Consider the following 57450-nt stretch of genomic DNA (forward strand, 5'->3'; position numbering starts at 1 on the left):
TCCTTATCCCCCACTGATTGTTAGCCGCGTTCTAGTGTCGCTAAGATCTCCGCTAGCGCTTCGATCAATCGACACTACGAACCCGATTGGTTCAACTAAGCCTCTGCATGCGCGACGGCAAGTTTCACTGTATCTCACCAATCGGGCCTCTACGGGCTGTTTGACCCCCACTTACCCTCCCTTGATTCCTCTGAGTCTTGAAGTGGGGGTCTTACTGCCCGTTAGACTGCGATAAATAATAAGTTTCCCCTAGTTTTACCATTTCCCCTTTTATTGTACACCTAATCCGGCAAAAACAGTGTTTCTAACTTTTTTTATTTTCGCACTTTCCGTATAAATTGTTGTTTTTCGCCTATCAATGCTGTCCGTTGATTTCCGCTCCATTCAACTCAGGTAAATTATACACAAAAAGCAGCAAACCTTGCGAAAACAGTCGTCTTTATTTTGAAAGAAATTCATGGATTGCCGCTTTATTCGCCTCTTTATCTATGCCCAAAACCGCAGCACCATTAATTCTCTCGTTTTCAAAAGTTCCATCAACAGGAACGCGAAGAGTCTCTACATTCCTGTTATCCTTAGATACGAAATCTTTTCCGATATACAGAATGTCACCCGTGTTCATATTGGTATTTACAAAAGGAGTTACCACCCCGATGAGTTTTGGAAGCTTCGTAATGGTCTGAAGGCTTGTAAACTGGTTTGCTACTTCTTTCATTACCTTCTGCTGGCGTTCTACTCTTCCAAAATCCCCTACTGCATCCTGCCTGAACCTGACGTACCCAAGGAGATGCTCTCCATCAAGCCGCTGCAGGCCCGGTTCCAGTGTTACACCAATATTGGCAGACATTCTTTTTTCCACATCAATTTCTACCCCTCTGGGAAAAGCTTCATCAATTAAATGTACAAAGCCTTCAAAGTCAACAATGGAGTAATATTTAATATCTATATCAAAGTTCTCTTTAAGCGTCTGCCTCAATAACTCAGGGCCTCCATAAGCAAGAGCAGAATTTATTCTGTTTTGCCCATGTCCCGGTATGTCCACATACATGTCTCTCATAAAAGAAATAAGCTTATATGTGCCCTTTTCAGGATGATACTGGGCAACCATTATGGTATCAGCCCTTGATTTCTCCTCTCCCCTTGCATCACTTCCAAGAATCAGGATATTCGTCCCGCCATATTTATCTTTTTCGCCATTGAATTCAAACTCTTCTGTCTGTATATTTGCTTCTCCTTCTGTCTGGGAAACACCTTGCTTAAATTGAAAATAAGAATAGCCAAGGGTTCCTGCAATCAAGAGAAGCAGAATCAGGAGGACAGATTTCCACTTTCCTTTCTTTTTCTTCTTTTCATATCTATCTGATCTCATAAGAATAAGTCCTTTCTTTAAAGCAAATTATGGAACAGTGTAAACACCTTCACTTATATTTGACTGCAGAGTTCAATAAAAAGTTTCGATAGCAATGCTGGTATATCCTGTATACCTTATATTTTGCAGATGAATTGAATTCTTTGCAATTTATTTTAAATGGTTTCTTGCATAAAAAAATGACAACATTGTTATATCGGCAAGTTTTGTGTCCCTTTACAGTCTTATGAAAAAACCGCAAACCCGAAGGTCTGCGGTTTTTTCATAAGGCTCTTTTCGTATAAGTTGTTATTTTTCGCCAACATATTGTCCGTTGATTTCCGCTCCAGGGTGCTCGCTTTCCGCGGGGCGGGCGGTGAGCCTCCTCGCCGCTGCGCGTCTGTGGGGTCTCACCTGTCCCGCTACTCCCGCAGGAGTCTCGCACCTTCCGCTCCAATCAACTCAGCAAATAATATTTAAAAAGCAACAAACCTTGCCAAAACAGCCTTCCTTAGAGATATTCATCAAACCAGCCGGCTATGTAGTTTAGGCGGCTGATTCGCAAATTCGGTTTTCCGCTTCTTGAAAGCTCGTGATTGGCTTCAGGGAACCGGACAAATTTTGCTGTTTTCTTCCGATGCTTTAAGGAAATGAATAATTGCTCTGCCTGTTCAATTGGACAGCGATAGTCTTTTTCACTGTGCAGAATCAGGAGTGGTGTATTTATATCATTCACATAAGCAAGCGGAGAATGTTTCCATAGTTTTTCTATATCATTCATATCACTCTTGATTTGCCAATCAGTAAAATAGTAGCCGATATCACTTACTCCATAAAAGCTGATCCAGTTGGAAATGGAGCGCTGGGTGACAGCTGCCTTGAACCGGCTGGTGTGTCCAATAATCCAGTTGGTCATAAAGCCTCCATAGCTTCCTCCTGTTACGCCAAGCCTTTCTTTATCGATGAAATCGAAGTTTTCGAGCGCGTAATCGACCGCATCCATAATATCCTCATAATCCTTGCCCCCGTAATCTCCTCTGACAGCGTCTACAAAATGCTGGCCATATCCATGGCTTCCCCGCGGGTTGATAAACAAAACCGCATAGCCTTTTGCAGCAAGGCATTGGAATTCATGGAAATAAGAATTGGCATACATAGCATGAGGACCGCCATGGATCTCAAGCACAAGCGGTGCTTTTTGGCCCTCTTTTAGATGGACTGGTTTCATGATCCAGCCATGGAGGTCCCACTCATCCGAAGATTTAAACTGAATGGGCTCTGCATCTGCCAGCTCCACTCCGCTCAGGAACTCTTCATTGACTTTTGTCAGCTGTTTTAATTCCCCTGTCGGAACATCAAGTAAAAATAACTCCCCGGGAGATGACGGTCTGCTGATGGCTACAACCGCTTTATTAATAGTTCCGCCTGTTGTCAGTCCGTATACATGCTGCTGATCCAGCAGGGCAGGATATAATTCCCCATCTAAAGAGCCATAATAAACAACTGTATTGCCATGATCAGTTGCCAGGAAATAGAAGCTTCTGCTGTCCTCTGCCCAAAGAATTCCCGGTGTTACTGCACCTTGCTGGAAATCTCCGATGGCATAATCACCAGCCAAAATGTCTGATTCTGCAGTCAGGCACTGCAGATCTTCAAATTCCAGGTTATACACCCATACCTTGGTATGCGTAGCATTTTCGTATTCCCTTTCATGGCCGAACAATCCTATGTATTTTCCATCCGGTGACCATGCAGCGCTTCCGAAATAACCTTTTCCATTTGTAATCTTTTTCATGTCTTTTGTTTCAAGATGGATGATATACACATCGCCTAGAAAAGAAAAATCCTTATCTTCACTCAAATCTGCCGAAACAGCAACCCATTTCCCATCTGGAGACCAGTCCTGCAATTGGAAATCATGTTCTCCGGTTGTCAGCTGCTCCATCTCGCCAGTTTCTATATCTATTAAGGCAACCTGGCTGTACCTTCCGTTCCAAAAACCCTGGGCGTCAGATTTGTGTTTCATTTTTTCAATTTCAATCGGTATTGGCTTTTCTTCCTTTTTTTCCTGATTTTCTAGTGTTTCTGCGTCTTCACCCGGTTTTATTGAAAGATTAAAGGCAAGTTTCTTTCCATCAGGGGACCAGACAGGATTTGAAGCACCATTTGCACAATGTGTCAGCTGTCTGGCTTCTCCGCCTGCTTTGCTCATTACATAAATCTGTGACTTCCCGCCTCTGTCTGATACAAATGCAATTAACTCCCCATCTGGAGACCAGCGGGGTGAATGATTGCGGTGTTTGCCGTAAGTCCACTGAACAGGCTTATTGCTTTTTGCAGTATTTATGTAAAAAACATTTGAACAATATGTATTTTCTTCTTCAAGCATTTTGGTCTCGACAAAAGCCAATTCAGATCCATTCCTGGAAAGCTGCGGATCAGCTACAGATTTTAAATGATAAAGGTCTTCTGGTTTAATTGTTCTTTTTTGCGTCATTTATTTCATCCTTCCTAACTGTGTGTTCTACTTATTTCGACATCAGAAATAAAATCCCTTCCCAATTAGCTTCAGACTGAAACTTTTTTTCATTATTGGAAATGATGAAGTATAACAGTATTTCGGCAAATATAGGCTCTTGCAAGATAAAACATTCCTTTGTAAAATTAGATAAGAACATATGTTCTTGCGCTAGGCAGGATACTATTATTTAAGGGGAGCAGAACAATATGACCAGAATTCCTGAGGAAGACCGTAATATCATGGAACAGGCTATTTATCTGCCAATGGTGCTGACGGTTTTAAATCGCGACTCCATTGTCATTAATAAAAGCCCGTTTAAACTAAAACAGCCTTATCTTGATTTGGTTGAAGAAACAATGAAGGTCATTCAAAGTGAACTCTCTGAGGTAAAACGCTATATGAATAAAAACCAGCTAAAGGTACAGGAAATAAAGAGGGATGAGGCATTTACTATGTTTATGTTCCTGTACAAAGGATATGAGGAACATCATAATTATTTTAATCCCCGAATCCGCAATAAAGTTCAGGAGCTAATGACGTATTATCTTATTAAAAAACCTTTGCCGGGACCAGGGAAAAATCGGAAAGCCAATTAATTTTTGTATAAGAAAGCCTGCATCTAATAAGGTAATATACTACGGAAAATAGAAGCATGAAACTCCGCATGCTTCTTGGTTATCCTTCAATTCCAGCCCTTTTCTATTGGTAGGCTCCTTTTCTCTCCGAAGCATTCATTATTTTGGAACCATTCGCATAGTAAAGTGACTTTCTCTCTGAATCTTCTATCCTTTTTGTCAATGTCGTTTTCAGCAGTGCTGTTCTGAGCACCTGGTTATTCAGAGTCGTATATGAGACTGGAATTATAAAGCTTTGTTTGTTCTTAAAAACTACCTGGGTTTGTGCGTTCTCCGCTCGCTTGAAGTAATTTATGTGATCCAATGCAATCCACATACATTCCGGATTGCTTGGAGAGGCTGTCGGGAAAAAATAAATGAAATTTGTGGGGTCAATCGTTATCGGAGCTTTATGGGTAAAGCCGGTTAATTGGCGTGTACCCTCTTTTCTTCCTTCATAGCTTGATCCAAAATATTTACAGCTGCTTTTAATAATTTCAATCGGCTTAAAGGGAGAAGTTACTTCATCATCAAGCTCCCAGATTTGCGAATAGACTTTTATCCCATAAGAGAGAGGTTTAATAATCATCGTATTTGGATTGATTTCATATTCTTCAATTATTTGAATATTTTGGGTCATACATTTTCATCTCCTTTTCTATTTCGTGCTCACTTTTCCATATTAACACCAATTTATCTAAAAATTACTAATTTATTCAATAGTTTCTAAATTGTTCACATTTTAGACATCCGGAAAATATTTTCTAAAAATTTAAAAAATTGGTTGATTATTCAGAAGCAATTCCATATAATATTAAAAAGCTCAGGGGTGGTTTCCATGAAGGAAAAATCATACACCGACTTAATGAAAACGAGTGGATCTAAGCGGAAAAATCTTAAGGAATCTTATGTACTGGATCTTTACCTTGATATGCTTATTTCCGAAATACTACTGAATAATGAAAGAGAAAAGCTGATGAAAAAAGTAGACGCAGCGATTGATGAAGGAAATAAACCGGCATTTATGCATTTTTCGAAGCAATACAAAGAACTTTCCAAGCGTTTTGGCACATAAAAAGCAGTTTGCCCCCGCCAATCAGCGGGGTATTTTATTTTTAGTCAGGAAGGCGAGGAATAATGAACAGCAGGCATTTATTTTTAATGGGCGGAAGCCCTCCATTCGGGCAAAGGTTAGGAAGAATGTTTACAGAGCTTGCCTGCGGCTCGGATGGCAAAATAGCTATACTCTTTTTGGAAAGGGAAGGCTGGGAGATGTATATGAAGAAGTATACTTCTGCCTTAATTTCTTATGGAGCCAGGAGTTTCTGCTATCTCCCGCTTTCCCCTGACCCAGCAGAATCTTACCTTCAAGAATTAATGTCCTGTTCCGGCATCATTATTGGAGGGGGTAACACAGAAAATTACAGAAAATTCATTGTTGATAGTGAAACCGGAGAATGCATTAGAAGGATGTACATGAATGGTATTCCTGTAGCAGGCTTTTCGGCAGGCGCCCTGATCATCCCGGAACATTGCATCATTCCCCCTATTGATACACCTAAAAGACAGCACCTCTTTTTGAAAGGGCTCGGGTTAATCAGGGGTTGCGCCATCAGTGTCCATTTTACCAAGTGGAATGAACGGGAAAATCTAAAGGCAGCGGCAGGAAAAGTCAATGCAGCGACTGGTTATGGAATTGACGATGATGCAGGCGTCTATTTTCACAATGAAATTCAGGCTGACGATGAAGGAAGCATACATATTTATAAAAATGGAATTTAAAAAAAGCAAGCCGTTGGCCTGCTTTTTTAGTTATAATGAAGCAACTCATTCCTCTGTCTGCTTCCGTTCTTTCTGCCTCTGTTCCATTTCAAATTCTTCCAGCATAGAAATGCGCTCAAGCATCGTTGGATGCCCATATCGGAATACTTTCACAAGAAGCGGCGGATTTACCTGGCTTAAACCGGCACGTGTCAGCTCCTGAAATGTTTCTATTGCGGCTTTTGAATCCTTTGTCATTTCAATGGCATAGCGGTCTGCCCTTGTTTCCTGATACCGTGAAACAAGATTGGATAGAGGGCTTGAAATAAAGAGCAGCATTGAAAGAATCATCAAAAAAAGCGGCAGGGAACGTATGTCATTTACTGCAGGAATTTTTAGCGCTCTTCCCCATTTATCTACTGCTTTTTCCATTAATTTAGCAGTCAAATACAGCCCCAGCAGAGAAAGCAGCAAGTATCCTCCAATTCCGATGTAAATATGCTTCTCCACGTAGTGGGCCATTTCATGTGCCATTATAAACAGAATTTGGTCTTCAGTTAATTTATTTAGAGTTGTGTCCCAAAGAACAATTCTTGAATTTGAGCCGATCCCTGTTACATATGCATTCAGCGCATTCGTTTTCTCGGCCATATCGACCTCAAAGACATGTTCAGCCGGTATTTTAGCCTGATTGGCCAAATCAAGAATTTTCGTTTCAAGCTGTTTATCTTTTAAAGGATAAAAATCATTATACAGAGGGTCAATGACAACCGGCTGCAGAAACATCATAAATAAGGTAAATGGAACTGATAATAGCCATGCGTAAAGCCACCATCTTTTCCTGCTCTTATTAATCAGCCAGTAAAGAACAGACACGATAAGAAGCATCATTCCATAATTAACCCAAAAATCAATGAGTTCATCCTTCATCCACCCACTGAAGCTCTGAGTGGAGATATTATACGTTTTTGAAAGCGAAAAGCTGATATAGCTTAATGGCATCGTAGCAATAAAGGCGAAAAAAGAAAGCCAAATCAAATAGATTGCCGTTTGCAGGAATTTATATGGCGCAGTCTGTTCCGCCCATTTTTTAAAAGCCTTTGATAAGCCAAATAAAAGAATAAATAAATAAAATATCCATTCAAAAGGTGTAGAAATAAAAAACAGCAGGTTTCTTATTTTAGAATATTCCTCACTGAGCATCAGTTCCCTGCCGTTCAGGAAAGTTGCCGGATCTGCCCGTGACCCTTCATACTCAAAGGGCAGACTGGCATCAGCAAAATAGAATAGATACCAATAAAAAAATAAACCGTATACGAAAAAGGCCAGAGCCCCATAAAAACCTAATTTCCGCGCCATCCAATTCCCCTCCTATGGTACAACCTTTCTATATTTAGTTTAGTATAAAAATCTGTAAATAGAACTCAATTGATGGGACAATCATTTCTTTCTATTCCAGCTGTTCTATTGAAAAAGCCGGTTCAAGAAGGAACCGGCTAAAGAACATCCATCATTATCTTTTCTAAAATAAAAAAGAATATACAGATAACACAGCTATTGATCCCAGTACAACGACAATTACATTTGCGCCTAAAAAGGCTGCCAGAAAAGCAGCAGCTGCACCGAGCAGACCAAACCAAATATCTTCATTTATAAAAAGAATACCCGGAAAAATGAGTGCCCCTAATGTCGCATAAGGCACATTCTTTAATATCCCCTGAACAAAGCCGGGAAGCTCCTTCCCCTTAAAAAGCACAAAAGGCAGCAGCCTTGGGATATAAGTAACTGCTGCCATCCCAACAATCATCCACACAATATGGCTACTCATGCTCCTGCCCCCTGTCCCTGTTTTTTACACTTTCTATCCATTCCACTATTACAGCAGATAAAAGCGTGGCCGATACAATTGCCCAGCCTGTCGATAGCGTATTAGTCAAAGTGAAAATCGTGTTAAAACACGCTGCAAGTGCGGCAAGAAAAACAACTTTTGCACTTTTTTTCATAGACGGAACAAGAAGGCCGACAAACATGGCATAAAGGGCAACAGACATGCTTTCCTGCAAGGTCTGCGGAAGGCTCGCCCCAATAAGATGCCCAAGCCCCGAACATATGACCCAGCTTGCATAGGAAACCGATATGAGCCCCAGCATATAACCGCTTGTTACCTTTTCTTCACGTACTGCTGCAACTGAAAAGGTTTCATCCGTAATCCCAAATGATAAAATCACCTTGTTGGCAGCCTGTTCATCGTCCCACTTTTCATTAAGAGAAGTAGACATCAAAAAGTGCCTGATATTCACGATAAAAGTTGTTAAAACAATTTCAAATATGCCTGTTCCCAGTGTAAGCAGGCTCAGGGATATGTACTGTGCTGCCCCGGCAAATACAAGCAAACTCATTAAAACTGTTTCACCTATTGTAAGACCGGTTGTTTTGGCAAGCAGCCCAAATGTTAAAGCAATGGGTGCATATCCTATCGCGATGCTGATTCCCGACTGCACCCCTTTTCTAACTTCACCGGAAGGCTTGCCGACTGCAAGTTCTGCCATGATGCTCACCGCCTAAAAATATAATAAAAGGTTCTAAAAATTATACTATAATAGACTTAAAATTAGAAGAATATGTTATCGTCTTTGAATTTTGATACAATGCCGCTTGAACAAAAAATCCGAACAAGGCAAAAACCTTGTCCGGTCCACAAATCTAAATAAGAATCGCCTTGTCGCTGTTCATTTTCTCCCCACGGATTTTCTGGAATTCCTCCAGCAGTTTTTCCACTGTCAAATCTTTCTTCTCTTCCTCATTTGTTTCAAAAATAATCTGGCCTTTGTCCATCATGATCAGCCTATTTCCCAGGTCAAGCGCCTGCTGCATATTATGGGTTACCATTAATGTGGTAAGATTATATTTTTCCACAATCTCTTTCGTAAGGCTGGTAATTAATTCTGCACGAGCCGGGTCCAAGGCAGCGGTATGTTCGTCCAAAAGTAATATTTTTGGCTCTGTGAAGGTCGCCATCAGCAGGGAGAGCGCCTGCCGTTCTCCGCCTGACAGCAGTCCAACTTTTGCTGAAAGTCTATTTTCCAATCCCAGATGAAGCATTTCCAGGTGACTCTGGAAAAAGTCACGCCGTCTCCTGGAAACCCCTTTGCGAAGTCCGCGCGCCGCAGTTCTCGCATAAGCAATGGCCAGATTTTCCTCTATCGTCATGGAAGGGGCTGTTCCGGCCATCGGATCCTGGAAAACACGTCCAATCAGCCTGGATCTTTTATGTTCCTTCACGAGAGTGACATCCTTTCCATCAACCAGCACTTCTCCCATATCAGGAATCAATTTGCCTGAGATCATGTTCATAAGAGTAGATTTTCCCGCTCCATTACTGCCGATAACCGTCATGAAGTCCCCTGGTTTCAGGTGAAGATCTATTTTGTGTAGAGCTGTTTTTTCATCTGGTGTTCCCTCATTAAACACTTTATGAATCTGATTTAATTGCAGCAAATTGTTCACCACTTTTCCCGTAAGCATTCGTTTTTTTCGCTTCTGCCAATCTCCTGCGCTTTCTCTGCTTCTCCTTCTGCTGCTGAATAAGCTTGGGCAGAATTAGCGCACCAATCACGATTACTGCTGTGATCAGCTTCATATCTCCTGTTTCAAGGAATTCCACTCTCAATGCAAGAGTTACTATAATCCGGTATAGAATGGCTCCTCCGATGACAGCCAATGTAGCTCTGACAATTGTTTTTGCACCGAAAATTGCTTCTCCGATGATTACGGATGCAAGCCCGATGATTATCATCCCGATTCCCATTCCGACATCACTGAATCCGTTATACTGTGCCACTAATGCTCCTGAAAATGCCACCAGTGCGTTTGAAATACCCAAGCCGGCTATCTTCAGGAGGTCTGTATCAGCAGAAAAGCTGCGGATCATCGTCTCATTGTCTCCTGTCGCCCGTATAGCCAATCCAATATCTGTCTTTAAAAAAAGATCAATCAGTACCTTAACAGCAAATGCTAAAACCAGCATAAGCAATAGAATCCCCCAGGTCTTAGGAACAAAACTCATTCCCACCGCTCCGAGCAGGCTTTGGATAGTCTGATCAATTCCAAGTCCCTGCCAGAATGCTGTAATCTCTGTAATAGCCGTTTCCTCAGACAGCAGAGGAACATTTGACTTACCCATAATTCTGAGATTTATAGAGTATAATGCAATCATCATTAATATTCCTGATAAAAGGGCGTTAATTTTTCCTTTTGTATGAAGAAGGCCTGTAAGGCAGCCTGCTGCAAAACCCGCAAGCAATGCTGCCATAGTCGCCAAAAATGGATTGTATCCCCCTGTTATCATGACAGCAGCAACAGATGCACCCGTTACAAAACTTCCATCAACCGTCAGATCGGGGAAATCCAATATTCTGAATGAGAGGTAAACGCCCAGCGCCATTAAGGCATAAATAGCGCCTGCTTCAATGGAGCCAAAGATGGCAGTTGGCATAGTAATCTTCCTTTCTATTAGAAAAGCGCTAATAATTTGCAGACATTACTCCACAAACTCAGCAAGCCCGTTCCATTCATCTTTTAAGTCAATGCCCATTTCTTCTGCAGCCTTTTTATTGATTACCAGCTTTAGGTTCTGCGGATATTGGACAGGCAGTTCGGATGGCTTCTTGCCTTCTTTTAAAATTTTTGCCGCCATTTCCCCGGCTTCATATCCGATATCTTCATAGTCAAATCCGTATGCAGCAAATCCCCCGCGTTTAACAGAATCCAGCTCTCCCACGAAAAGCGGGATATCATTGTCGTTTGAAACTTGAATGACAGATTCCAAAGCGGAAACGACAGTATTATCGGTAATAATATAGATGGCATCTGCTTTTCCGACAAGTGATTCTGCAGCCTGTTTCACTTCAGAAGAATTGGATACGGTAGCTTCGGCCAATTTCATATTTGTACCAGAAAGAGCTTCCTTCACCTTATCAATCTGCACCTCTGAATTTTGTTCTCCTGAATTGTAAATAACACCTACCGTTCCAGCCTCAAATTGCTCATCTATAAATTTAACCATGCTGGGTATCGCATCAGGATGGGTATCTGTTGTACCAGTTATGTTTCCTTCAGGTGCATCCAGTGATTTAACTAATTGCGCACCCACTGGATCAGTTACTGAAGTAAATACAATTGGTATATCTTTCGTTGCATTCAGTGCACTTAATGCACTGGGTGTAGAGTTGGCAAAGATCAGGTCCACTCCATCTCCGGCAAAATTATTGGCAATGGATTGATTATTATTCTGGTCCCCCTGAGCAATCTGGACATCGTAGCTTGCTTTAATGCCTGAATCCTCCAATGCCTTTCTAAAGCCCTCCAGCGCCGCATCTAACGAAGGATGTTCGACAATCTGAGTAACTCCTATATTAATTGACTCTCCCTTTTCTTTATCCGAAGAGCCGGCTTCCCCATTTGTACTTTCACTTCCGCAGCCGCTTAGCAGTAAAGTTCCTATAAGGCCTGCCGCAGCTATAGCTTTAAATGTTTTTACTCTCTCTAACATACTGGTTGTCCCCCTCTTATCTCTATCTTTTACTTCAGCACTTTTATGCTTTTATGCTTTTATTCACTAAATTATATAGTCAATAGCTGTACGATTCAAGTGATTTTTTAATAATTTTCAAAAAATTTATTATATTAATAAAGAAACACCGCATTAAATGCTGCGGTGTCTCATATTACTAATTTATTTTATTTCCCTTTAAACTCAGGTTTTCTTTTTTCGGCAAAAGCTGAAAGAGCTTCAACTCTATCTTCCGTTGGAATAATAACTTCGTATGCCTTCCTTTCAATCTGCAGCCCAGTCTGCAAATCAACACCCATTCCATGCTTTACAGCAAATTTAGCCTGCTGAAGGGCAATTGGCCCGTTGTTAAGCATTTGTCCGGCAAACTCAAAGCAATCATGTAATAGATTATCCTTTTCAGTCACTTTAGTAAGGATGCCGTAATTAAGCGCTTCTTCAGAAGTGAGCCTCTTTGCCGTCAATATTAACTCAAGGGCTTTAGCCTGGCCAATCAGTCTTGGAAGCCTCTGTGTGCCTCCTGCACCCGGTATTATGGCTAAGCTTGTTTCTGTAAGTCCCATGGAAGTGCCGGAAACTGCAATGCGGAAGTCGCAGGATAGTGCCAATTCCATCCCGCCTCCGAACGCAAAACCGTTTATGGCAGCGATAGTAGGCTGCGGAAGCTGATCAACCAGGGAGAATACCTCACCTATTTTATATACATTCCTGCGTACTTCCTCATCAGATAATGTCCTGCGCTCTTTAAGATCCGCTCCGACGCTGAATGCTTTTTCTCCAGCCCCTGTAAAAATAACAACACGAACATCAGGACTGGTGCGCAGTTTTTCAACTGATTCCTGGAGCTCCGACAAAGTTTCATAATTAAAAGCATTCATTGCATCAGGGCGGTTAATCGTTACTACCGCAATATGACCTTTTTTTTCGACTGCAATAGAACTCATATGTATCTCTCCTCTTTCTTTTGCTACCTAATAATTCGATAAATTTCGCGAAAACCCTTTCAAATTTAGCAATTCAAATGAAGAATAGAAAAGGACAGACACATGTCATGCCTGCCCTTAAAAGCCTATTTAGCCTGAAGAACCTGATTCTTCAATGCCCTTCGTAAGATTTTGCCAGTTGTATTCTTGGGAAGCTCCTCTAAAAATTCGATCGATGATGGCACTTTATATCTAGCCAGATGCTCTGCACAGTATGCAAGCAGAAATTCTTCTGTCAGCTGGGGATTATTTGTTACTACATAACACTTTACCGCTTCACCCAGATTCGGGTCAGGCACGCCCAATACAGCAGCTTCTACGACCTCCCTGTGATTATAGAGCACCTCTTCTACTTCCCGCGGATACACATTATAGCCGCCGACTAAAATAAGGTCCTTTTTACGGTCAACGATATAAAAATAGCCTTCCTCATCCCTTTTTGCAAGGTCTCCTGTATAAAGCCATCCATCACGGATTGTGGCCGCGGTTTCTTCCGGCAGCTTGTAGTACCCCTTCATTACGTTTGGCCCGCGTACGGTCAATTCACCAACTTCGCCAACAGAAACTTCCTCTCCCAATTCATTTACGACTTTATTCTCAACGTTCATAATGGATTGCCCGATCGAGCCTGCTTTACGCGGTTTATCAAGCGGATTGAAGCATGTAACCGGAGAAGCTTCTGAAAGACCGTATCCTTCCGAAACAATGACATTGAATTTTTTCTCAAAACCATGGAGAAGCGCAACCGGCATGGCAGCACCACCTGATATGCACAGCCTTAATGATTTCAGATCTTCCGGATTGCCATCTTCATACTGAAGAAGGAAATTGTACATGGTCGGAACTCCGGCAAAAACAGTAGGTTCATATTTTTTGGCTAGCCTGAAAATCTCTTTCGGGCTGAATTTTGGATCAATTAAAATGGTAGCCCCATTCATCAGAGGTGCATTGAGAGCAACCGTTAAACAGAAAACATGGAACATAGGCAGAGTAGTAATAACCCGGTCATTCTCATTCATGTGTAAATAGTCGCTTACATCCTTTGCATTGCTGTAGAGGTTTTTATGTGTAAGCATGGCACCTTTTGGCTTTCCTGTCGTACCGGATGTATATAGAATAACGGCTGTATCATCTTCTTCGAGTTCAGGGCCCTTAAACACAATATCTCCTAAAGCAATTAATTGTGTAAACGATTTCATTTTTGAAAAAGCAGATAATGCAGACAGATCCTGTTCTGAAGCTTGTCCCTGGGGTGTATCACAAATAATATAGTTTTCTACCTTTGGAAGCGCCTGATGCATCTTTTCAATTAAAGGCACTAATAGATCAAGCGTGACAACCGCTTTTACATCACCATTATTTACAATGTAGCCGATTTCATCAGGTGTATAAATTGGGTTGATCGGTATAACAGTTGCTCCAAGCCGCAGTGCTCCATGCAGGCCGATGACAAAATGTGGTGAATTCCCCAGTAAAAGAGCAATATGATCCCCTTTTTTCACTCCCAGCTTTGAAAGCCCATCCGCAAATTTGGTTACAGCACCATCAAGCTCCGCGTACGTACTGGACTGATCCATAAAATAATAGGCAGTCTTATCGCCCATCTTAATCGCCGTTTCATGCAGCTGCTCTGTTAAATTCATTTACACTCCCCCTATAATGAATGAATAGTCATTCATTTTTATTAAATAAATTTTCTAAATATATTATATTGAAAGAAATTTTTGTATTCAAGTAGGAAAGCGAATCTTTCACAATTTCTTTTTTTCAGAGTGACTGGCTCGCAAGACTTTATATAAGAATAAGAAAAGCCGGCATTATGCCAGCTTTCTCTCATTAATACACCAGGTTAACGAATTCTTCTTTAGTCACATTTCCGAAGTAATGCTTAATTTCCACTCCTTCAAGAGCCTTTTCAACCTCTGACTTTTCATAGCGAATTCCTGTTAGCTTGTTTTCAATTTTACTTACATCGCCAACCCCAAAGAAGTCCCCATATATTTTGCATCCCTCAATTTTTCCTTTTGTGACATTAAGTCTGATATCAATTTGACCAACTGGGAAGCGATAAGAATGCTGAAGATCAAATTTAGGTGATCTTCCATAATTCCAATCCCAGTTCTGATAGCGCTCCCTGGACAGCTGGTGAATTCTTTCCCAGTCCTCATCCGTAAGCTTGTACTCCGGAATTTCACTTAAATCTCCAAAAATATTCTTTAGAAGCAAAGTGCGAAATTCTTCAATCGTAATTTTTTCGTCCAGGAACTCCGAGATATTAGCAACCCGGCTTCGAATTGATTTAATGCCCTTTGATTCAATTTTATCCTTCTTTACCTTTAGCGCTGAAACGACACTTTCAATTTCGGAATCAAACAAGAGGGTGCCATGGCTAAACATTCTCCCTTTGGTGGAAAACTGGGCATTCCCGGATATTTTTCTGCCTTCTGCCATCAGATCATTCCGGCCGCTTAATTCAGCATTCACACCAAGCTTCTGCAAAGCTTCTGTAACTGGTTCGGTAAACTTTTGGAAGTTGTGAAAGCTGTCACCATCATCTTTTGTAATAAAACTGAAGTTGAGATTGCCTAAATCATGATAAACGGCCCCTCCTCCAGATAGCCTTCTGACAACATGGATGCCATTATCCTCCACATATTCCGTATTAATCTCTTCTACTGTATTCTGGTTTTTTCCGATAATAATGGAAGGTTCATTAATATAAAACAGCAAATAGGTTTCTTCAATATCAAGATTCTTTAGTGCATATTCCTCAATAGCAAGATTAATTCTGGGATCTGTGATTCCCTGGTTGTCGATAAAAAGCATCTATTTTCCTCCTTAAAATATATGAGACCATTGGTAATCCGCTATAGAAATAGGACCGGCATATTTAGTCGATGCCTCCTCCTTCAGCTTTCGAAGTTCACCATAATGAGGCAAATGTGTCAGCAGCAGATTATTCACCTTTGCTTTGCTGGCCAATGTTCCAGCATCCAGGCTTGTCATATGCCCTGCATTTTTCCCGTTCTGATGACCATAAAAATTACACTCGCAAACTAATAGATCAGCATTTTCGCTAAATGCCACCAGCTCTTCTTTATAAGAAGTATCTGCCGTGTAAACAAGTGATTTGCCGCCTGCTTCAATTCTCATTGCATAGCATGGCACAGGATGATTGGTTTTCATAAAGCGAATCTGAAATGGTCCTGCTGTGAGAGTGCCTTCAGGATCATAGGCGACTCCTTTTGTAATATCCTTATATGTAAGTTTGGCAAATTCAGGCTGGTCGAAAGAATGTCCATAAATCGGGAGTGCAGCTGTTTTCTTGCCCAGGAAGCCCTGAATGAGCCTTGCATGCTGCAGCACTCCTATATCCGCAATATGATCTGGATGGTAATGCGAGATAATCAGCCCATCTAAGTCTTCTGGCTGAAAAAAATTCTGCATTTTTGAAAGCACGCCGCTTCCGCAGTCTACCAGCAAATGAAATCCTTCATGCTCCAGTAAATACCCGGAACTGGCCCCAGCTGCTTTAGGATAACCGCCCCAGCTGCCGATTACAGTTAACTTCATCACAAATTCCCTCCTAATTAGAAAAACGAAAGTCGTCTGAAGCTAGACAGTTAATTAACTTCAGAATTATACGCTATCTTAAAAGAAGGCTGTTTTCGCAAGGTTTGTTGCTTTTTGTTTATTATTTACTGAGTTGATTGGAGCGGAAGGTGCGAGACTCCTGCGGGAATAGCGGGACAGGTGAGACCCCACAGACGCGGAGCGTCGAGGAGGCTCACCGCTCGCCCCGCGGAAAGCGAGCAGCCTGGAGCGGAAATCAACGGACAACATTGATAGTCGAAAAACAACGTTTTACACGAAAAGAGCCTAAAAGAAAGCACAAGCGAATTCGCTATAACTGGATAACCTGGCTTTCCTATGTCCAATATACTCGATTATGCCTATTTTTTCACTTTTTTAAAATTGTATTGAAACAGATGTTGACATAAAAATACTGTTATAATACAATGAACTTAAATAATCAAACTATTTAGAACAAAAACACAAATTAGGAGGCTTCAACATGATTCAAAACATTATGGAGTTTTTCAGAAACCTGCCGGCAAAACAATGTTCAGAATGCGGGAAGTCGATCGAAGAACAGCATGAATGCTACGGAAACAAGTGTGAAAAATGCATGGGAATGACAGATTTATAGAATAATATATTTAAAGCCAGCCCACACAGGGCTGGCTTTGCTTTTACTTATAATCAATCAGTCTGCTCTGCAGCAGCTGCAAATCTTTTCTTGTGCATGGCAGTAAAGTAAACAAAAGATCCTGCAATGAACAAGGCTCCGAAGCTCAGGAGAATTACCGCATTCTCCCACATAAAATCAAAATTGCCGCTTGAAATGACTGCCTTAAAACCGGAAACAGAATAGGTCATAGGCAAATATGAACTGATTGGCTGAAGGGCATTAGGAATCAGCTCAAGCGGAAAAGTACCGGCACTTGTTGTCAGCTGGAGTATTAAAATAATGATCGCAACAAACCGGCCTGGGTCACCCATGACAGTGACAAAGAATTGAATAAGCGCTATGAAAGTCAGACTGGTTAGGATTGTAAACAGAAGAAACAAAGGTACACTCTGAACTTCCAGGCCAAGTCCCAGCAATAGAATCATCGCTGCAATAAGACCCTGAATAATGCCTATTCCTGCAAGGATTCCGAACTTGCTTGCAAACCAGCTGAATCCTGAGCGCGGAACGCCAGCGGGTTCCCTAAGCGGGAATACAATGGAAAGCAGCAGAGCTCCAACAAAAAGACCAAGAGACAGAAAATATGGTGCAAATCCTGTACCGTAGTTTGGAACTTCTGTAATCTTCTCATTATCTATTTCTACCGGATTTGCCATCATGTTATACGTTTTATCGCTGGCATTTACTGATGAAGCATTTTCAGCGCCATCAGCTAATTTATTTGCTAACTCAGACGATCCTTCATAAATTTGTGAATTGCCCTCAGCAACTTTGCCTGCACCAGCTTCAAGCTGCTTCGAGCCGTCTGCAAATGCAGCTGAACCTTGTGTCAGTTTGCCAAGGCCTCCTGACAGATCTGCTGCACCGCCTGCCAGCCTGTCTGCTCCGGCCTGCGCTTCACCAAACTTCTGAGCAAATGTTTCCATTCCTGCATCGAAATCTTTATGGCCCTGTACCAGCTTAAGGGAACCATTTTCCAGCTCGGCTGTTCCTTGGGCAAGCTGATTTATTCCCTGCTGGAGCTGCTGCTGTCCTGCCTTTAACTGCCCCATTCTTTGGGACAATTCAGCTCCTCCACTAGATAGTTTGCCGGCTGATTCGGCAAGCTGGGCTGATCCGGTTTTCAGCTGTGCAAGTGCAGTCTGAAGCTCAGTCTTTTCAGGAGAACCTTCTGGAAGCTGCGATAAGATGCCCTGCAGCCTTTGTTCTAAAAGAACAGTGCCTCCGCTGAGTTTTTGCGCTTCCGTCTGCCATTGCTCCAGAGATGAAGATAATGTGTTTGCTCCATTTTCAAGCTGTTCGGTTCCATCGATCATAACTGGAAGTTTTTCTTTTACTGTTAAGATTCCTTCTTTTGTTTGTGTAACACCTGCAGAAAGATCTTCACTACCTGACTTTAGCTGATCAGAAGCATTTCTCAATTCCGATTGGCCTCCTGCAAGTTTGCCTAAACCTTCTGAAAGAGATTTAGCTCCTTCTGCCATTTCCTTAGAACCCTTGCTTGCTGTGCTTACGCCGTTATTGAACTCAATGGATTTATTGGCCAAAAGCTCAAGCTTCTCATGCAGGGTTTTGGAGCCGTCCTTAAGATCAGCTGCTCCTTCACTGATTTGAAGGGCACCATCACTTGCCTGTCCAATGCCATCTGCAAGTTCCCCTACTTTATCAAACATGGTTTCTGCATATGTTTCAGTTACTTTTTCTGACAGTGACGCTTTAATTTTTTCAACAGCCGTCCCGCCAATTTGAGCAGATAAGAAATTGTAGCTCTCATTAGGAACGTAAATCAGATTCATTTTCTGCGGTTTGTCTTCCAGCAGAGTGGTAGCATTCTTGGAAAAATCCTTAGGAATTTCAACCAGCATATAGTATTGCTGATCATTTAGATCCTTATATGCTTCTTCTTTATCAACAAATTGAAAGTTAAAGTCCTTGCTTTCCTTTAAATTATCAACAAGATCATTGCCCAGGTGCAATTCATTTCCTTCCAATACAGCACCGGCATCTTCATTAACGATGGCAACCGGGAGATCATCTAAATGATCGTATGGATCCCAGAATGCCCACAGGAACATTCCACTGTATAAAACCGGAATAAACATGACTGCTATAATTGGAATCAGCAGCTTTTTGTTTTTTATAATGGCTGAAAACTCCTTAAGGAAAAGTTTGTTTTTCACCGTAAATCCCTCCAAATTACTTTTTGACTATTTTTCTCATTTGGTCATTTTTCTGAAAAAATAGAGGACTATCTAGTTCGATAATCCTTTCATAATGTATTGCTCAAACAGAAGAGCTATTTTTTCTTTTTCCAATGGTTCATGACGCTGTTCCCAATCAAAAATAAGTGCAATATAAAGCTTAAGCATGACAAAGGAAGTCAGTTCCGGATCGCATTCCCGGATTTCTCCTCTTTCAATGGCAAGTGTAACTTTACCTTTCACATATTTAATTATCGCATCCTCCACTTTCCCAATTACATCTGTAACAGCAGGAGTTCCCATTTCCTTTGCTTCCTGGAAAAGCTTGATTGTCAGCTGATGCTTCATGCGGAATTCAAGTATTTTATACAATCCCCGATGAACATTTTTGTGAAAGGGCAAAGAAGGATCAAGCGCTTCATCGGCTGCATTTTTCATTTCCGTGATAAGCGTATGGATAATTTCATCAAACAGCTCTTCTTTATTTTTAAAGAAATTATAGATAGTGCCTTTTCCAACATTCGCAAGCTTTGCAACCTGATCCATAGTGGTTGCTTTATAGCCGAAAAGAGAAAATGATTTTGTGGCTGCTTCAAGAATCTGCTGTTTCCGATCTGCTGACATAAACTCACCTCTTCGAAAATGACTAAATGAACAATTTGGTCATTAGTACAAGAAGTAATTTATCATACTCTATTTGAAAAAGCAACCTGAAATGATGCCAATTTAAAAAGCTGTCACACACGGACAGCTTTTGGCTTGTTGATTTGCAGGTATTCTAATGTATTTCGAACTGCCTCTTCTGCCTGATCTATGCAGTCAGGAACACCAAGACCTTCATACGAACTTCCTGCCAGAAAAATGCCCGGCAGCTTATCCTGCGCCTGTTTCTTTGCCAATCCGACGCGTTCTTTATGTCCAACGGTATACTGAGGCATTGAATCCTTCCATCTTGTTACATAACTAAATTCAGGATTCATATTAATATTCATCGTTTTATTTAAGTCATCAAGCACAACTTTAATAATTTGATCATCTGACAGATCCACAACTGCTTCATCACCGGCTTTGCCAACGTAACAGCGCAGAAGCACTTTTCCTTTTGGGGTAGAATGAGGCCATTTTTTATGTGTCCAGGTACAGGCAGTAATGGTGTAATCACTGTGGCGTGAAACAACAAAACCCGTTCCGTCTATATCCCTTTCAATCGCATCCTCTGGGAAAGCCAGAGCAACAGTTGCCACTGAAGTGGACGGCATTTCTTTAAACTGCTCAAAAAGTCCCCAGCCGGAGAAGATGCTGCACAACGCATGGTGGGGAACAGCCATAACTATGCAATCTGCATTAAGGCTTTCTCCCCCATTTATTTCAACGGTATAGCTTTTGCCATTCTTAATAACCGATTCAATGCGATGGCCTTTCAGCACAGTCCCGGGTTCAAGCTTGCTTTCGAGAGCATCGACAAGTGATTGAAGCCCTGATTTGAAAGTAAGAAACATTCCTTCTTTGCTTTTGCTGTTTCCGGTTTGTTTTGGCTGAGAGCCTGCAGACTTCTTCATTCCCATTATTAAGCTTCTATACTTCTGTTCAACCTGATAAAACTGAGGGAAAGTGGCCATAAGGCTCAATTGATCAATATCGCCTGCATATATGCCAGAGAGAAGCGGTTCAATCAAATTATCGACAACTTCGTCACCAAGCCTTCTTCTGAAAAAGGCACCCAGAGACTGATCTGTGGAAGGATTGGAGCGCGGCAGCACAAAATCTGCCGCAGCTCTTGCCTTTCCTGCAGGAGAGAATAAGCCGGTTGTTATAAAGGGAGCAATTTGTGTCGGGATGCCCATGATGGATCCGCCAGGCATTGGATATAGTCGCTGCCTTACAAGGACATAGGACTTGCCAGAAGTATTTCTCACAAGTTCCTTTTCAAGGCCCGCTTCCCTGGCAAGGCGCGCTGCACTTTGCTTACGGGCCAAAAAGGAGTCTGGCCCTCGTTCGATCACAAAACCGTCTCGTATTATTGTTTGAATCTTGCCGCCAAGGCGATGTGAAGCCTCTATGAGCTTAACGTCCAGAGCCAAGCCCTTTTCTTTAGATTCCTTCTTCAGATAGTAAGCTGCAGCAAGACCCGTAATTCCTCCTCCGGCAACAATAACTTTCTGTCTCTCTCCCTGCACGGTAAATCGCCTTCTTTTCTATTTTTTTGCATTATCGCAGTCAACAGGCAGTAAGCCCCCACTGAGTGAAGTTTCGCTTTATCTATTCAGCAATTTAAAAATGGCATCTGACATTGCATCAATGAACTCAGGCTGTGAATTCGGCATTTCAGGGCGGTAATAGCTTGCTCCCAGCTCATCAGTGACAACTTTGCATTCATAATCATTATCGTACAGCACTTCAAGATGATCTGACACAAAACCTACTGGTGTGTAAACGAATGCTTTATAGCCTTTATTCTCATAAAGATCTCTTGTCAAATCCTGTACATCAGGCCCAAGCCATGGCTCAGGTGTGTTTCCAGCACTTTGCCAGCCGACAGCATAGTTTTTGACACCAGCCTGTTCAGCTATGAGGTCAGCTGTTTCCTGCAGCTGAAGCGGATATGGATCCCCTGATTGCAGGATTTTTTCCGGCAAACTATGTGCAGAAACAATTAACACTGCAGAATCTTTTTCTTCAGCAGGCATTTTATCGAAGGTTTCTTTTACCCGATCAGCCCAATATTTAATAAACTTAGGCTCTTTATACCAGCTTTCAACTGACCTTATTTCAAGGCCTCCAAGCTTTTCAGCCTCTTCCTTGGCTCTGCCGTTATATGATTTCACGCTGAATGTTGAGAAATGAGGCGCAAGAACAATGCTGACAGCTTCCTCAATCCCATCCTCATGCATTTGTTTAACCGCATCTTCTATGAACGGTTCGATATGCTTCAACCCAATATACATTTTGAATTCATACTCGTCCTGAATTTCATTTAAATGCTTTTCAAGTTTTTCAGCCTGATCTTTAGTAATTTCTGCAAGCGGCGATATTCCGCCGATCGCTTCATACCTGCTTCTTAAATCTTCAAGCATTTCCTCAGAAGGCTTTCTTCCTCTGCGGATATGTGTATAGTAACGCTCAATGTCTTCTTCCTTATAGGGAGTTCCATAAGCCATTACAAGTAAACCCATTCTCTTTTTACCCATGTCATCCACCTCAAATTCTGTCTCCAGTTTTTATTGTGCCAAAAAACAAATCGATTACCAAAACTAATGCAAGTGCAGCCTGCTATCGCTTTAAGCCAGCCGGAGGCTATTTGCTTAATTTTGAGGCAGAGTATTCGTGAATAAAAGCAGTTAATTTCTTTAATGTATCAGGGTTAACCTCCGGGAAAACACCGTGTCCAAGGTTGAAAATATAACCCGGCTGAGCCATTCCCTGATCAAGAATAGCTTTTGCTTTTTCCTCGATAACCTCCCAAGGTGCAAGGAGAATCGCAGGGTCTAGATTACCCTGAACTGTTTTGGTGATGCCTTTTGCCCTTGCTTCCTGAATCGGAAGTCTCCAATCAAGCCCCACTACATCAAGCGGCAGATCATGCCACTCCAGTGCAAGATGGCTTGCGCCTACACCGAACATGATCAGCGGAACATTCTCTTCTTTCAAGGCAGAGAAAATGCGATTCATTACCGGCTTAATAAAATAGCGGTAATCTTCCACATTCAGGGCACCAACCCATGAATCGAAAATCTGGATGGCTTTTGCACCTGCTTTGACTTGGGACTTCACGTAGGTAATAGTCATTTCTCCAAGCTTATCCATTAACGCAAACCAGGCTTCAGGCTCTGCATACATAAATGCTTTTGTTTTGTTGTAATTCTTTGATGGACCGCCTTCAATCATATAACTTGCAAGAGTAAACGGAGCACCTGCAAAACCGATAAGAGGAACAGTGAGCTGCTCTTGAGTAAGAAGCTTAATAGTATCCAGGACATATGGAACATCCTCTTCCGGATTGATTTCACCAAGCTTTTCTACATCTGCTTTGGAACGGATTGGATTTGATATAACAGGGCCGATTCCTGATTTAATTTCCACATCCACCCCAATGGCTGGAAGCGGTGACATAATGTCTTTATAAAGAATGGCAGCATCATTGTTATACTGTTCAACCGGCAGCCTTGTTACATAAGCACAAAGTTCTGGCTGGTGTGTAATTTCGAATAGGGAGTATTTTTCTTTAATTGCTCTATACTCCGGCTGTGAGCGGCCAGCCTGGCGCATATACCATACAGGAACATGCTCTGTCTGTTCTCCTCTTGCTGCCTTCAGAAATGTATCATTAAATGAGTTCGTCATTAAATTTTATCCACCTTTCAAGTCTTGTCTGCGTATTATTGTAATATATATGTAACCAAATTAGAAATCTCGAATATCTATCCTTTATGACTATATCCTTTTTTCTCTGTTTTTGTATAGATTTGAAAGCCAAATGTCAAAAAATTGACGTTTTTAACTGTTTAAATAAGGGAAAATTGAAGATTGTAAGGATATTAGCACAATATAAATATATTTTAAATAATGTAGTGTTTATACTTCAGAGTGAACAATATAAAACTTATCCAAGTGGAGTGAGAAAAAATGAAGCTTTATATGGCCAGAGGAACTTACGATTTTTTGAAAAAAATTGAGGATAAGCACCCAAATGAACACATGGTTACAATGCAGAATACTGATACATCCTTATTAATTCATGAAACATCAGGCGCCTCCATCTTTAAAGAGCCCCGTTCCTATGAAGTCATCGATTCTTCCGGAACCTTCTCGGGCGCAGGATTTGCCGTTCTGAACAATGTACCTGTTACAGATGAAGGCAGGCCGCTATTTGAGCACCGGCTGAAAAACAGGGCAGGACTTATCGAAAATGAACCGGGATTTATGGCTATCCGTGTCCTGCGGCCTCTTGAATCAAACACATATGTCACCCTAACGCTATGGCAGGATGAAAAATCATTTAAAAACTGGCAGAATTCCAAAGCATATGAAAAAGCACATGAAAAGCGCGGGACGGAGAGCGGCATTGATAAGACACCGAATATTTTTTCCAGCCCTCCATACGTGACCCAATATTATATCCCTGAAGAAGAGTAACAAGAAAAGAATGCTGGAGCCAGATGTTCTAAGTTATCTTTCTTACCTATTAAAAAAGGATGAGCCCTTATAGCTCATCCTTTTTTCGCCTGTTTTTTTATGATTCCATTTCGGTTGGCATAAACGGCTGCCTGTGTACGGTCTGTAACGCCCAGTTTACTGAGGATATTGCTTACGTGTGTTTTGACGGTTTTGATGCCAATGAACAATTCCTCACTGATTTCCTGGTTAGTCATCCCTTCCCCAATGCAGAGCAGAACATCAAATTCCCTTTCAGTTAAATCATCATGAGGCTTTTTCTCTTTTTCTCTGAAACGGCTTACCATTTTCCCCGCAACCTTTGACTCAATGACAGGCTCACCCTGCGCAGCTTTCTTAATGGCATTTACAACTTCGGCAGCATTTGCCGTTTTCAGCATATAGCTGAAGGCACCCGCTTCAATGGCTGGAAAAACTTGCTCATCATCGTAAAAGCTGGTTATAATAATAATTCTGCATTCAGGATAGCTTTTTAAAATCTCCCTTGTCGCTTCTATTCCGTTCCCATTTTCCATCAGGAGATCCATCAAAACGATTTCCGGCCGCTCTTTCAGCACAAGCTTTACAGCTTCATTCCCACTGCCTGCTTCCCCAATGACCTCTATGTTAGATTCAGTTGCCAAATAAGAAATAATGCCCCTTCTGACCATTTCATGATCATCCACAACTGCTACCCTGATCATTTCAGCCTCTCCCCTTTGCCGGAATTTTAATATCTATATAAGTTCCTTCGTTTTCTTTGGATCGTATTTTGAATATTCCGCCAACCTCCTCGCAGCGTTCCCTCATAGTTTTCAGCCCGTAAGAAGTGATTCTCTCTTTATGAGGATTAAACCCTTTTCCATTATCAGCAATAAAAAGATAGATGTAATCTTCTTCTTCCGTTAGGGTTACTCTGATCTTTCCTGCATCCGCATGTCGGAGCACATTAGATAAAGCCTCCTGGACAATCCTGAATAAATGTTCTTCCGCTGCTTTGGAAAGATTTTCAACCTCATCAATGCTTGCATGGAATTCGATGTTTGTTTTTGCCTTTAACTCCTGTATCAGCTTAATAATACCGTCACAGAGTCTGTCATTACTCAACTGCACAGGCCTAAGATGGAGGAGAAGCGCTCTCATTTCCCCCTGGGCTTTCGCAGCGATTTCAGAGATTTCATTTAACTGCTCTCTCGCTTTATCACTATCCAAATCAAAAACTCTCAGGGCTGCTGAAGACATCATACTTAATGCGAAAAGCTGCTGGCTCACTACATCATGCAGATCCCTGGCCAGGCGCTGTCTTTCTTCCATTACAGCTGCTGAATGAGCGGTTTGTGCCAATGCAGACTTTTCATCGGCAAGCCGCTGCATGGAAAAAACCTGCTCCTGAATATTTTCGGCCAGCTGATTCAGTTCATCTGATATTAATCCTATTTCATCTTTTTCATAAGATTCCATCCGATCAGCATACTTGCCGCTTCTTAAGGTCGAAACAAATAATAAAATATCACCGAGCCGCCCTTTTATTAAGTAGCTGCCCTTGAGCCCAAAATAGGCACCCGTAAGGAGTAATACCGTTAAAACATACAAAAACAGCCAAAAGGTGCTCTTTATTGTCAATGGCGATTCAGAATTGTAAAATAGATAGACCTGCAACCCGACAAAAAAGATTAATGAACTTATAATGGCCATCATAATAAAGCTCTGCACAAACCAATACCTGATTCCGCTTTTTTTCATCTTATACCCCTATACTTTATCGATCCGAATGGATCCAATTTTTACTTGTACAGCGATTTTCAGCTTTCTGGATGCTTCATCATAACCAGGTGACTTATATTGAAGACTGCGGTTGATGTCACCTGTCTTTTGATCAAAAATGCGGATGTCTCCTATATTAATATTTGACTGGATCATCACCGGAATGTTTTCGGGGATGATCATTTTCACATCGCCAATCCACCCTCTCACAATGACAGGCGTCTCTTTCTCCGGGATGAAAGCTTTGCTGAAATCGATAAAATAATCACCGATCATTGTATATAAATCCATCGGCTCGAGAGACCAATTCGGCTGTTTAAAATCCACATCGCCAATTGAAAAGCCTCTTATATTTTTAAGCGGCTGAGGGCTTTCATATTTTGAGATATTAATAACTTTTTTCTCCGCTGCACCTTTGTCTTTCCCATAGATATCTGCCGGAAAATCCTGTTCAAAATGTATCTTTAAACGATCTTTTTTCAAAAGAATATTAATGCCGATAAAGATAAGAAACAGGGGCCAGAGTTTCCAGATTTCCATAAACCTGAATTCAATTACTCCGAGACGATCAAGGATTAATAGCATTGAAAATACAATTAGAAATAACCCGGGAAACATCCCGCTCCGGCTATTCTTCAGTATGTACGACAGCAGATAATAACACCCGGCAGCCAATAGGATAAAGGGGTAAATTACGACAAATACCTCTTTTATTTCCAAGGAAATGACACCTATGTTCATAAGAAGAAGCAAAACCCCAATAGCTGATAAAGTTATCGCGAAGATTATTTGATTAACGGACCTGTATCTCATAGGCTTTCCCTTCCCTCTTTTCTCCTATTCTTGTATTCGCTAATGCAAAAACATTTTCCTTCTACATTCATTTTATCAGTCAGCAATTCTATTGAAACATCCCCCGGTGTGTTTTAGCCTCCTCCTCTGGACGGATTCAATTCATATCACCATTTATTTCATTCCATCATATTCTGTACTACATTCCGAATCGGGTGATTCGCCTAAACCGGCGCTTCTCTTATGGAATTTTGAAAGGAGGAAAATCAAGTGGGAGTTGAGCTGACAGCCATCCATTGGATATATGTTCTTTTTATTGTCTTCATCATCGGCTTCATGGTTATGAAGAGAGATACAACGCTTGTCTGTATTGCTGGCATCTTTTTAATTGCCATTACAGCTACCGGCTCCTTAAGCGGTTCAATCAGCAGTATTTTTACCAGTTTTATATTTGCGATAACAGAACTTCTTTCCACTATACTGGTCATTTCCATTATAGTGGCCATGAGCCGGACACTGACCACAACCGGAATTAATGATGTCATGATCTCTCCTTTTACCAGGTTAATCAGAACACCGGCACTTGCCTACTGGACGATCGGAATTTTGATGATGGTCATCTCCTGGTTTTTTTGGCCATCTCCTGCTGTTGCCTTAATGGGGGCCGTCCTTCTTCCCGTCGCCATCCGGGTAGGATTACCTGCTTTGGGTGTGGCAATGGCCATGAACCTGTTCGGTCACGGCGTCGCACTATCCGGAGATTTTATAATCCAGGCTGCCCCGAAGTTAACTGCCGATGCTGCTGGTCTTCCAGTAGGCGAGGTCATATCAGCCAGTGTTCCGCTTGTTATTATTATGGGTGCAGTCACGACTATTACCGCTTTTTATCTTATCAAGAGAGATATGAAAAGCGGCAAGCTGACTGCAGATACTGGTCTTACTGGGGATACACCAGCTGAACTGCAGGCTGATTCCAGTCAAAAACACCTGCTTTCACTTAAACAAAAACGTTTTTTTGCGTTATTAATTCCAATCTTATTTGCTGCTGATGTAGCAGCCATGTTTGCGTTAGATCTTCAGGGCGGTGACGCAACAGCTTTGGTAGGCGGTACATCGATATTTATTCTCCTGCTGATCACGCTCGCTGCCCATCGTAATAGGGGCCTTGAAAAAACTACAGCCTATTTAGTTGAAGGCTTCCAGTTTGGATTTAGAGTATTTGGCCCTGTCATTCCAATTGCAGCTTTCTTTTATCTGGGGGACGCTGGATTTTCTCAGATGATAGGAGACTTTTTGCCAAAGGGCTCGCATGGAATTGTTAATGATCTTGGAGTGGGGCTGGCATCTGTTGTCCCTTTAAGCAAAGAGGTAGGCGCCATTACACTGACTGTCGTTGGCGCCATTACGGGGCTTGATGGATCCGGCTTTTCCGGCATCTCACTTGCCGGCTCCATTGCAAATCTATTTGCGACAGCTATCGGCACAGGTGCTGCAACCTTAACGGCTCTCGGGCAGGTAGCTGCCATCTGGGTAGGCGGTGGCACACTGGTTCCCTGGGCCCTTATTCCTGCAGCCGCAATCTGTAATGTAGATGCTTTTGAACTGGCTCGCCGGAACCTGCTTCCGGTCACAATTGGCTTAATTGTAACAACTATTGCAGCCATGTTCCTCATTTAATAGAAGCAAAAGAGACTATCGGGCGATAGTCTCTTTTGCTTCTATGCTGATTCCCGCTCATATGAATTTCTTCTGAATATTGACTTTAAGGCCGCGTAAAGTGAAATTGAAATGAATACCCAAATATAGCCTGCTGCAAATCCTGCTGCAATATCAGACGGATAATGTACACCCATCACGATCCGGCTGATTCCCATTAAAAAAATCCAAATGCCGGCTATAATCGCCGTGATCCATTTCGCTGACGATTTCTTCAGCTCGGTAATGATAAAATAGGCTAATAACGTATATAGAATCATCCCAATCATCGCGTGTCCGCTCGGAAAGCTGAGACTCGCCACCTCAACAAGATGCTCCTGATCAGGGCGCGGCCTTCCAACAGCCTCTTTAAGCCACTTATTTACTTCATTTCCCGCTGCAACAGCAAAAACAACAGCTGCCATCGCCTCATAATTCCTATAGTTGAGCCAAAGCAGTGCTAAGAAAGCCAATGTAATAATCCCTACACCGGTTTTACTCCCCATATTGTCCATGGCCTCAAAAAACGGATGGGTGCTTTCTGAAAATAATCCTGTAAAGAATTTTGACAAATAACGGTCAAAATCAAGAGTTTGTCCGTTATTAACGGCAACAAGAAAATATAGAAAAATGGATGCGGATACAGCCAGGAAAAAATAGGTCCATTTAGATTTAAGCATTTCCAATCTTACTAATACCTCCCATTTTGGTCTTAATTTATATTATCATCTCTACTTTACTTTTATTATGTTAAGGTTGCATAAAAAAACATTTTTCCCTTTATCCCATTAAAGAATGTTATAATAATGGAAAAATTACATCGATAGGAGAGGAAATCATGTCTGAATCACTATTTAAAAAACTGGAAAGCTATTACGATGAAATGGTCTCCATCCGGCGCTATCTTCATCAGAATCCTGAAGTATCTTTTAAGGAAGAAAAGACGGCTCACTATATCAAAACCTTTTATGAAAATCTGGGGATTGAAGTCCGGAGCCATGTAGGGGGAAATGGAGTGGTTGCCAGGATTCATGGCAGCAAACCAGGAAAGACCATCGCTTTAAGAGCCGATTTTGATGCACTTCCTATCCAGGATGAAAAGGATGTCCCATATAAATCATTGGTCCCTGGGGTAATGCATGCTTGCGGACATGATGGACATACGGCAACTTTACTTGTACTGGCGAAGGCACTAAATGAACTTCGCGATGAATTAGAAGGTACATATGTAATGATTCACCAGCACGCCGAGGAATATGCTCCGGGCGGAGCGATTTCGATGATCAAAGATGGCTGCCTTGAGGGTGTCGATGCCATTTTTGGAACACACCTGTGGGCATCAGAACCAACAGGGAAGATCCAATATCGGATTGGCCCATTTATGGCGGCAGCAGACAGGTTTGAAGTTACCATCCAAGGAAAAGGCGGGCACGGAGCACAGCCTCACAAAACGAAAGATGCGATTGTAACTGCCTCCCAGCTGGTTGTCAATCTTCAGCAAATCGTCAGCAGAAAAGTAAATCCAATTGACTCTGCCGTTGTAACAGTTGGTTCCTTTGTAGCTGATAACGCATTTAATGTAATTGCTGATAGAGCAAAATTGATCGGTACTGTCCGCACATTTAACGAGGACGTCCGCACTAATATCGAAGAGGAAATCGAGCGCATTGTCAAAGGAACATGCTACACAGCAGACAGTGACTATGAGTATCAGTTCCATAGAGGCTACCCTGCTGTTGTCAATCACAAAAGGGAAACCGAATACCTGGCTGAACTGGCAGGAAAAATTGATGAAGTCAGATGGGCAGAAGAGACAGACCCTGAAATGGGCGGTGAAGATTTCGCATACTATCTGCAGCATGTGAAAGGCACCTTCTTCTTTACAGGGGCAAGACCTGAAAATACATCAGAAAATTACCCGCACCATCACCCAAAATTTGATATTGATGAAAAAGCCATGCTGATCGCAGCCAAAACACTGGGAGCAGCAGCTTTAAACTATCATAGCTATCAGGAAAGCAAGGACTCCGTTGAAGTAGGAAAATAAGAAGAAATTCGAGTGTGGGCCAGGTGACTGGCCCATTTTTTTGTGGTGGTGTGGGCCTGCTTTATGAGCCGTTTTAAGTTTTAGCATAATAACCACCCAAAATGAGCGCAATGAATCACACTCGCCTCAAGCAAAGTATTAAAAACAGCCCCAAGCCTAATCAGGCCTTGGGGCTGTCTTTAAAATTCTCATACGATAAGCATTTTTAGCGGTTTCACCTAAGTGATCTAGCAAATTATAGTTCGCATACGCCCCGACAGCAGCACCAATACCCGGCACCAGCTGGAGCATTTTAACAAAGTCAATATAATCCCGGTATTCCTGCTGAAATACCTTCCAGTCCATATCAGCCAGTGTTTCCTTCCGGTCATCCCATTCTTCAATCAGCTTCAGCGTTTCTTTCCTTTTATCATCACTGGAAAATGCGAGCTGAAAGACATGGAGGAGAAACAGGCGCTCTTCATAATCTTTTGTATCAAATCCATATATGGAGGCAGATTCAAAAAGAAATTTCATCTTAATGCTCAGCAGCAAGGGAAAATCAGCAATGCCAAGGAGTATTCCCCCTGCCCCGGTTCCGGCACCTTCGACAGCAGCTGTTTTGCGGTAAGTCGAAATCTTTTCTTGCAGCATGAGATCCATGTTTTCCAGGCTGCGGCCGGCAGATTGTTTTTTTCTGGTGAGTGCATTCGATCCAACCAAAGTGGCCTTTACCATATTCTTAATGCTGTCAGTGATAATTTGATGAGCTTTTTCAGGTATTATACTATTTACCTTTGTCTGAGCTTTTTTGGAAAGGCGATTCAGCATGCTGGAGCGCTTGTTGATCCGTCTCTTCCATTCTTCAATTTCATAAAAAGCCTTTAATTCATACTCCATCATTTTTCCTACCTGCCTTTTTTCAGGATGACTCTATATACGCACAAAAGACAGCAATGGTTTCATTTTAAGCCCGGCTGCCTGTCAGCCGTTTCTGAATATAGATATGAGTATATACATATGCAAATAAAACTCCAACGGCTAAAGCCAAAAGCGAAGCCAGCCATCCGCCATTTGCCAGTACAGCAAGAGATAATAGGAGTGCCTGAACATAAAGTATTCCTGTCAGCAGCTGTTTAAAGGACTTCTCCTGTATATCCTCTTTAACCGGATATAAATTCACCCACAGCTTATCCTGATGGTGATTCCATAGCGGCAGCAGCTGAAATCCGGTTAAGTACATGAATAACGGCACAAGCAGGATTTGTCCCATTCCATACGAAATCAAATAAATTGCTCCAGCACCAATAAGAGTTAAACGAATGAATAAACCGAAGTAATCACCGGAACGGAGAAATGTACGGACATAAAGGTTTTTAAAAGTTGCATCCTGTTTGAATGGAATTCCTGAAAGCAGCCAATCAAGCCACTTCCGTCTTTTTACGCGGTCTTTCAGCTTTGGAACATCTGTAAACATATTGGCCAGCCTGTAGAAGGAGGTCATTCTTCGCTCTTCCTGATCAATCAAATATTCCCATTTCAGCCCTTTATCCCTGGATTTCATGGTAAAGAACAAATACAGCAGGATCAGCAGCACACCTGCTGCCAGCATAAAAATGGGGGAAGCGCCGCTAAATAGAAAATATAGAAACACAGCGTTAACAGCATAACGGACACATGTATCCAATACATGTACGCTTGTTTCGATATAATATTGTATCTTCCAGCGTATCAGCAAATTGATCATTTTTAGCATCAGCAGGATCAGCAGAAATGGTAAAAACACTTTAAAATTGCCATCATTCACCGCTGCATATAAGGGCAATAAAACTCCAAGCCCCATAACAAGGAGATATGCATGAACAAAAAAGCTGACTGCCATCGAACGTCTGAAATACCCTGAAAGCCTGTCTTCAAGCGGCAGCAGAAAAATTTTGTCTGCTTCAGAAAAGAATGTATAAATTGGGCTGTATGTAACCAGAAGAGCTAAGATGATTGCTATAACCGCTGCAGCTGGAAAATCACCGGGCAGGGTTTTTATCCACTCCTGATAATAAAAAGCTGCAGTTCCCAGAAGAAACACCATGACAATGACAATATGGCCATTAAAGATATAACGGAGATAGCGGGAAAGCTCTTTGACTGTCCTCCCGAATCTCTCCTTCCATAATTGTTTTTCATCAAACATAATCTTCTTCCTTTGTGAGCTGGATATATAAATCATCGAGGGTTGCTCCCGGCATTGCAAATTGCTGCTGCAGCTCCGCTAAAGTTCCCTTCGCCCTTACTTTGCCTTCATGTAAAATCACAAAACGATCACAATACCTTTCAGCGGTTGCCAGGATATGGGTGGACATAAGAATGCCGGCACCGCTCTCTTTCATTTTCTTCATCAAATCGAGAAGTGACTGAATGCCAAGCGGGTCCAGACCTACAAATGGTTCATCAACAATGTATAATGACGGCTGCACCAAAAAAGCGCACATGATCATTACTTTCTGCTTCATCCCTTTAGAAAAATGAGCTGGAAACCATTTCAGTCTTTTTTCCATTCTGAATTCCTTCAGCAGTGTTTCCACTCTTTGTTTGTACTCTGTTTCAGGCAGACCGTATGCCATGGCTGTAATACGCAAATGCTCTTCGAGTGTAAGTTCATCATACAAAATTGGGGTTTCCGGAACAAAAGTGAATTGCTTGCGATATCCTTCCTTATCCTTAAGGAATTGCATGCCATTGATCGTTATTTCTCCCTCCTTCGGTTCCATTAAGCCAATTACATGTTTGATGGTCGTACTTTTTCCGGCTCCATTAAGGCCAATCAGGCCGACGATTTCATGTTCACCCACTTCAAAGGAGACATCCTTTAAGACCGGGTTTCTCGTATAGCCGCCGGTAACGTTTTTAATTTCAAGCAGCGCCATTCTCAACGTCCTTCCTACTATGTATAAGTCCATTGTAAAAAAAGCCAAAGTAAATTGTCCAGTTTAGACAAAATTCCTGTATATAAATTACGGGACGGGACATTCTAATCTATGAAGGGGAAACAAGTCATTTGAACACCATTCAGATGATCAAAACTTGAAATGAGGTGTCTGTCGCAGACAGTTTCCTTTCAGTATAAGCTTCAAACGTTCCTAATAAGGGGATGGTTGCATTGCACATGAAACCTGATGATCTTAAACACTTGATCGCTTTACCCGTAAGTGGTCACTAAGTCATTTTTTAAATGAGGTGTTTGTTAAAGACTATCATCCATGCTTTATACGCCTGTAAAAGCTTATAAAGAAAATAAGGGGATGGTCCGATTGAACAAAGATCGATTTTCTCTAGATATGAACACAATTCATTCATAAATGAGGTGTTTGTTAAAGAGAATTCACCTGAAATAGAAACGTACCAATAGAAGCTTCCCCTTCACGAAGGCAGGATTCCAAGCGGATCCTGCCTTTTATTTTTTAAGCTGTTTTCGTAAAGTTTGTTGCTTTTTAATAACTAGATTAGTTTGCTTAGTTGATTGGAGCGGAAAGTGCGAGATCCTCGAAAATGCTTTCGCATTTTCTTCGTGCGGTGTTTATCGGGGGAGTTTATTCAACGTCCTGCGGGAGTAGCGGGACAGGCGAGCCCCCGCAGATGCGCAGCGTCGAGGAGGCTCACCGCCCGCCCCGCTGTTCGCTGAGCATCCTGGAGGAAATCAACGGACAGTATTGATAGGCGAAAACAACAATTTATGCGAAAAGAGCCATTTTTTATGACTAGACCCACGCCATAATCCCATCCCCTTTTGCTTTTTTGTTTTTTGGAGGATATGGTAGAATTGTGAAAAAGATATTTGGTTAGGAGCTGACATAATGAACGATTGTATATTCTGTAAAATAATCAATGGCGAGATTCCTTCAGCCAAAGTTTTTGAAAATGAGCATGTGATGGCTTTTCTGGATATAAGCCAGGTCACAAAAGGGCATACACTTGTCATTCCGAAAGTACATAAAGAAAACTTATATGAAATGGATGCTGAAACAGCCCGGAACTACTTCGAAGCTGTTCCGAAGATTGCCAGAGCCATTAAGGCCGAATTCGATCCAATTGGCCTGAATTTAATTAATAACAACGGTGAACACGCCGGACAGACCGTTTTCCATTTCCACTCCCACCTTATTCCCCGTTATGGTGACGGAGATGGCTTAGGGGTTGTGTGGAAATCACATCAATCTGATTACTCAGCTTCAGATCTTAAGGAAATCTCTGATGCCATAAAAAAGCATCTGTAACCCTCTGATCCTCCTGTTTCTGCAGGGGGAATTTTTTCTCCAATTTTTCAAAATGTTCATTTTTTTCTCTGTACAAATCAATATAATTTGTTAACATATTAACTATCTTTATTTCTTCACAGCATTATAGTGAATTGATTTTATATTTGGAGGGAGAAAAATGTACCGTGCTCTAAATTTTAATGCAGGTCCCGCAGCCCTGCCGGAAGAGGTATTAAAAGAAGCGGAAAAGAGTTTGCTGAACTTTGGCAATACAGGAATGGGCATAATGGAGCTGAGCCATAGAAGCAGCGAATATCAGGCAGTACATGATCAGGCAATCACACGCTTAAGAAGACTGCTGGCAATCCCGGATGACTTTGAAGTGCTTTTTATTCAGGGCGGGGCAAGTCTCCAGTTTTCCATGGTGCCGATGAACCTGCTGGGAAAAGACCAGGCAGCCCATTATATTCTTAGTGGTTCCTGGTCCGAGAAGGCTTTAAAAGAAGCAGATAAAATTGGCGAAACCGTCATTTCTGCCTCCAGTAAGGAACAAAAATACAGCTTTATCCCCGAATTTAGTCAAGATGATATGCCGGACAATGCTGCCTATCTTCATATTACCAGCAACAATACAATCTACGGCACACAATGGCAAAGCTTTCCTTCAAATAAAAAAACACCGGTAGTAGCAGATATGTCAAGCGATATTTTAAGCCGTCCTTTGAAAGTAGACCAATTTGATTTGATCTATGCCGGTGCCCAGAAAAATCTCGGCCCTTCCGGTGTAACAGTAGTCATTATCCGAAAAGAACTATTAAAAAGATCTTCTGAAACGCTCCCTATAATGCTGAATTACAATACATTTGCCAATAACAACTCTTTATATAACACGCCTCCTACTCTTTCAATCTATTTACTGTCACTTGTGCTTCAGTGGGCAGAGCAGATAGGCGGCCTTCAGCAGATTGAAAAGGCCAATGAGAAGAAGGCAAAAATGCTTTATGATGTTATTGATGAAAGTGAAGGTTTTTACATAGGGCATGCCCATAAAAACAGCAGGTCCCGTATGAATGTTACTTTTAATCTTCACAGCGAAGATCTCTCCAGGGAATTTCAGATACAGGCAAAAGAAGCAGGGTTCGTCGGGCTTGGCGGACACCGTTCTATCGGGGGGTGCCGCGCATCCATTTACAATGCTGTGCCAGAGCACCATGTTGAAAAGCTGGCCGCATTTATGAAAGCTTTTAAAAATAATAATTAATAAATATAACACCTTTGAATGACAGTAAAATATGTTATAATGAGTTAAAGTTTTTCGCTGCAGGCAAAGAGTGCACTGCAGGAGAGACGAACAGAGCTTAGTCAGAGAATAGCAGAGGAGAGATGAGAATTGAATACAAAAAATTTAGTGGCCTTATCCCTATTGGTCGGGATGGGCGCAGTGCTTCATGCCGTTGTTCCAGGTTTTTTTCTCGGAATGAAACCGGACATGATGCTTACCATGATGTTCTTAGGCATTATCCTTTTTCCAGACACCCGAAGCGTTTTGCTTTTAGGTTTAGTTACAGGCCTGATTTCCGGGTTTACCACAACCTTTCCCGGAGGATTAATCCCGAATATCATTGATAAGCCTGTTACTGCATTCACATTTTTTGCATTGTTCCTGATTGTAAAGAAATTCAGGAAGAATATCGTCAGTGCAGCTGTCTTAACAGCAGCAGGAACCATCGTATCCGGAATTGTGTTTTTAACTTCGGCATACCTGATTGTCGGACTGCCGGGACCTTTCACAGCATTATTTGCAGCAGTTGTACTTCCTGCAGCTGCAGTTAACACCGCTGCAATGGTAATCCTTTTTCCTGTAGCACATTCAATTGCAAACAGAACAAAGCTGACTAAAGTGACGATCAGCCAATAATTATATACAAAAAGCCCGCAAATAAGCGGGCTTTTTTATTTGGAAACTATTTAGAAACTGCCCACAATCAGACCCAGCAGGAACAAAAACGCCCCGCCTGCCGCTAAAGCAGCCGCCCTTTTTTTGAGAACATACTTCGGAGGATAGACTCCGGGTTTCTTTATTGAAAGGAAAAAATGAATACCTCCTAAAAACAGCACCACACTTAATGCAAAAATCCCCGCCGCTGCTCCGGACAACCTGCCTCCCCCTTTCGCAAAATATTCTTCTATTGAATTGTATGCCTGTTTGCCGGGAGCTATGAGAATATGGTTTACTCTTATATGTTTTGTGATATAGATATAGATAGAACATTTTTCATTTTCAGCTTTAGAAAAATGAAGATTGCAGTAAAATAGGCATATAAATAAGATTCTGAGGTGATGGTTATGAAAGCCAAATCGTTATTGCTTGGACTATTAGCTGGCGGTGCTGCAGCCGGCATATCCACCCTATTAACTGCACCTGCTTCAGGAAGGGATACCCGACAGCAGTTAAAAGAAAACACAAGCCTTCTGAAAGAGCAGCTTTTAGAATTAAAAACAGAATTGATGGCCATAAAGGAGTCAGCTTCATTTGCTTCTAAGGAAGGTAAAACAGCCTTTAAGGAATTCTCAAGTGACATCAAATATTCAATCAGCAATTGGAAAAACGAGATCCTTCCCCATCAGCACAGGCTGCAGCGTGAATTGCAGGAAATTGAAGCAGCCATACACGAACTTGAAACAAATATAAAGTAAATAAAAAAACCCTTCTTTTTTCTTTGGTTAAAAAGAAGGATTTTTTTTATTTTTGAACGAAAACTAATATATTATTAAAATGCTTCAAATTTTTTTAAAACTTTAAATAGGCTCTCATCCCTTGACCTTAAGCCTTTTGTAGAAATATTTGATTATATTTCTAAAAATTTTGTAAATTTATATCTTTATTAATTTTTGTTTTATTGGCATAATGATACTATAAAAGAAAAATGAACTTCCGGCTGAATAGCCAGAATAATTAATTTTACAAAGTAGGTGAACTTTTGAATGTCGGACAAAGCAATTTCTATAAAGGAAGCAATGATTTTCAGCCAGAGAGTGGCACAGCTAAGTAAAGCCCTGTGGAAGTCTATAGAAAAAGATTGGCAGCAATGGATAAAACCCTACGATTTAAACATTAATGAACATCATATTTTATGGATTGCCTACCATTTAAACGGAGCATCGATTTCCGATGTTGCCAAGTTTGGTGTAATGCATGTTTCTACTGCATTCAACTTCTCCAAAAAGCTCGAAGAACGGGGTTTTCTTCAATTTTCTAAGAAAGAAAGCGATAAAAGAAATACCTATATTAAATTGACTGAGGATGGCGAAAAGGTATTATTAAGTCTTATGGAAACCTATTCACCTGAAAAAAACGCCGTGTTCTCTGGTGCAATGCCACTAAGAGAGCTTTATGGAAAATTTCCTGATATCATCGAAATCATGGCGATAGTCCGTAATATATATGGTGACGATTTCATGGAGATCTTTGAAAAATCCTTTGCAAACCTTGAAAATCAATTTGATGAAGATGAGGGCAAATTAAAGAAGAAACAAGCAGAAAAGGAACTTGCTTAATTAAAAAAGTTCCTTCCAACAATATGTAAACCCTTACAAAGCGAATCACATGCATTCGCTTTGTATTTATGAAAACGGTTGCTCACTGCTTCACATTGATTTCATTTTTTTAAAGTTTTTTTCGACAAAATCTGTTTGTTTTCCCTATTGATTTTTTTATTTATTCATCGTAAAGTATCATAAGTGAGTTTGAAAGATTACTATTTTACTCCTTGTGGAGGTATTTTTATGATGAATTGCTGGAAGACGATTAACTTCACGAAGCAATATGGATCGCAGAGACTTTTTATTTTGTCTTCCTTAACCATGCTGGCTACTTTCATATTTACTTATGTTCCTGCAACATATGTATTTATGCCAGGTTCCTTTTACGATAATTATTTCATTTTCTTTGCAGCGGGACTATGGCTAATGTATCCAGTCCATAAGCTGCTTCACTACCTTCCAATTGCACACCTTGGAATTGTCGTAAAAAAACAGCTGATTATTAAATATGGATTTATGCCAATTATATATATCCGAATAACGGAGCCTATTTCAAAACGGCTTTTCCTGACTGCCACTCTGGCACCTATGTTCATTATAAACAGCCTGCTTCTGGCTGCTTGCTTTGTTTTTCCTCATTATGTACATTATTTAGTCATTCTGTTTGCTTTCCATGCAGGCATCTCTTTTTCTGACATTGTCTGCGCAAAAAACGTCCTTAATGCTCCAAATCAATCTTATGTAGAAGAAAATGAAGATGGATTTGAGATATTACTTCGTTCGAACCATTAGCACTAATCCCGGGTATCCTGACAAAGGATACCTTTTACTTACCTGACAGGCAATCTTAAATACTATCTTTTTTTCGTGAACTTTGTTATTGTAATTAACAGACAAAACATGTTACAGCAATCATATGACTGCCCAAGGAGGGAATCTTGGATGATCTCCATCTTTATTATTTTTGCCGTTTTTATTTTATTTTATATCAACAAGATGACAAATTCGCTTTGTCTCCAAAAAGAGATTCCTGAGGAACGGCAGCCCAAAGTATTCAGAACCATTAACATTCTTATCACCATATTGCTAATCTCTTCATTTGTAGAAATCTTGTATGCTTAGGCTATCCTGAGCGCTCTTACCATGAGCAAAAGCGGCGGAAAATTTCCGCCGCTTTTTATATATACATTAATTTCACACATCAAAGCTTAGCAAAAACAAGAAGCTCCAATGATGATTAACAAAATGAACAGCACGACAACTAACGCAAAACCTCCGCCGCATCCATGTCCTCCAGACATATGGTTGCCTCCTCTCAAATTCCGGCACAGGGCCCTGTCAGACCCTATGCCAACCTAGATTTACAGCCACGCGCAGCCTACAATGATTAATAAAATAAACAATACAACGATTAACGCGAAACCTCCGCCGTATCCAGCACCCATGGATAACACCTCCCCTTCAGGTTGCTACCATATCCTATTCATTTGCCTCTGTTGTCGGATAGGCTTCTATCCCGGCTATCCAAACTTTTTTAGGCTGCTTGAAACCTCCCATCAGAGGGTTCCATGTATCATATGTACAATTGTCCTGAATGGGATGGGCGAATACCCAAATTTTTTTAAAAAACTATGGTTTATGAACCAAGCATTACTTTCTTCTTTTGTTATTTTTTTCATTTATGGTATAGTAGAGAATGTGATAAATGAAGGCACTGTGAAGGCAATTGCTGGTTTTTAAGAAGTCTAAAAATTCAGCAGAAGACAGCAGTAAAGCTCTCCAGAGCCAAATTTGAAAATTAATTTAGGAGTGTTCAACATGAAGAAATGGATGCTATCGCTCTCCATTGCAGCTGGAGTAATTGGATTAAGTGCATGCAGCAGCACCGGCGGCGACTCAGGAGATGTTGTTGTTGAAACAAAGAGCGGAAACATTACGAAGGACGAGCTTTATGAAGCAATGAAGGAAAAATACGGCGAACAGGCGCTCCAGGAGCTCATTTATGAAAAAGTTCTTTCTGATAAATACAAAGTAACAGACAAGGAACTTAACGAGAAAATTGATGAACTAAAACAGCAGCTTGGCGCTAACTTCGAGATGGCACTTATGCAATATGGCTATAAGGATGAAGAAGATTTAAGGGAAACCTTTAAAACAGGCTTGCTTCAGGAAAAAGCCGCTATTAAAGATATTGAAGCAACAGAAAAAGAAGTTAAAGAATACTACGATAACTACAAGCCGGAAATTAAAGCACGCCATATCCTGGTAGAGGATGAAAAAACGGCGAACGAAGTAAAGAAAAAGCTTGATGAAGGCGGAAAGTTTGAAGATCTGGCCAAAGAACATTCTAAAGATCCTGGATCTGCTGCAAATGGCGGAGATTTAGGCTGGTTCGGCCCAGGTAAAATGGTTCCTGAATTTGAAGAGGCAGCTTATGCACTTGATGTTAATGAAATCAGCGCCCCTGTTCAATCAGAACATGGTTTCCATATTATTCAAGTAACTGAGAAAAAAGAGAAAAAGTCCTTTGATGAAATGAAGAAAGAAATGGAATATCAAGTAAAAGTCTCCAAGCTTGATGGCGAGAAAATACAGCAGGCAATGGATCGTGAACTAAAGGCTGCTGATGTTGATATTAAAGATAAGGAACTAAAAGGAGTTCTTGATAAACCTGAAGCTGAAGGTGAAGCTGGAACTGAAGCGAAATAAAAAAACGGGGCTCCATGCTGGAGTCCCGTTTTTTATGTGTTATTAAAGTCAGCCTGCTGATTGCTGAGCGGATTTCCGCTCTTCTTTTTCCCGTTCAAGACGCTTCATATAAATTTCACCCTCGCGTTCTATGCTGTCATGCTCCACTTTTTTCTCTTCCCTGCCTGTCCTTACCGCCATATATGCACTTATAACGATTCCGGCTGCAACAAAATATACCCAAATTGGAATCATCTTTTTCCCCTCTTTCTTTTCATATGGTTGTCCATTTACTATAAAATGTATGCTGAACCGGAAAAAATATGATAGACAGACACTAAAAATGCCATCCTTTCCCATTAGGAAGGATGGCATTTATTATTTATGAAAACTAGGCTTATAGAATGAACGGTTATCCAAAGCAAATACCCGCTCCGAAAACTCTCCAGGTTTTACCCTTTCAAGAGCTCTATCAAGCATATTCATTTTTGCATCAATATTATCAATATAATGAAGAATTTCTGCTTCCTTGATTAACGGCGGCTTCGGACTGCCCCATTCTGCTTTGCCGTGATGGGACAAGACCAGGTGCTGAAGGACCATAATCTCTTCACCGCTGATTCCCAGTTCCTCAGCAGCTTTTCCTATTTCATTTATCATAATGGTTATATGCCCTAGCAGGTTTCCTTCTGTTGTGTAGGATGTTGAAATCGGTCCGGACAGCTCTGTAATTTTCCCTAGATCGTGCAGGATGACTCCAGCGTACAATAAGTCCTTATCCAGGCTTGGATACAAACCGGAAATAACTTTAGCCAAATCCAGCATGGAAACAACATGATAGGCAAGACCGGAAACGAATTCATGATGATTCTTGGTAGCGGCCGGATATTCAAGAAAGTCCTTTTGATGCTTCTTCAGTAAATGGCGGGTGATCCGTTGAATGTTTGGATTTTTCATTTCAAATATATATTGAGTGATTTTACTCATCATTTCATCAGTACTTAAGGGTGCTGTTTCGAGAAAGTCTGCCAGCTTCACCGGATCAGTTGGAGAGGCCGGCCGTATTTGGCGGATTCTTAACTGATTGCGTCCACGGTAATTTAAAATATCCCCCGCCACTTTTACAATGGTTTCGGGACTGTAGTTTTTGGCATCTTCATCAGACACATCCCAAAGCTTTGCTTCAATTTCCCCGCTTTGGTCCTGGAAGATAAGGGTCAAGAACGGCTTTCCATTACTCGCAATACCCTTAGTTGCATTTTTGATGAGCAGAAAAAGCTCGATTTGTTCTCCTACTTCGTAATAAACAATTCCTTTTGACATACGTGCGCCGACGCTCCCTTCACGAGGTTGTTTAAAAAGGGCATTCAGAAATAGACACATCTTTTGCAGCCTCTTTAAACATGTAATTCTATTAACCTAGTATACCACACAGGTCCTGCTCTCTCCTAAATTAATCATGTCTTTTGTCCGCCATAAAAACCCATTCACTTTTTCATGAATGGGTTTTTTGATAATTGCGGGTTACAGCAAAAGCAGCAATATTGGAATAAATAACGAAAGGATAATTGCAGAAGTTGTCATGGCTATACACCCCATGGCACCTTCTTCCTCTCCCCACATGAGTGAACGGCTGGCTCCCAGCATCTGTGCTGAAGTGCCCATTGCCAATCCTTTGGCAGCTTTACTATTTATTCCAAGCCACTTCAATAGGTTTGGTCCCATCATAACGGAAAAAAGACCAGAAAATAGCACAAAGAAAACAGTAAATGCCGTGGTTCCTCCTAGGCCATCCGAGACCGTTAAGGCTACCGGGAGTGTTACCGAACGCGGAATAAGAGATGCCATGATCTCCTGATTAAAGTGAAAAACCTGTGACATAATGTAAACCGAAAATATGCCTAAGGAGGTCCCGGCAAAGACTCCTGAGAATATTTTCTTAAGATGTCTTTTCATTAAGGGCCACTCCTTATATAAAGGAACCGCAAAAGAGACAACCGAAAGCTGGAGGAGCAGTTCAAACAGACTGCTTCCTTTTTGATATACTGATAGAGGGATGTTGCCCAATAGAAGAAGGATAATCAAGAGCGCAGTTCCGGTGTATAAAGGATTTAGCCAGCTCTTCTTAAACTTCCTGAAAACTTGCAGGCTTGCGATATAACTGGCAAGAGTCATCAAGATGCACCCTATACTATTGAATAAAACAGAACTCATTTTTGGCGCCTCCTTCTTATGTTCTCATACAATAGAACAGAATACGCTGTGCCCAATAAACAGCAAAAGCTGCTTAGAACCAGCACCAAAAGGAAATGAAAGTTTAATAGAGGAATAAAATTGGGAGATAAAAATAATCCAATGACAAAGGGGATAAACAGCAGGGTCATGTGTTTAATTTGAAAAGATGCTGCTTTCTCTATCCATTCTAATTTAATTAAATTGGTTACCAATAAGAGTAATAACATAAGCATCCCCATGACACTTCCAGGAAGCGGAATATGAAAAAACGCAGCCGCAAAATTCCCTGCAATCAGAAAGATAGCGAGTAACAATATTTGAATCAGCCAGGGCAAATGATTTTCTCCTTCCTAACCGCTTTTTATCATCTTACTGGATTAAAAAAGAAAAAACTTGATATTTGTAAGGTTTCTTTACACACTTTTTAATAATACTTGTGACTTTTTGTAAGATTTGCTTACCATACAGATAAAAAAGCTGCCTGCTATAATTAGACAGGCAGCTTTTCCTTTGCAACTGATTGTATTTGTTCTTCCTGAAAATGCGGCAGAAGATGCTTATGACAGGTGAAAAATAAAATTTGCCTTCCTTTTAGATTCTTTAACAGGCCAATCATTCTTGCAGTTCGGACATGATCAAAATTCACGAAGCTATCATCAATAATAATGGGGAATGGGTATTTGCCATAAATCGTCATGGCGAGTGCAAGTCTAAAGGATACATATATCTGTTCCGCAGTCGCCTGGCTCAGCTCTTTTGCTTCAAAAACTGCTCCTGTCCTGCTTTCTATGAGAAAGCCGCTCCCTTCCTCTTTAGGAAAAATCCGTACATAGCGGCCATTGGTTAAGTAAGAAAGATAGTGCTCTGCTTTATCCAGCATTTTTGGCAAGCGCTCATTTTTAAAGCTTCTTATCGTTCGATCTAATATATCCTTGGCAGCAGCATATTTTGCCCACTCCCTTGCTTCTGCTTCAAACTCAGATTTCAGCAAAGCGAATTTATGCAGGAGTTCCGCATATGTTCCGCCCTCTTCAAGAATTCCAATTTCATGTTTTACTTCTGCAAGTTTACTCTGCAGACCAGGAATACTTTCCTTGAGCTGAGCAGCTTTTTCGCTAACGGCCTGGATCTCCGCTTCCGGTTTTGTCACATTGGAATATTTTCCGATTTCCTCCTGTGAAAAAGAGTTAAGAATCATTTGCTTGCGGACCTGTTTTATCTGTTCTTCAAGTTCTGCTAATTTCTGTGCTTCAGCTGCTTTTTCCCGGTATTCATCTGAATTATCAGTGCCTGCGCTAGAGAACAGATTCTTGCATTCATTTTGGAAGTGGCTAAGTTCGGCAAGCACTGTGCTGAGTTCCAGCTTTAACTCCTGAAGCTTGGCTTCTCTTTCACCCTGCTTGATCTGTTTTTCCATTTCTTCCTTCAGCCTTTTTTTCAGCTGATAGCCGATTTCCTGAACATTTCCCGGCTCGCTATTTAATAGAGTCTTTAGCTTTTGAAAAGTTTGGAGCTTCTCATTGATTCCCTTACCTGCTGATGCCTTTCTTTCAAGGATGTATTTCTTTTCCCTGGTAAGGACTTTCAGCTTTTCAATCAGACTAAAAGCCTCGCTTAAATAGTTTTTGGCAATTTCAGAAGGAAGCAGCAGCTGCTTCCCCAGCTGCAGGAGTTCAGATTCAAGTTCGGCAGATTCCTTTTCCCATTTTTCAAAGGAGTTAATGACCTTTTCATATTTTTCATTTGTTTGTTCAAGCTGAAATTGTAATTGGATAAGCTGATTTTGCCTTTCGCTGTCTTTCTTCAGCTGCGCCTCCAGACTCGCAGCATGCTGAATGTCAGGATGCTTTAATTTCTCCAGCAGTGATTGTTCTTTTTCACTCAGGGCTTTTATCTCATCTTTAATAAAGCTGTCCTCTCCCTTAGGCTCCTTTTTGTTTACACCGGCAATACAAAAGGCTGCGCCTATCAAACCTGCACCGGCAATCACCCATAATTGACTAAAGATTCCCCAGCCTGCAAAAGCTGCAAACAGAACTCCCAAAAATAAAAGCTGCCTCTTTTCCCGGTATGCTTTTTGCTGTCTTTTTTCCTGCTCCTTTTTTTCTGTTTTTTGAAGGAACTGAAGCCTTTCCTGAGTATCCTGCAGCTCTTTTTCGATATTATGCTTATTCGCGGTGAAGCTCAGTGTTTCTCTAACGGCCGCACGTTCATCCTCCGTAAGAAGCAGCCCTGTCAATTCGCCAATTTTTTGTTCCGTATTCTCCAGCGCCGACCTTTCATCGTTAAACCGCCCGTCCAGCTCCAGTTTCATTGCTTGCAGATGATTTCGCCGGGAATTTACTGCATTAATCTTTTCCTTCATAAAAACACTCGTATCAGCCTGTTCAAGCTGCTGTTCGTCAATTTGAAGATGGAGTCTTTCCTGAAGATTTATGATTTCCTCTGAAATATTACCCAGCTTTATTGATAATTCTTTTTCCTCTTGAATTAATCTATCCAGCAGCGGCAGCCCCTCAACTGCTGCATTGATTTGCGGCTCATGCTTAAGGAGCAAATGATCAGGCTGACTGCTTTCCAGCTCTTGTTCCAAAATGCTTATTCTGGATTCCAGACTGGCTCTTCGCCCTTCCAGCGGCTTTATAAGGCTTTCAAGCTTCTCCAATAGAGCAAGCCCATTTGCCGGAAAAGGCATGTCTCCAAATCTTCCCCTTTCTTTAATCAGCTCCTGCTCCTCTGCTAATAAAGGATAGAACTCCTTCCACTCTTTTAGCCGGGATAGCTTCTGCTGATATTGCTCCAACTCATGCTGTATTCTCTGTAAATCGTTTGCGATGCTATCTTTTTCCTGCAGCAATATCCAGTAATGCTCATTATTCTGCTCCGCTTTTTTCAAATCCCGATGCAGCTGCTTCATCTCATTCAGCTTTACATTAAGGGCTGGTTTTTTTCCGTTTGGCTTAAAGCGGCTTTCCAATTCCTTTTGAAGTATATTTTCAGCAGAAACGAGATGATCCGTACCCAGTGAACCTGCTGAAAACAAATACCTGCCCAAATCTTCACCCTTCATTTGGTTCACACTTTGCAGTCCATGAATATTAAAAGAGAAAATAGATTGATACAAGTTTTTGTCAATATGATGAAGGAGTCCGCTTAAAAGGTCTTCTCCTCCCCTGGTACCATCCTCAAGAAGGACGCTGACATCACCTGACGCTTTGCCTTTAACCCGTTCTATGACCGCCTTCCCTCTATCAGGAAAAACAGCGGTAATCCTGCCGCCATATTTTGCTCCTTCCTTAGGCTCATACCTTAATTCTGACTGGGTCTTTGCCGGAAAGCCAAAAAGAACGCTATGAATAAAAGACATGATGGTAGATTTGCCTGCCTCATTTTCTCCGTAAATAACCTGCAAGGATTGAATACCTTCAAGTTTAAAGTCAGTAAGCTTACCATAACCGTAAATTTGTATGTCTGTAATTATCAAGGGTCCACCTCCATTCATTGTCCTCAAGCTTTGTATAATAGGTCCACCAGCAGTGCTTCAGCTTCCTCGGCGATTCTCTGTTTTTCATCCTTAGTGAGTTCGTTCATAAATCTTCTTGCCAGGGGATGTGAATACAAAGGCAAAGCACTTTCACTGCGCTCTGCAAACTGATCCGCGGTTTTAAAAAGCTCACTGAAAAAATCTGATTCATGTGCCAGATTTTCTTTATTCCACATTCTTTTTTCATTTACTGTGATACCGGAAATCCATACAAATGATTCCTCATCTGCCTCTTCCTCCTGCAGCGTTTCGAGGAGCTCGCCATTGGTTATGCTTATTAATTCGTGATCAGGCATTCCAGTTTCTGTAAGTGTCAGATTCAGGACTGTCCCCCGCCTGTTTTGGCGCTTTTCTTCCATCAAATTTAAGCAAATATCATATACATCCTGATAGTTCTCCAATCCGGAAGCATCTATTTCTGCTTTTTCCCAGATTACAGGAGCAGCTTCCAGAAACTCCATCTTTGCACCCGAACTATCAAGCTCAACTAAATAGCATCCTTTCGGACCGGTTTCTTTCCTGTTTCTCCCCTGTATATTACCGGGGTAAATGACGGGTGGCTGGGAAATGATGATTTCCCGTTTATGTATATGTCCAAGAGCCCAGTAATCAAAGTCCTTTCCAAGCAAATCATTTATTCGGAACGGTGCATATGGAACGTGATCACTGCTGCCTTCAAAAGAGCCATGAAGTATTCCAATATGCAGATCAGCGCCATCTTCCCTGTTATATTGATCAATCATCCTTTCCAGCACATGTCTCTTAGGGTAGCTGAAACCATAAAGATGAACAGATGTGCCATTTTCAGCTGTATGCTTCACCACTTCAACTTCATGGGAAAAAATATGGACATTATCCGGCATTGGCAAATGGGCCCATCGGCCATCCATATGGTCATGATTACCATGGACTGCATAAACAGCAATCCCTCGTTCATCCAGCCTCTCCATCTCCTTACGAAAACGGGTTTGTGCCTTTATGCTCCTGTCTTCACCGTCAAATAAATCCCCGGCTAAGATGACAAAGTCAACAGCATGGAAAATGGCTAAGTCAATTATTTTGGTAAATGCGTTGAAAGTACTTTCCTGCAGTTTTTTAAAAATGGCCGGGGGCAAATGCCTCAAACCGGACATCGGACTATCCAGGTGTAAATCTGCAGTATGAATAAACGTAACCCTTTTCATGTAAACTTCCTTTCATTCCTTTTCTTTCATTTTACCTCATCCAAAAAGCGAATGCACGTTCCTATTCTAATTTATATAAGATAATTCTTCTTGAGTTTTCTTAATCGGTTTTAGACCGGGAAGCTTGTGCATAAAAATGTACAAGACTATTTCCTTGAGGACTGGCTTTGAGCTTCTGGGAAAATTTAAAGGGCGGAGTGGTATATTGGGAATTGGAATATATTTAAGTTACGTGTTTCTCGGACTGTCTCTGGCAGCTCCAATTGGGCCGGTTAATGCCGTCAGGCTTGAAAAAGGGATAAAAAATGGATTTTGGCATGCGTGGATTGTTGGAGTGGGATCTATGTTTGCTGATGCGTTTTATATGCTGGTTGTATACCTTGGACTCGTCCATTTTTTGGACACCCCTGTTGTACAGATCTTCCTGTGGCTTTTTGGAGGATTTATTCTTTTATACACGGGGATCGAAAGTATTGTAAATGCCAATAAAATTTCCATAAGCTATGTGCGCAGCCAGGATTCCTTGTTTAAATGTTTTTTCTCCGGATTTATTATGTCTATATCCAGTCCTCTTTCCATTCTGTTCTGGCTCGGCATTTACGGATCTGTACTTGCAAAAACAGCCGCGGCTTATGTCAAAACAGAGCTCTTTTTATACAGTACCATGATTTTTCTGGGACTGATGCTTTGGGATCTATTTGTCGCAGGATTGACCACAGGGTTTCGCCGATTCCTGACCTCCAAAGGGATCATCATCATATCGATTCTTTCAGGATTATCGCTGATTGGATTTGGGGCTTATTTTGCATTCGAAGGGTTAAAGGCATTATTTGCTTAAAGAATATTATTGAAAAAAGCTCCGTTTCTTAAAGACGGAGCTTTCTTCAGATTATTCGTTTTTAGTAAGCTGTAATGCTTTTTTTATATCTTTAAACGAATTGGATTTGCCATACATCAATACTCCGCCCCTGTATACTCTCGCTCCAAAGACAGCGAGCAGTATAATGGAAACGAGAAGGATCGCAATTCCTAGAATCGGCTCCCATACCGGCAGTGACAGCATCCCTACTCTCATGAACATGAGCATCGGAGTAAAGAATGGGATATAAGACGTGATCGTTACAAAGGAAGCTTCCGGCTGGCTTAAGCCAAACATAGCAATCATAAAGCCTGCCACAACCATCATGGTCATTGGAGTAATCATCTGCTGGATATCTTCAATTCTGCTTACAAGCGAACCAAGAAAAGCCGCCAGTGTGGCGTATAAGAAATATCCAAGAATGAAAAAGATGAGTGCATAAGCGATAGTCGCAGCCGGAATGTTTCCAAATCCAAAGAATTCAAAAAAGCCGCCTTCCATCGTATCAAGATTTTGTTTGACTGAAAAATAACCAACTAATAGTATGAGTGCCATTTGTGTCAGGCTAAGCAGCCCGATTCCCAATATTTTTGCGAACATCTGCTTGATTGGTGAGACACTGGATATCAAAATTTCCATAACACGGGAAGACTTTTCTGTCGCTACCTCCATGGCAATCATATTAGCGTATAAGATGACTGCAAAATAAATGATGAATAACAGAACATAAACAAGTCCTCTTGCCTGATTCAGTTCTTCTTCTGTTTTTGCGTTTTCTTCAAGAGCTGTCTTATCAAAAGGCACAGGCTCATACAGTTTGCTTAATTGCTCCGGGCTAAGGTTTATTTGAGTGGCGGCCATTTGCGTTTTCAGCTGCTGCAGCCCGCCCTGCAATTCGGAAGGGATGGCTGAATCGGCTATACTTCTTGCTTTATAGGCTGCTTCAGGCAGCTCTTCTTCTGTAAAGGATAAAAGTAAAAGTCCTTTATACTCTCCATCCTTAACAGCATTTTCTCCTTCTTTCCCTGACCCTTTGTAGGGAATTAAAGATATATTGTTATTCAGGGCATCCATTTGTTCCTGAAGAGGAGCTAACAGCACACCTGTCTCATCGATGACTGCAATTCGTTCTTCATCATCCTTATTAAAATAATCAATAATACCGGATAAGTTGGCAAGCCCTGCAACTATCACCACAGTAATGAGGGTTGTAACAATAAATGACTTGGTCTTCAGCTTGCTTAAATAAGTATGAAGTAGAATCGTCATAAAGTTATTCATAGGAAGCACCAGCCTTTTCTATAAAAATATCATTCAAAGACGGCTCTTCCAAAACAAATTTACGGACAAACCCCTTCTCTGCAACTTTTCTGAAAATGGCTTCAGCGGCATCTTCACCGGAAATCTGCAGCTGAATGCCCTCTGCTGTCTGTCTGGCTTTCACCACTCCCCTGCTACCCTTTAAAAAGCTTAAATCATAATCAGCATGGATAATCAGATTCTTTCTGCCGAAGGAACGTTTAATTTCTTTTAAAGGTCCGTGCACTACCGGCCGTCCTTTTTGCATGATGCATAAATGCTCACATAGCTCTTCTACATGCTCCATCCTATGTGAGGAAAAAACAATCGTTGTACCGTTATCCCTTAACTCCAGTACAGCATCCTTCAGCAGTTCTACATTAACCGGATCCAATCCGCTGAATGGTTCATCCAGAATTAAAAGCTTTGGCTTATGTATAACAGCAGTAATAAACTGGATTTTCTGCTGGTTTCCCTTTGAAAGCTCTTCAATTTTTTTATTGGCGTATTCAGGAACTTTGAACCGCTCAAGCCAATAAGTTAATTCCATTAAACAGTCCTGCTTTGCCATCCCTCTCAGCTTAGCTAAATAGATAACCTGATCCTTGACCTTCAGCTTTGGATATAAACCTCTTTCTTCAGGAAGGTAGCCTATCAGCGGGCTGGTTGAATAATCGATGGGATTTCCATTCCACGTAATCTTTCCTCCGCTGGGATCCAATAGTCCCAGTATCATACGGAAAGTAGTCGTTTTACCGGCTCCATTCGCCCCCAGGAATCCAAACATCTCACTTTCTGGAATAGAAAGTGACAAATCGTCCACTGCCGTAAACTTTCCAAAGCGCTTTGTTACATGCTCAAGCTCTAAAGCCATTTCGAATTCCTCCTTTTCCTATTTAGCAATACGTACAGAATAGGAAAAAAGTTCCCTGATTTAAAGCAATTTTTCCGAATAAATTTTGCACATTCTAAGAAATTATGCAAGAATAATAGTAACTATCTGAATTTTATAATAAGAGAGGAGTCTCATTATGAAGACTTACAAGCTTACTGCATTTGAACAGGACGGGGAAAAGATATTGGATGAAGCATTCCAGGCAGCTTCTGATGACGAAGCTAAAAGTGTGGGAGAAAATCTCCTTAAGGAAAAAGGGCTGGATGAGAAAACTCACCGCTGCACCTCTCCTGCGGGCAAGCTGATACTGTTTCATAGATAGGAAGAAAAGTGGAAGCACCTTGCCCACGAAGGAACGCAGACAAAAAGCGCCACCTCCTCCCAAAAGCTGCCGCTTTCGGTCGTGCGATGTATCGCTGCCGCAGCTTTCCTTGTCCTATGGCAACGTCTGCATGACCCCCATCATGGGGGCCTCAAGCACAAGACGAGCTTGTGACCTCAAGGGGTTAGGCGCTGGAGCTGGACAGTTATCTGAATTCAATGATGTACATTCTGATAAGAAAAGCAAAGGGCTCAGCTCTTTGCTTTTCTTCTATCAATCTTTATTTCCCCTTAAATACAGGCTTTCTTTTCTCAATAAAGGCCTGGATACCTTCTTTGTGATCCTCTGTTTGCCGCATTTTATGCTGGCCAAGCTTTTCGAGCTCAAGCACTTTTAGCAGGAGCGGCCGGTTTTTATCAGCAAGAATTTTCTTTGTCTTAATCATTGCTTCTGTCGGTCTGTTCAACCATTGGCTTAATTTTGCATCAACTGCTGTGCTTAAATCTGCTTCTGCTATTTCGTGAATCAGCCCCATTTGCAGAGCTTCATCTGCAGTCAGCACTTTTCCTTCCCAGATTAAATGCTTCGCTTTATCTTCTCCAATGCGCTGCTGCAGGAAGAAGTGAGCCCCACCGTCAGGAATTAAGCCGATTCCAATAAAATTCATGGCAAGCTTGCTGTTCCTGTCTGCCAATATATAATCAGTGGCAAGGGCCAGGCTAAGTCCCAAACCGGCAGCTGCCCCTGTTACAGCACTGATGGTCAGCTTCGGCATGCTATAAAGAGTTACAGCCAGCTCGCTGATGCAATCCATCACATCCGGGAAATCGCTTTCATTCGTTTCCAAAAGCATTGTTTTTATATCTCCGCCTGAGGAAAATGCGCGGCCCCTTCCTTTCAATACAACAATATCAATCTCATCCATTTGGCCAATATCTTTCATAGCAGCCAGGAGCCCTTTCAGCATTTCCACATTCAATGCGTTCAATGATTCCGGCCTGTTCATTTCAACCGTCGCCACACGCCCATCAAACTGCACGCTGACAGTCTCGGTTACAAAATCTGTTGTCAAAATCTTTCCCCTCCTTTAAATGCTTCTTTTATTATAAAGAGTATAATTATATTTAAAAAGTGTTTTGTCTAAAAATTTTTAATTTTGTCACTTATTGTCCACTTCATCGATACGCTCTCTCTATTAAACCATTTGGCTAAGTTATGAACTATTTTAATGATATTAAAAAAACAGCATCCCCAAAAAGATGCTGTAAATGACCCATTTTTACTTTGCATGACCTGTATATTCTTTTTGGACCTGCTCTCTTAAAGCCATTTTGAGGAATTTTCCTACAGAGGTTTTTGGTATTTCCTCAAAGAAAAGTATTTCATCCGGAAGCCACCATTTTGCAAATTGCGGCTTCAGGAAATCATAAAGCTCCTCTTTTGTGGTCTGCCCTTTAAATGGCTCTTTCAGAACAACGCATGCCACCGGCCTCTCCTGCCATTGCTCATGCGGGACAGCAACAACCGCTGCTTCAAATACCGATTCATGAGCCATTAAGGCATTTTCGATATCAACGGAAGAAATCCACTCTCCTCCGCTTTTAATTAAATCTTTGGTCCGGTCAACGATTTTCATAAATCCTTCTTCATCAATGGTAACCACATCTCCTGTGTAGAGCCAGCCATCTCGGAATGCTTCATTGGTCCTTTCATCTTTATAATATTCAGAAGCGATCCATGGCCCTCTTATAGCGAGTTCCCCCATTTCCTTTCCGTCCCATGCTGCTTCCCCATCCTTGCCGGCAATCTTCATTTCCAGCCCAGGTACAAGAATGCCCTGTTTGGCTTTTATATCCAGCCTCTCTTCTGCTGATAGCTCTTCCTGATAGCTTTTTAAAGTCGAAATAACAACAAGCGGGCTTGTTTCAGTCATTCCATAGGCATGCATGAATGGAATTTTGTGCTTTTGCTCGAAGGCTTTAATCATGCCTTTTGGCGCTGCCGAACCTCCACATAGCACCGATCGGAGTGAGCTCATATCATATTTATTTTCATCAAGTTCCTTTAATAATCCGAGCCAGATTGTCGGCACTCCGGCTGTTATGGTAACTTTCTCAGATTGAATAAGCTCTGCCAGAAGTTTAGGTGTAAAATATGGCCCCGGCAATACAAGCGTGGTTCCAAACCAGACAGCAGCAAACGGCAGCCCCCATGCGTTTACATGGAACATCGGCACTACCGGAAGAGCGATATCCTTCTCGCTTACCGCTGCACTGTCTGCCATCCCAAGTGCCATACTGTGAAGGACAATCCCCCTATGGGAATAGACGACCCCTTTAGGGTTGCCTGTAGTTGCTGAGGTATAGCACATTCCCGCTGCCGAATTTTCATCCAGATCATCAGGAAATTCATAGGCACCGCTTGCTTCATTGATAAGCTTTTCATAGTGGAAAACCGGCGAAAGAGAAGTCTCAGGCAGTTCTTCTTCATCTGTCATAATGATGAACGCCTTGACCGTCTTCAATTTATCCTTAACCTTCTCAATTAGCGGGACAATGTCAGGGTCGATCAGCAGGACTTTATCTTCGGCATGGTTAATAATATATGTAATATGCTGAGGTGACAGACGGATATTAATCGTGTGGAGAACGGCTCCGCTGCATGGGATGGCGAAATAAGCCTCCAGGTGGCGATGATGGTTCCATGCAAGTGTTCCGACCTTATCCCCTCTTTCCACTCCCAGCTTTTGCAGGCTTTCTGCCAGCTTCCTGGTCCTTTCTGCTATCTCCTTATATGTCAATCTCTGAATTCCGCCGGCCGTTCTTGATACGACCGTTTTCTTTGGAAAATACTTTTCTGCCCGCCTGATCATTTGCGTCATAGTCAAAGGTGTCTGCATCATCATTACAATTCCCCCTTTTTAGAAAACGCTTACATTTAGAGTCATAGAAATCTATGATCTTTTACCTATTCATTCTCTTTATTTTCAGGAATTCCTTTAATGTTTTTCTAAATTTTCCAAAATATTTTCATAAAAAAATCCCCGCCTATTCGGCTAGGGATTCATGTTTATTAAATAACTCTTTTAATATTTTCAATTTCTCTTCTGTATAATGTTCAAAACTGTCATTATACGATTTTGGATCCTTCGGGTTTGCAAAATGAGTGATTTTTCCTGTCTCAGGATCAATGAACTTACTGGAAGCCCCGCATCCAAGCCCGATAATTGTCTGCTGTTCTTCCATAATCATAATGTTATAAATGCTTTCCTGGTTTGGAAGGGCATAACCGACATTTTCAAGATTGCCGAGAATATTCTTCTGGCGGTAGAGATAATAAGGATGGTAATTATGCACTTTCGTCCAATCCTCAGCCATGTCCATCATTTTTTCAATCTCTTCACGATCGGCAACTTTATATTTTTGCTTGTTCTTTGTCATTTCCGAAGCTCGTTTAAAGGATAAAGTATGAACAGTCAGGGATTCCGGCATTAGTTTCTCTGTTTCACCCAGAGTATGCGCAAATTCCAGAACACCTTCTCCAGGCAATCCAATGATCAAATCCATATTGATATTGTTCATGCCCATATTACGGGCCAAATGGAATTTATCTACGGTTTCTTCTACTGTGTGGTGACGGCCAATTGCTTTCAAGGTCTCCTGAATATAGGACTGAGGATTGATGCTGATACGGTCAATATTCCATTTTTTAAGCACTTCAAGCTTTTCAGGTGTAATCGTATCCGGACGGCCTGCTTCCACAGTGACCTCCCGAATGTTTTCTACATCTGGAAAAGATTCATACATTTCCTCATAAAGCATATCCATCTCTTCTGCCGTAATGCTTGTCGGGGTCCCTCCGCCATAATAGACAGTGGTGATTTTCACATTATTTTCTTTCAGCCAATCACCAATTTTGCGCATTTCAAAATGAAGGCCGCCAAGAAATGAGTTAACAGAACCCTGCCTGCCATTAATTGCATAGGCAGGAAAAGTACAATACGCGCACTTTGTCGGGCAGAACGGAATGCCAATATATATGCTTACCTCATTTTTCAAGTCATAAAGATCCGGCACAACAGCAAGCTGCCGGTCTACAATATTCTGCATAAGCTGAATTTTTTCATCTGTAATCAAGTACTCTTCCTTCAGCTGCTGATGAGCTTCCTGGAGAGGTGTCTGATTCTGCATGGCACGGTGAAGCAATTTTGTGGGACGTACTCCGGTCAGGATACCCCACTTCTGGGTAATGCCAGTCCAGTCCTGCAAAACAGTCAGGTATACATGTGATACTGCATTCTTCACTTGTCTGAAAGTCTCTTTGTCAGACTCAGCCGGAACAAATTCCTTTTCAAAATTGGCTGTAAGGTTCCTGTTGTCTTTATCAGTAAGCTCTGCAATGGCTTTAATGCGTTCTCCCTGCTCAAGCTGAAAAGAAATGGTCAGATCTGCTGCAGCATTCTCACCCAACACCACTTCACATTCTTCAAAAAAGAGGTTCCCGATCAGCCGAAGCGGCCGATGGAACCGTTCATCCTGTATGCCTAAAATTGAAATGTTCAAATCTATCACCTTTTTTTAGAAATTATAATAAAATCTGCCGGTGTTTCATCTCACTGACGGCAGCTGCAGAGTCTTTATTATTCATGTTGACAAACTCCTTTTAGTGTACAGAAATGGGGAAACAAGGTCAATATCAGGGAAGTGAATCCTATTGGTACACTTTATTTAATTCACTCTTTTTCTATCTATCTCTTTATCCAATGCCCTAAATCAAAAAGAGAGCCAATCTGCCTGATCGGACTCTCTTTCATTCATTTTATTTTAGCAGATTCATTTTCTTCAGGAAATCGATTGGATGCTGTTTGCGGAAATGTTCTTTAACCATGTAGCTTACGCCGCTCTGGTCATTGGATCGTGTCAGCCAGTCTGCTGCTTTTTTAACTTCTGCCGGGGCATTGCCCATCGCCACACCCAGACCGGCGGCTTCAATCATTTCCAGATCATCTCCAGAATCTCCTATTACGACCATTTGATTTCTGGAAATTCCAAGGTGCTCGCATAAATAGAGCAAACCATTCAGCTTTGAAACTCCGGCAGGAACAATGTCCATCCTCAGATCATTCAGTTTAATGACTTCCACATTTTCAAACATGCCCCAAATGGCTGTCTTAGCATCCTCAAGGTCTTCTTTATCTTCAAAGTACACTTCAATTTTTGGCGGTGTGACCGGCTCATCTAAAATGGTGTCACTTAATGAATCCACAAACTGCTGGGAATAAAAAATGGGATCGCCGGTTGTAAAAACAGTTTTAGCAAGCATATTGGTATTGAGCTTCGTTTTGTTGGCAAGGGAATATTTTTCGTGCACCAGCCTGATTTGACAGGTAAAGCCTTCAAGCAGGCGCACGATTTCAAACGTTTCATCTTCCTGAATCCTTTTTACAAAAATCGGCTTTTCCTGGGAAGCTGCAATATATGCACCCCTGTGTGTGACCAGCAAAGAATTGATTTTCAATGCTTTAGCCACTTTTTTCGCGGATGGAAAGCTTCTGGACGTAACAAGTGTTACATAGATCCCTTTTTGCTGCACATATTCAATCGCTTCTTTTGTTGATTTATGAAGTCTTCCATTTGATTGGAGTAATGTTCCGTCTATGTTTAAAGCAAGCATTCTGTATATCATCCAATTTGCCCCCTATTCTCGGTGTAAAATTGTCCTATTACACTTTTATGAAGAGAAGGACTGGAATAGAACATGACATGGACAATGCAGAAATTTTTTATAGCTTATCTGTGTTAGTGAAGGCGTTTATCTGTTTTCATAGATCAATTGATTTGAAGAATTATAAATTAGTCATTTACAATTTGAGTGCTCCGTATTAAGATGGAGTCAATAAAAACTGCATATCTTATTTTGCACTAGGGGAGCTTTTTGGCTGAGAAGAACAA

At 41.4% G+C, this 57450-nt stretch carries 57 protein-coding genes and 1 riboswitch (1 of these 58 only partly in view); of the genes, 17 read left to right on the forward strand and 40 right to left on the reverse strand.

What is annotated here, in order from left to right; all coding sequences use genetic code 11:
- Positions 1–439: 439 nt before the first annotated feature.
- Together CE058_RS13110 and CE058_RS13115 are read right to left on the reverse strand one after the other, a co-directional pair.
- Positions 440–1369 (reverse strand): LCP family protein, encoded by a 930-nt coding sequence (locus tag CE058_RS13110; RefSeq protein WP_197087731.1) that lies wholly within the window; start codon positions 1367–1369, stop codon positions 440–442.
- A gap of 490 nt (positions 1370–1859) precedes the next feature.
- On the reverse strand, positions 1860–3845 hold the full coding sequence (locus CE058_RS13115; RefSeq protein WP_163143197.1) for a S9 family peptidase: 1986 nt from the start codon (positions 3843–3845) through the stop codon (positions 1860–1862).
- Between the two features lie 230 nt (positions 3846–4075).
- Between CE058_RS13115 and CE058_RS13120 the strand changes: the two genes are divergently transcribed.
- On the forward strand, positions 4076–4465 hold the full coding sequence (locus CE058_RS13120) for a YhjD family protein (protein ID WP_076261187.1): 390 nt from the start codon (positions 4076–4078) through the stop codon (positions 4463–4465).
- A 103-nt stretch (positions 4466–4568) separates the two neighbouring features.
- Here CE058_RS13120 and CE058_RS13125 read toward each other — a convergent pair whose 3' ends face one another.
- On the reverse strand, positions 4569–5123 hold the full coding sequence (locus CE058_RS13125; protein ID WP_163143200.1) for a competence protein ComK: 555 nt from the start codon (positions 5121–5123) through the stop codon (positions 4569–4571).
- A 198-nt stretch (positions 5124–5321) separates the two neighbouring features.
- On the opposite strand from CE058_RS13125, the gene CE058_RS13130 reads away from it, so the two are divergent.
- Positions 5322–5558, forward strand: a complete 237-nt coding sequence (locus CE058_RS13130; RefSeq protein ID WP_163143203.1) for an IDEAL domain-containing protein — start codon at positions 5322–5324, stop codon at positions 5556–5558.
- A gap of 62 nt (positions 5559–5620) precedes the next feature.
- Entirely contained in the window at positions 5621–6265 is a 645-nt protein-coding gene (locus CE058_RS13135) for a Type 1 glutamine amidotransferase-like domain-containing protein (protein ID WP_163143206.1), read from the forward strand.
- 45 nt (positions 6266–6310) lie between these two features.
- Here the strand turns inward: CE058_RS13135 and CE058_RS13140 are convergent, their stop codons facing one another.
- From CE058_RS13140 to CE058_RS13185, 10 genes are all read right to left on the reverse strand, one after another.
- Positions 6311–7603, reverse strand: coding sequence for a M48 family metallopeptidase (locus CE058_RS13140; RefSeq protein ID WP_048010685.1), 1293 nt, complete (start codon positions 7601–7603; stop codon positions 6311–6313).
- A gap of 163 nt (positions 7604–7766) precedes the next feature.
- Positions 7767–8072, reverse strand: coding sequence for an AzlD domain-containing protein (locus tag CE058_RS13145; protein ID WP_009331384.1), 306 nt, complete (start codon positions 8070–8072; stop codon positions 7767–7769).
- A complete protein-coding gene (locus tag CE058_RS13150) occupies positions 8065–8793 on the reverse strand; it encodes an AzlC family ABC transporter permease (RefSeq protein ID WP_048010686.1) in 729 nt (242 codons plus the stop codon). Before CE058_RS13150 ends, CE058_RS13145 begins: the two co-directional genes overlap by 8 nt.
- A 154-nt stretch (positions 8794–8947) precedes the next feature.
- The gene (locus CE058_RS13155; protein WP_163143209.1) at positions 8948–9742 is read right to left on the reverse strand and encodes an ABC transporter ATP-binding protein; all 795 of its coding nucleotides are present in this window, start codon (positions 9740–9742) and stop codon (positions 8948–8950) included.
- Complete coding sequence (locus CE058_RS13160) at positions 9717–10739, reverse strand: ABC transporter permease (RefSeq protein ID WP_163143212.1); 1023 nt, start codon at positions 10737–10739, stop codon at positions 9717–9719. Before CE058_RS13160 ends, CE058_RS13155 begins: the two co-directional genes overlap by 26 nt.
- A gap of 45 nt (positions 10740–10784) precedes the next feature.
- A complete protein-coding gene (locus CE058_RS13165; protein ID WP_163143215.1) occupies positions 10785–11795 on the reverse strand; it encodes an ABC transporter substrate-binding protein in 1011 nt (336 codons plus the stop codon).
- A gap of 188 nt (positions 11796–11983) precedes the next feature.
- On the reverse strand, positions 11984–12760 hold the full coding sequence (locus CE058_RS13170) for an enoyl-CoA hydratase-related protein (RefSeq protein WP_048010691.1): 777 nt from the start codon (positions 12758–12760) through the stop codon (positions 11984–11986).
- A gap of 125 nt (positions 12761–12885) precedes the next feature.
- On the reverse strand, positions 12886–14442 hold the full coding sequence (locus tag CE058_RS13175) for a fatty acid--CoA ligase family protein (protein WP_163143218.1): 1557 nt from the start codon (positions 14440–14442) through the stop codon (positions 12886–12888).
- A gap of 193 nt (positions 14443–14635) precedes the next feature.
- Positions 14636–15625 carry a lipoate--protein ligase gene (gene lplA / locus CE058_RS13180; RefSeq protein WP_163143221.1) on the reverse strand — a complete coding sequence of 330 codons (990 nt, stop codon included), beginning with the start codon at positions 15623–15625 and terminating at the stop codon, positions 14636–14638.
- Positions 15626–15637: 12 nt separating this feature from the next.
- Positions 15638–16372 carry an MBL fold metallo-hydrolase gene (locus CE058_RS13185; protein ID WP_163143223.1) on the reverse strand — a complete coding sequence of 245 codons (735 nt, stop codon included), beginning with the start codon at positions 16370–16372 and terminating at the stop codon, positions 15638–15640.
- A 502-nt stretch (positions 16373–16874) separates the two neighbouring features.
- Here CE058_RS13185 and yhfH point away from each other — a divergent pair.
- Entirely contained in the window at positions 16875–17009 is a 135-nt protein-coding gene (yhfH, locus tag CE058_RS13190) for a protein YhfH (RefSeq protein ID WP_076261153.1), read from the forward strand.
- A 53-nt stretch (positions 17010–17062) separates the two neighbouring features.
- On the opposite strand, the gene CE058_RS13195 is transcribed toward yhfH, so the two are convergent.
- From CE058_RS13195 to hemE, 5 genes are all read right to left on the reverse strand, one after another.
- On the reverse strand, positions 17063–19231 hold the full coding sequence (locus CE058_RS13195) for a YhgE/Pip family protein (protein WP_163143226.1): 2169 nt from the start codon (positions 19229–19231) through the stop codon (positions 17063–17065).
- Positions 19232–19303: 72 nt separating this feature from the next.
- The gene (locus tag CE058_RS13200; RefSeq protein ID WP_061793772.1) at positions 19304–19876 is read right to left on the reverse strand and encodes a TetR/AcrR family transcriptional regulator; all 573 of its coding nucleotides are present in this window, start codon (positions 19874–19876) and stop codon (positions 19304–19306) included.
- A gap of 113 nt (positions 19877–19989) precedes the next feature.
- Complete coding sequence (hemY, locus tag CE058_RS13205; RefSeq protein ID WP_163143229.1) at positions 19990–21429, reverse strand: protoporphyrinogen oxidase; 1440 nt, start codon at positions 21427–21429, stop codon at positions 19990–19992.
- Between the two features lie 78 nt (positions 21430–21507).
- The gene (gene hemH, locus CE058_RS13210; protein ID WP_163143232.1) at positions 21508–22440 is read right to left on the reverse strand and encodes a ferrochelatase; all 933 of its coding nucleotides are present in this window, start codon (positions 22438–22440) and stop codon (positions 21508–21510) included.
- Between the two features lie 106 nt (positions 22441–22546).
- Positions 22547–23593 carry a uroporphyrinogen decarboxylase gene (gene hemE / locus CE058_RS13215; RefSeq protein WP_048010698.1) on the reverse strand — a complete coding sequence of 349 codons (1047 nt, stop codon included), beginning with the start codon at positions 23591–23593 and terminating at the stop codon, positions 22547–22549.
- A gap of 282 nt (positions 23594–23875) precedes the next feature.
- Here hemE and CE058_RS13220 point away from each other — a divergent pair, with 282 nt between their 5' ends.
- On the forward strand, positions 23876–24385 hold the full coding sequence (locus CE058_RS13220; RefSeq protein WP_163143235.1) for an antibiotic biosynthesis monooxygenase family protein: 510 nt from the start codon (positions 23876–23878) through the stop codon (positions 24383–24385).
- A 74-nt stretch (positions 24386–24459) separates the two neighbouring features.
- On the opposite strand, the gene CE058_RS13225 is transcribed toward CE058_RS13220, so the two are convergent.
- Genes CE058_RS13225 through liaF form a run of 3 tightly spaced genes read right to left on the reverse strand, consistent with a single transcriptional unit; the run spans position 24460 to position 26980 of the window.
- Positions 24460–25107: a response regulator transcription factor gene (locus tag CE058_RS13225; RefSeq protein ID WP_163143238.1), complete on the reverse strand. Its 648-nt coding sequence runs from the start codon at positions 25105–25107 to the stop codon at positions 24460–24462.
- 1 nt (position 25108) lies between these two features.
- Complete coding sequence (locus CE058_RS13230) at positions 25109–26146, reverse strand: sensor histidine kinase (protein ID WP_163143240.1); 1038 nt, start codon at positions 26144–26146, stop codon at positions 25109–25111.
- Positions 26147–26155: 9 nt separating this feature from the next.
- Positions 26156–26980 (reverse strand): cell wall-active antibiotics response protein LiaF, encoded by an 825-nt coding sequence (liaF, locus tag CE058_RS13235; protein ID WP_163143243.1) that lies wholly within the window; start codon positions 26978–26980, stop codon positions 26156–26158.
- 249 nt (positions 26981–27229) lie between these two features.
- Between liaF and CE058_RS13240 the strand changes: the two genes are divergently transcribed.
- A complete protein-coding gene (locus tag CE058_RS13240; protein ID WP_163143245.1) occupies positions 27230–28636 on the forward strand; it encodes a hypothetical protein in 1407 nt (468 codons plus the stop codon).
- Between the two features lie 41 nt (positions 28637–28677).
- Here the strand turns inward: CE058_RS13240 and CE058_RS13245 are convergent, their stop codons facing one another.
- Positions 28678–29334 (reverse strand): phosphatase PAP2 family protein, encoded by a 657-nt coding sequence (locus tag CE058_RS13245; RefSeq protein ID WP_261391149.1) that lies wholly within the window; start codon positions 29332–29334, stop codon positions 28678–28680.
- Positions 29335–29492: 158 nt separating this feature from the next.
- Here CE058_RS13245 and CE058_RS13250 point away from each other — a divergent pair, with 158 nt between their 5' ends.
- A complete protein-coding gene (locus CE058_RS13250; protein ID WP_163143251.1) occupies positions 29493–30701 on the forward strand; it encodes a M20 family metallopeptidase in 1209 nt (402 codons plus the stop codon).
- A gap of 156 nt (positions 30702–30857) precedes the next feature.
- Here CE058_RS13250 and CE058_RS13255 read toward each other — a convergent pair whose 3' ends face one another.
- The 3 genes from CE058_RS13255 to CE058_RS13265 form a co-directional block, all read right to left on the reverse strand.
- Positions 30858–31583 (reverse strand): EcsC family protein, encoded by a 726-nt coding sequence (locus CE058_RS13255; protein WP_163143253.1) that lies wholly within the window; start codon positions 31581–31583, stop codon positions 30858–30860.
- Between the two features lie 64 nt (positions 31584–31647).
- Positions 31648–32868 (reverse strand): ABC transporter permease, encoded by a 1221-nt coding sequence (locus CE058_RS13260; RefSeq protein ID WP_163143256.1) that lies wholly within the window; start codon positions 32866–32868, stop codon positions 31648–31650.
- A complete protein-coding gene (locus CE058_RS13265) occupies positions 32861–33601 on the reverse strand; it encodes an ABC transporter ATP-binding protein (protein ID WP_163143259.1) in 741 nt (246 codons plus the stop codon). The genes CE058_RS13260 and CE058_RS13265 overlap by 8 nt, the downstream gene beginning before the upstream one ends.
- Positions 33602–34528: 927 nt before the next feature.
- On the opposite strand from CE058_RS13265, the gene CE058_RS13270 reads away from it, so the two are divergent.
- The 3 genes from CE058_RS13270 to CE058_RS13280 all read left to right on the forward strand — a co-directional run bounded on the left by CE058_RS13270 (position 34529) and on the right by CE058_RS13280 (position 36848).
- Entirely contained in the window at positions 34529–34948 is a 420-nt protein-coding gene (locus CE058_RS13270) for an HIT family protein (protein WP_048010709.1), read from the forward strand.
- Positions 34949–35108: 160 nt separating this feature from the next.
- The gene (gene serC, locus CE058_RS13275; protein ID WP_163143262.1) at positions 35109–36191 is read left to right on the forward strand and encodes a 3-phosphoserine/phosphohydroxythreonine transaminase; all 1083 of its coding nucleotides are present in this window, start codon (positions 35109–35111) and stop codon (positions 36189–36191) included.
- A gap of 129 nt (positions 36192–36320) precedes the next feature.
- Positions 36321–36848, forward strand: coding sequence for a tryptophan transporter (locus CE058_RS13280; protein WP_163143265.1), 528 nt, complete (start codon positions 36321–36323; stop codon positions 36846–36848).
- 50 nt (positions 36849–36898) lie between these two features.
- Here CE058_RS13280 and yhzF read toward each other — a convergent pair whose 3' ends face one another.
- On the reverse strand, positions 36899–37087 hold the full coding sequence (yhzF, locus tag CE058_RS13285; RefSeq protein ID WP_035326942.1) for a membrane protein YhzF: 189 nt from the start codon (positions 37085–37087) through the stop codon (positions 36899–36901).
- Positions 37088–37276: 189 nt separating this feature from the next.
- On the opposite strand from yhzF, the gene CE058_RS13290 reads away from it, so the two are divergent.
- The 4 genes from CE058_RS13290 to CE058_RS13305 all read left to right on the forward strand — a co-directional run bounded on the left by CE058_RS13290 (position 37277) and on the right by CE058_RS13305 (position 39595).
- On the forward strand, positions 37277–37627 hold the full coding sequence (locus tag CE058_RS13290; RefSeq protein ID WP_048010712.1) for a YtxH domain-containing protein: 351 nt from the start codon (positions 37277–37279) through the stop codon (positions 37625–37627).
- Between the two features lie 288 nt (positions 37628–37915).
- Positions 37916–38488 (forward strand): HTH-type transcriptional regulator Hpr, encoded by a 573-nt coding sequence (locus CE058_RS13295; RefSeq protein WP_048010713.1) that lies wholly within the window; start codon positions 37916–37918, stop codon positions 38486–38488.
- 228 nt (positions 38489–38716) lie between these two features.
- Complete coding sequence (locus CE058_RS13300; RefSeq protein ID WP_163143268.1) at positions 38717–39265, forward strand: DUF3267 domain-containing protein; 549 nt, start codon at positions 38717–38719, stop codon at positions 39263–39265.
- A gap of 150 nt (positions 39266–39415) precedes the next feature.
- Complete coding sequence (locus tag CE058_RS13305) at positions 39416–39595, forward strand: hypothetical protein (RefSeq protein WP_009331432.1); 180 nt, start codon at positions 39416–39418, stop codon at positions 39593–39595.
- Between the two features lie 86 nt (positions 39596–39681).
- Here the strand turns inward: CE058_RS13305 and CE058_RS13310 are convergent, their stop codons facing one another.
- Entirely contained in the window at positions 39682–39774 is a 93-nt protein-coding gene (locus CE058_RS13310; protein WP_082139012.1) for a YjcZ family sporulation protein, read from the reverse strand.
- Between the two features lie 60 nt (positions 39775–39834).
- Positions 39835–39918, reverse strand: a complete 84-nt coding sequence (locus CE058_RS13315) for a YjcZ family sporulation protein (RefSeq protein WP_019381424.1) — start codon at positions 39916–39918, stop codon at positions 39835–39837.
- Between the two features lie 373 nt (positions 39919–40291).
- On the opposite strand from CE058_RS13315, the gene CE058_RS13320 reads away from it, so the two are divergent.
- Positions 40292–41182 (forward strand): peptidylprolyl isomerase, encoded by an 891-nt coding sequence (locus CE058_RS13320; protein WP_163143271.1) that lies wholly within the window; start codon positions 40292–40294, stop codon positions 41180–41182.
- A 48-nt stretch (positions 41183–41230) separates the two neighbouring features.
- Here the strand turns inward: CE058_RS13320 and CE058_RS13325 are convergent, their stop codons facing one another.
- From CE058_RS13325 to CE058_RS13350, 6 genes are all read right to left on the reverse strand, one after another.
- Positions 41231–41416, reverse strand: coding sequence for a sporulation YhaL family protein (locus CE058_RS13325; protein WP_035326924.1), 186 nt, complete (start codon positions 41414–41416; stop codon positions 41231–41233).
- Between the two features lie 123 nt (positions 41417–41539).
- Positions 41540–42484, reverse strand: coding sequence for a 3'-5' exoribonuclease YhaM (yhaM, locus tag CE058_RS13330; protein WP_163143274.1), 945 nt, complete (start codon positions 42482–42484; stop codon positions 41540–41542).
- A gap of 201 nt (positions 42485–42685) precedes the next feature.
- Positions 42686–43375: an LrgB family protein gene (locus CE058_RS13335; RefSeq protein WP_048010718.1), complete on the reverse strand. Its 690-nt coding sequence runs from the start codon at positions 43373–43375 to the stop codon at positions 42686–42688.
- Positions 43372–43731: a CidA/LrgA family protein gene (locus CE058_RS13340; protein WP_048010719.1), complete on the reverse strand. Its 360-nt coding sequence runs from the start codon at positions 43729–43731 to the stop codon at positions 43372–43374. Before CE058_RS13340 ends, CE058_RS13335 begins: the two co-directional genes overlap by 4 nt.
- A gap of 155 nt (positions 43732–43886) precedes the next feature.
- Entirely contained in the window at positions 43887–46880 is a 2994-nt protein-coding gene (locus CE058_RS13345) for an ATP-binding protein (protein ID WP_163143277.1), read from the reverse strand.
- A gap of 23 nt (positions 46881–46903) precedes the next feature.
- Positions 46904–48124: a metallophosphoesterase family protein gene (locus tag CE058_RS13350; protein ID WP_163143280.1), complete on the reverse strand. Its 1221-nt coding sequence runs from the start codon at positions 48122–48124 to the stop codon at positions 46904–46906.
- 205 nt (positions 48125–48329) lie between these two features.
- Here CE058_RS13350 and CE058_RS13355 point away from each other — a divergent pair, with 205 nt between their 5' ends.
- A complete protein-coding gene (locus tag CE058_RS13355) occupies positions 48330–48962 on the forward strand; it encodes a LysE family transporter (protein WP_163143283.1) in 633 nt (210 codons plus the stop codon).
- Positions 48963–49013: 51 nt separating this feature from the next.
- Here CE058_RS13355 and CE058_RS13360 read toward each other — a convergent pair whose 3' ends face one another.
- Positions 49014–50264 carry an ABC transporter permease gene (locus CE058_RS13360; RefSeq protein WP_048010722.1) on the reverse strand — a complete coding sequence of 417 codons (1251 nt, stop codon included), beginning with the start codon at positions 50262–50264 and terminating at the stop codon, positions 49014–49016.
- On the reverse strand, positions 50257–51156 hold the full coding sequence (locus CE058_RS13365) for an ABC transporter ATP-binding protein (RefSeq protein ID WP_163143286.1): 900 nt from the start codon (positions 51154–51156) through the stop codon (positions 50257–50259). Before CE058_RS13365 ends, CE058_RS13360 begins: the two co-directional genes overlap by 8 nt.
- 157 nt (positions 51157–51313) lie before the next feature.
- Here CE058_RS13365 and CE058_RS13370 point away from each other — a divergent pair, with 157 nt between their 5' ends.
- Positions 51314–51499 (forward strand): YhzD family protein, encoded by a 186-nt coding sequence (locus tag CE058_RS13370; protein ID WP_048010724.1) that lies wholly within the window; start codon positions 51314–51316, stop codon positions 51497–51499.
- Positions 51500–51779: 280 nt separating this feature from the next.
- Here CE058_RS13370 and CE058_RS13375 read toward each other — a convergent pair whose 3' ends face one another.
- The 4 genes from CE058_RS13375 to CE058_RS13390 all read right to left on the reverse strand — a co-directional run bounded on the left by CE058_RS13375 (position 51780) and on the right by CE058_RS13390 (position 57184).
- Positions 51780–52571, reverse strand: coding sequence for an enoyl-CoA hydratase (locus tag CE058_RS13375; protein ID WP_048010725.1), 792 nt, complete (start codon positions 52569–52571; stop codon positions 51780–51782).
- A gap of 207 nt (positions 52572–52778) precedes the next feature.
- Positions 52779–54404, reverse strand: a complete 1626-nt coding sequence (locus CE058_RS13380; RefSeq protein WP_163143288.1) for a long-chain fatty acid--CoA ligase — start codon at positions 54402–54404, stop codon at positions 52779–52781.
- A 142-nt stretch (positions 54405–54546) separates the two neighbouring features.
- Complete coding sequence (locus CE058_RS13385; protein WP_163143291.1) at positions 54547–56061, reverse strand: coproporphyrinogen III oxidase; 1515 nt, start codon at positions 56059–56061, stop codon at positions 54547–54549.
- A gap of 256 nt (positions 56062–56317) precedes the next feature.
- The gene (locus tag CE058_RS13390) at positions 56318–57184 is read right to left on the reverse strand and encodes a Cof-type HAD-IIB family hydrolase (RefSeq protein ID WP_076262444.1); all 867 of its coding nucleotides are present in this window, start codon (positions 57182–57184) and stop codon (positions 56318–56320) included.
- 228 nt (positions 57185–57412) lie between these two features.
- Positions 57413–57450, forward strand: a riboswitch (TPP riboswitch); it runs 64 nt beyond the window's last position.

The sequence above is a fragment of the Bacillus sp. 22-7 genome (assembly GCF_010628845.1).
In the GTDB taxonomy this organism is placed as follows: Bacteria; Bacillota; Bacilli; order Bacillales; family Cytobacillaceae; genus Cytobacillus; species Cytobacillus firmus_B.

What these genes read in the sequence shown, in the direction of transcription:
- CE058_RS13175 (WP_163143218.1), bottom strand. Translation starts at nt 14,442, where the DNA reads ATGAATTTAACAGAGCAGCTGCATGAAACGGCGATTAAGATGGGCGAT.
- hemH (WP_163143232.1), bottom strand. Translation starts at nt 22,440, where the DNA reads ATGGGTAAAAAGAGAATGGGTTTACTTGTAATGGCTTATGGAACTCCC.
- CE058_RS13310 (WP_082139012.1), bottom strand. Translation starts at nt 39,774, where the DNA reads ATGTCTGGAGGACATGGATGCGGCGGAGGTTTTGCGTTAGTTGTCGTG.
- CE058_RS13200 (WP_061793772.1), bottom strand. Translation starts at nt 19,876, where the DNA reads ATGTCAGCAGATCGGAAACAGCAGATTCTTGAAGCAGCCACAAAATCA.
- CE058_RS13325 (WP_035326924.1), bottom strand. Translation starts at nt 41,416, where the DNA reads ATGATTCCAATTTGGGTATATTTTGTTGCAGCCGGAATCGTTATAAGT.
- CE058_RS13135 (WP_163143206.1), top strand. Translation starts at nt 5,621, where the DNA reads ATGAACAGCAGGCATTTATTTTTAATGGGCGGAAGCCCTCCATTCGGG.
- CE058_RS13170 (WP_048010691.1), bottom strand. Translation starts at nt 12,760, where the DNA reads ATGAGTTCTATTGCAGTCGAAAAAAAAGGTCATATTGCGGTAGTAACG.
- CE058_RS13255 (WP_163143253.1), bottom strand. Translation starts at nt 31,583, where the DNA reads ATGATGGAGTATGAATTAAAGGCTTTTTATGAAATTGAAGAATGGAAG.
- CE058_RS13130 (WP_163143203.1), top strand. Translation starts at nt 5,322, where the DNA reads ATGAAGGAAAAATCATACACCGACTTAATGAAAACGAGTGGATCTAAG.
- CE058_RS13370 (WP_048010724.1), top strand. Translation starts at nt 51,314, where the DNA reads ATGAAGACTTACAAGCTTACTGCATTTGAACAGGACGGGGAAAAGATA.
- CE058_RS13335 (WP_048010718.1), bottom strand. Translation starts at nt 43,375, where the DNA reads ATGAGTTCTGTTTTATTCAATAGTATAGGGTGCATCTTGATGACTCTT.
- CE058_RS13300 (WP_163143268.1), top strand. Translation starts at nt 38,717, where the DNA reads ATGATGAATTGCTGGAAGACGATTAACTTCACGAAGCAATATGGATCG.
- CE058_RS13365 (WP_163143286.1), bottom strand. Translation starts at nt 51,156, where the DNA reads ATGGCTTTAGAGCTTGAGCATGTAACAAAGCGCTTTGGAAAGTTTACG.
- CE058_RS13220 (WP_163143235.1), top strand. Translation starts at nt 23,876, where the DNA reads ATGAAGCTTTATATGGCCAGAGGAACTTACGATTTTTTGAAAAAAATT.
- CE058_RS13110 (WP_197087731.1), bottom strand. Translation starts at nt 1,369, where the DNA reads ATGAGATCAGATAGATATGAAAAGAAGAAAAAGAAAGGAAAGTGGAAA.
- CE058_RS13225 (WP_163143238.1), bottom strand. Translation starts at nt 25,107, where the DNA reads ATGATCAGGGTAGCAGTTGTGGATGATCATGAAATGGTCAGAAGGGGC.
- liaF (WP_163143243.1), bottom strand. Translation starts at nt 26,980, where the DNA reads ATGAGATACAGGTCCGTTAATCAAATAATCTTCGCGATAACTTTATCA.
- CE058_RS13360 (WP_048010722.1), bottom strand. Translation starts at nt 50,264, where the DNA reads ATGAATAACTTTATGACGATTCTACTTCATACTTATTTAAGCAAGCTG.
- CE058_RS13165 (WP_163143215.1), bottom strand. Translation starts at nt 11,795, where the DNA reads ATGTTAGAGAGAGTAAAAACATTTAAAGCTATAGCTGCGGCAGGCCTT.
- CE058_RS13140 (WP_048010685.1), bottom strand. Translation starts at nt 7,603, where the DNA reads ATGGCGCGGAAATTAGGTTTTTATGGGGCTCTGGCCTTTTTCGTATAC.
- CE058_RS13150 (WP_048010686.1), bottom strand. Translation starts at nt 8,793, where the DNA reads ATGGCAGAACTTGCAGTCGGCAAGCCTTCCGGTGAAGTTAGAAAAGGG.
- CE058_RS13270 (WP_048010709.1), top strand. Translation starts at nt 34,529, where the DNA reads ATGAACGATTGTATATTCTGTAAAATAATCAATGGCGAGATTCCTTCA.
- CE058_RS13320 (WP_163143271.1), top strand. Translation starts at nt 40,292, where the DNA reads ATGAAGAAATGGATGCTATCGCTCTCCATTGCAGCTGGAGTAATTGGA.
- serC (WP_163143262.1), top strand. Translation starts at nt 35,109, where the DNA reads ATGTACCGTGCTCTAAATTTTAATGCAGGTCCCGCAGCCCTGCCGGAA.
- CE058_RS13380 (WP_163143288.1), bottom strand. Translation starts at nt 54,404, where the DNA reads ATGATGATGCAGACACCTTTGACTATGACGCAAATGATCAGGCGGGCA.
- CE058_RS13145 (WP_009331384.1), bottom strand. Translation starts at nt 8,072, where the DNA reads ATGAGTAGCCATATTGTGTGGATGATTGTTGGGATGGCAGCAGTTACT.
- yhfH (WP_076261153.1), top strand. Translation starts at nt 16,875, where the DNA reads ATGATTCAAAACATTATGGAGTTTTTCAGAAACCTGCCGGCAAAACAA.
- CE058_RS13350 (WP_163143280.1), bottom strand. Translation starts at nt 48,124, where the DNA reads ATGAAAAGGGTTACGTTTATTCATACTGCAGATTTACACCTGGATAGT.
- CE058_RS13120 (WP_076261187.1), top strand. Translation starts at nt 4,076, where the DNA reads ATGACCAGAATTCCTGAGGAAGACCGTAATATCATGGAACAGGCTATT.
- CE058_RS13295 (WP_048010713.1), top strand. Translation starts at nt 37,916, where the DNA reads ATGTCGGACAAAGCAATTTCTATAAAGGAAGCAATGATTTTCAGCCAG.
- CE058_RS13115 (WP_163143197.1), bottom strand. Translation starts at nt 3,845, where the DNA reads ATGACGCAAAAAAGAACAATTAAACCAGAAGACCTTTATCATTTAAAA.
- yhaM (WP_163143274.1), bottom strand. Translation starts at nt 42,484, where the DNA reads ATGTCAAAAGGAATTGTTTATTACGAAGTAGGAGAACAAATCGAGCTT.
- lplA (WP_163143221.1), bottom strand. Translation starts at nt 15,625, where the DNA reads ATGCTTTTTATCGACAACCAGGGAATCACAGATCCCAGAATTAATCTT.
- CE058_RS13250 (WP_163143251.1), top strand. Translation starts at nt 29,493, where the DNA reads ATGTCTGAATCACTATTTAAAAAACTGGAAAGCTATTACGATGAAATG.
- CE058_RS13265 (WP_163143259.1), bottom strand. Translation starts at nt 33,601, where the DNA reads ATGGCGCTGCTTGAAATTAAAAACGTTACCGGCGGCTATACGAGAAAC.
- CE058_RS13290 (WP_048010712.1), top strand. Translation starts at nt 37,277, where the DNA reads ATGAAAGCCAAATCGTTATTGCTTGGACTATTAGCTGGCGGTGCTGCA.
- CE058_RS13230 (WP_163143240.1), bottom strand. Translation starts at nt 26,146, where the DNA reads ATGAAAAAAAGCGGAATCAGGTATTGGTTTGTGCAGAGCTTTATTATG.
- CE058_RS13245 (WP_261391149.1), bottom strand. Translation starts at nt 29,334, where the DNA reads ATGCTTAAATCTAAATGGACCTATTTTTTCCTGGCTGTATCCGCATCC.
- CE058_RS13125 (WP_163143200.1), bottom strand. Translation starts at nt 5,123, where the DNA reads ATGACCCAAAATATTCAAATAATTGAAGAATATGAAATCAATCCAAAT.
- CE058_RS13305 (WP_009331432.1), top strand. Translation starts at nt 39,416, where the DNA reads ATGATCTCCATCTTTATTATTTTTGCCGTTTTTATTTTATTTTATATC.
- CE058_RS13160 (WP_163143212.1), bottom strand. Translation starts at nt 10,739, where the DNA reads ATGCCAACTGCCATCTTTGGCTCCATTGAAGCAGGCGCTATTTATGCC.
- CE058_RS13390 (WP_076262444.1), bottom strand. Translation starts at nt 57,184, where the DNA reads ATGATATACAGAATGCTTGCTTTAAACATAGACGGAACATTACTCCAA.
- hemE (WP_048010698.1), bottom strand. Translation starts at nt 23,593, where the DNA reads ATGACGAACTCATTTAATGATACATTTCTGAAGGCAGCAAGAGGAGAA.
- CE058_RS13185 (WP_163143223.1), bottom strand. Translation starts at nt 16,372, where the DNA reads ATGAAGTTAACTGTAATCGGCAGCTGGGGCGGTTATCCTAAAGCAGCT.
- CE058_RS13260 (WP_163143256.1), bottom strand. Translation starts at nt 32,868, where the DNA reads ATGTTTGATGAAAAACAATTATGGAAGGAGAGATTCGGGAGGACAGTC.
- CE058_RS13315 (WP_019381424.1), bottom strand. Translation starts at nt 39,918, where the DNA reads ATGGGTGCTGGATACGGCGGAGGTTTCGCGTTAATCGTTGTATTGTTT.